Consider the following 57,671-nt stretch of genomic DNA (forward strand, 5'->3'; position numbering starts at 1 on the left):
AAATATTCTAGTACTAATTTTATTTTAAATTCTTTTGTGTATTTTGGCATACAAAAACCCCTCCATCCGTATTCCGGATTTTGGGGTTCAGGTTATAAGAGGCGTTTTTTTAGTGGGTAAGGAGAGGGTGGAGATGTGTGTGGAATTTTACGAAATTTTCAACTCAAAATATGTTAGCAATAAAAAGTAGAAACCGATTTGGAGAGAAATTTGTTATAACCAAAAACGTCGTAAAGGAGCGAATCGTTCGGAAAAAATTGTTCTAAATTCAAGCGAAATGAAACGTAAAAATCGCGCTGTTTGAGCGTTAGCGAGTTCGCGATTTTAGTTTCATGAGCGTTGAATTTACCAATTTTTGTAGTCAGATGAGCGATTTACGAGTTTTTGCGTTTTATTATATCTCACAACACCACACAAATCGGTTTCTACTTTTTTGCAATTACTTTTTTGTAACAAACTAATTTGCAATGAATTTTATTATTTGATAAAATTAGTGTTGCCTAGTTAAAGCTGAAATTTATTTCAGGACTTGTTTGAGAGCTCCAAGTATAAAAAAACAAGGCGTTATTTTTGAGTTCTCCTATATTTTATTAGGAGGTTTTTTTATTGAGAAAAACGAATACGAAATTGTTGACTACTATAGCGATTTGCATTGCAATCAACTGCCTTGGTGCTTTTATCGCTGTTAGTACGAAGGTTCCTTTGTTATTGGATCACATAGGATCTTTATTGGTGTGTATGTTATTTGGATGGAAATACGGTGTTGTGACTGCGCTTTTATCGTCTGTTATGAACCAAATTCTTTTCGATCCATTTGCACTTCCATTTGCGCCTACAGGTATGCTTATGGTGTTTATGGTTGGTATTTTATACGAAAAGGGATATTTCAAGAAATTGCACACTATTCCTGCACTTTTATTGGCTGTGCTTCCAGGCGCTATTTTGGGTGCTATTATTCAAGGTTATATTTTTGGTGGGGTTACAAGTTCAGGAAGTGATGTTATTGTAAGATTTATGATTAACAAGGGAGTAAATCCAGCTGCGGCATCTTTTATCAACCAATATTTTATGGAATTTGTGGACAGACTTATTTCATTTACTGTTGTGATGACTGCTGTTAAGAGGATTAAGCTTGAATCGATACGCTAAGATTGAGGAAAAATTAAAACGCGAGATTGTGCTTTTGAAAGGCAGACCATGTTTTTGGGGCAAATGCACATTTTGCGATTACATTGAAGACAATACGGTGGATATGGATGATGCTGTTCGTGAAAATCGTGAGATTATTCAAAATGTGACTGGTGAATTCGGTGTTTTGGAATGTATTAATTCGGGAAATGTGTTCGAACTTCCAGAACAGACGAAAATCGACATCAAGAATTTAATTCACGAAAAAAACATTCATACTTTGGTTTTCGAAGCGCATTATATTTTCAAGAATAGACTTCACGAAATCAGGGAATTTTTCGAATGCGAGGTTTTGTTTAAGACTGGAATTGAAACGTTCGATTACGATTTTAGAGAAAATGTCCTCAACAAAAACGCAAAATTCACTGATGTAAAAGATGTGTCCGATTATTTTGATTCGGCGTGTTTAATGGTTGGAATCAAGGGTCAAACTAAGGAAATGATTGAAAAAGACATTGAGATAGGCCTTTCTAATTTCAAATGGATTACTATTAATATTTTCATCAATAATTCTACGCCGATTAAAAGAGATGATGAGCTTGTGAAGTGGTTTTTGGAAAATCACTACGATTTGAAAGACCATCCGAAGGTTGAAATGTTAGTTGAAAACACTGATTTGGGAGTTGGTTAAACTTCCGTCAGTGTTTTTTTGTTGGGTTTTAATATATAATAAGTTTAATGAGATTGGAGGGGTTATGAAGGACAAATTATTTAAAATCTTACTTGTGGTTTTGAGTGTCGTATTTGTTGCATCTTGTTCGAAGAAAATGCCAGAATTGCCTGAAGAAAAAAAGGCGTATGTGGCAGATTATTTGAACGATGGGTTCAAGGGTGTGGACATTTCAAAAGACGGTAGGTTGGAAAAATCAGATGTCGACAAAATCGCAGCGAACTTCAACAAGCCGTACGATTATAATGGCGAAGAGGTTGTAAACTCTCTAGATACATTTTTCTACGGGGAGAGCTTCGCATCACCACAAGATATTACGCTTAAAAACTTCGTGGCGAATTTTCCAAGCAAAACGCTGGATCCAGAAAAGGACAAATCCAAGATAGATGAACTTAAAAAACAAAATCCAGATGCGCTCAAACAAACAAGAGAAAACGCTAAGATTTTGAAAGTTGACAAGAATTTGGTGGATGCGGTTTTATTGAAATACGCAAATATTTCATCAGATGATGTTACAAACAAAGAAAATGTCGTGTATTCTAAGGATGACAATTCGTATTATGTGATGGAAAATGATGAAGAATGGGCGTTTGAGCCAGTGGTGTGCAAAGTCAATTCTAAGGAAATTATCTTGGAAGATGATATAAAATCGGAACTTAAACTGATACAAAAAGGTGGTAAGTTTTTTATAAAATCTTTTGAATTATCTCCTAATGCTTGTTGTGAATAAGGGATTATTGTGCTATAATGTAATAAAAGGTACTATACAAAGCAAAGGGAGGCATTTATGATTACTTTAGCATTTGTTATTTTGATAGTTATTCTATCAATAGTTTTCGCAGCTATTTTAGGAACATTTGGTTTAATATTGGGATTAGGCGGCGCAATTGTAGGAATTTTGGTAGCGATTGGAGCTGTTGCCTACTCATTTTTGAAAGTTTTCATTAAAATAGCGTTAGCAGTGTTGGTAATTAGATTTATTTACAGAAGATTTTTCGCAAAAGAAGAAGTATAGAAGTATAAAGGAAGTGGAGTATGGATAACAAATATTTAAAATACATTTTGTATATATTCTTGGCTATTTTGGCTTTGAATATTTTGACAGGAATTATGGGAATTACTATTAGTATTTTGAAATTCTTGATGAAAGTATTCTTGGTTTTAGTTGTAATAGGATATGTTGCAAAATTTTTCCAAAATGCAGACAAAGATATTTAACGGATAACACTGAGCAAATCTTGTGAGATGAGCTTGGTGTTTTTGTTTGATGTTTTCAACAAATCTACAATTTGGATACAAGTATTGTAATTCACATTGTGATATAGGATAATTTAGATACAGAGGTGAATTATGAAAAAACACAAGCGCAAAATATTTTTAATTATAGGGGTTATTCTTTTGGTGTTCTGTTTTGTATTATTGAACTTGCGTGGCTATAGAATTTTACAATCCAGAACTTTTAGAAAATTTTACGATAGAATTGATTTCAAAATAGATACTAAAGAGTTGAAGATTCCAGAAGATGCACTTGCTTTTTCGGTGTATGACATAGATAAAGAAAAATATTTGTTTTATGAAGGCGGAGGACAATTACCAACGGTTGCAAGCTTGTCGAAACTTTTTGCGATTGATTATGCACTAACAAAGGTAAAATTAGAAGATAGCATAGAGGTTAATCAAGAATTATTAGATCTAGTACCACAAGGCTCATCAATGGCACACTTAAAGCCTGGCAAATATACAGCAGAGCAAATCATGCAGGCTATGCTTGTGCCATCTGGAAACGATGCGGCTTTTGCATTGGCATATAACATCGGCAAAAAAGACTTGGGAGATGGTTATAGCGCAGAAAAATATGTGAATTATTTTGTAAAAAATCTCAGCAAGTACCTCGCAGACGAAGGTTACAATAAAACCCATTTGTTCGATCCGAGTGGATTTTCCACACAGGCAGATACCAATTTAAAAGATATTAATAGAGTTGCACTTAAACTTATTGATTATGATTTTGTCAAAAAATGTATGGGCAAGAGTTCTTTTACAATTCAAACTCTTCAAGGAGAAATGAATTGGAAAAATACTAATGAATTTTTGGATCCTAAGTCAGCGTTTTACAATAAAGATGTAAAGGGCATTAAAACGGGCACGATGGCATCATCCTACAACATTGTCGTATTGTACGAGAAAAACGGAAAGAAGTATCTAATAACTTGCCTTGCATCTCACACCAATGAAGACAGGTATAAGGCTGTGCAGGCGGCGATTAATACGATTATAAATAAAGAATAAAAGATAAAAACAGATTGGCGTTTAAAAAGCTGATCTGTTTTTAAAATGATGAATATACAAAAATCTATAAAACGTTGTAATTACGCTATACATTGACATAACAAGATTGTTTGTGGTAAAATATACATTAATATAGTTGAATATTGCAGTTGATGAAGAAATAGTAATTATTGGAGTAATTCAGAGAGCTTATGTGTGGTGAGAATAAGTATATGAAGATAATGAATCTAACTTCTATGCGTTATTAGTTGAGAGAGCTTATGCTAATTAGGGTGGCAGTCGCGGAAACGTAATTTTCGTCCCTTGGTATGAGTTTTTTTATTGTTTTATAAGGAGAAAGTTATGTTAGATATTAAAAGAATTAGAAACAATCCAGAAGAAATTATTGAGGCGCTTAAAAAAAGAAGAGGAGAATATCCTATTCAAAAACTTTTGGATACTGATGAAAAAAGACGTGAAGTTATTCAAAAAGTAGAATCAATGAAGGCGGAACAAAACAAGCTTTCTAAACAAGTTCCACAAATGAAGAAAAACGGAGAAGATACTACAGAACTTTTCAAAAACTTGAAGAAGTTGTCTGATGATATCAAATCTATGGATGATGATTTGAAAAACATCGACGAAGAAATCAGAGAATATTTGATGGAAATTCCAAACACTCCTAACAAAGATGTTCCGGTTGGTTTGGATGATACTGAAAACTTGGAAATGAGAAAATGGGGAGAACCTCGTAAATTTGATTTCGATATAAAGGCTCACTGGGATTTGGGCGTTGATTTGGATATTTTGGATTTCGAAAGAGCAACTAAGATTTCCAAATCAAGATTTAGTGTATTCAAAGGAAAAGGCGCACGACTTGAAAGAGCTTTGATGAATTTCATGGTTGATCTTCACACTGACAAACAAGGTTACACTGAAATGAATACTCCAGTGCTTATGAGTCCAAGTGCGATGAAGGGTACAGGTCAAATTCCAAAATTCAAAGAAGATATGTTTTATTGCGAAAAAGACGATATGTATCTTGCTCCTACTGCAGAAGTTCCAGTAACTAATTTATTGGGAGGAGAAATTTTGGAACAAGGAAGCTTGCCAATTTACTACACAGCATTTACTCAATGTTTCAGAAGAGAAGCCGGAAGTGCAGGACGTGACACAAGAGGTTTGATTAGAAATCACCAATTTGAAAAAGTTGAAATGGTAAAATTCGTTGAACCAGCTACAAGTTATGACGAATTAGAAAAACTTACAAATAACGCAGAAGAAATCTTGCAATTGTTGGAAATTCCATACAGAGTTGTCAGACTTTGTTCTGGGGATTTGGGATTCTCATCAGCAATGACTTACGACATTGAAGTGTGGATGCCAAGTTATAATAGATACGTTGAAATCTCAAGCTGTTCTAACTTTGAAGATTTCCAAGCAAGACGTGCAAATATTAGATATCGTGACGAAAATAATAAGCCACAATACGTTCACACATTAAACGGTTCAGGACTTGCTATTGGACGTTGCTTTGCAGCTGTAATCGAAAACTATCAACAAGCTGATGGAAGTATAAAAATTCCTGAAGTGCTACAAAAATACACAGGATTTGATATAATAGACTAGTAAACTAAAATTAAGATAGGAAAAGAAATGAAGGCTTATATAATCGCTAGAGGATATCCGACGGATAAATACAAAATGAACGGAATATTTGAATTGGATCAGGCAATTGCACTAGCCAAAAAAGGCGTTGAAGTTGTGTTGATTGCACTTGATTTCAGATCACTTAGACGTTTTCGCAAATATAAAAGTGAATATTTTATAAAAGATAATGTCAAAGTGTATTCCTTTCATTTTCCGATTGGAAGATATATCTTCAAAAGCCTTTATGACTTTTCTTATTTGGTACTTAGACATTTCTACAAAAAAGTGGAGCAAATCGAAGGAAGGCCGGATGTAATTCACACTTATTTTACAGACCAGGGATATTATACATCCAAACTTGCAAAAGAGTTGAACATTCCATTCGTACTTACAGAATGCAATTCCGTTGTAAACCAAGATACTATCAAGCCTTCTTACAGAAGAATCGCCGAAGAAACATACGACAGAACAGACGGACTCATAACTGTAAGCCCCAAATTCAAAGAGAAAATCAAAGAAGAATTTGGGAAAGATTCTACAGAAATTGCAATTATTCCAAACCTTACGATTTTCAAAAACAATGAGAATTTCAAAAGGGGAGATATCTTCAACATAGTTTCCACTGGAAATGTAATAACGACAAAAGGTCCGAAAGAATTAATCGAAGCGTTTAACATTGCTTTTTCAAAAGATAAACATGTGAAGCTTACGATTTATGGGGACGGATTTTTGAGAAAACCGCTACTTAAAATGGTAGAAGAGTTGAATTTGACCGACCAAGTATTTCTTCCTGGACTTACAAAAAGAGAAAAAATCGTTGAGGGCTACAATAATGCGGATATGTTTTGCTTGTATTCGTATTCAGAAACTTTTGGGTTGGCGTATTTGGAGGCATTGTCCGCAGGTCTTCCTGTGGTTGCAAGTAAATGCGGTGGGCCAGAACATTTAATAAATGAAGAAAATGGAATATTGGTTGATAGATTTAACGTTGAGAAATTAGCCGAAGCGTTAAGATATATGCACGACAATATTGAAAAATACGACAGAGAGAAAATATCACACGATATCAAAAAAGTATATTCCGAAGAAAATATTACAGATGATGTAATAAAAGTGTACGAAGAAGTTATATCGAAAAGATGAGGTGAGAAATGAAGAGTATTAAAAAAATAATACCCTTAATGTTAATACTTGCTATTGTATTTCAACCTGCATTATCTAAAGCGGACTCGAAGTTGGGATTTGAAGACAAAGTAAACTCGTATTATACAATTGAACAGGATTATTCCCAAGAGTTGTTGAATTACAACGAAAACAAACCTTTTGCTATAGCGTCCTTAACTAAAATAATGACTTATGTTTTGGTTATGGAAGACATCAACGCAAACAAATACAAGCTCGACGATAAAATCAAAATCCAAACACAATACAATAAGCCTGAAGCGAGTACTATACAACTTAAAAAAGGCGAAGAATTAACTGTAAATGATTTGATAAGAGGAATGATGATAGTCAGTGGGAATGATGCCGCAGACGAATTAGCAGTGAAATCAGAAGGATCTGTGGGAAAATTTGTCCAAAGAATGAACAAAAAAGCAGCCGAATTGGAATTGAAATCTGCAAAGTTTTATTCTGCATCAGGTTATCCTGAAAACGACAAGGAAAATATGATGAGCGCAAAAGATTTGGCGAAATTAACCACATATACAATCAACAATTACCCACAAGTTTTGAATTACACAAAAACACAAAAACTTGTAATGCCGACTAGAAAATACGAAGGCGTGACTACAGTTCCATTTTTAGGAAAAATAGAAGGTGTCGATGGATTTAAAACAGGAACAACTGAAAAAGCTGGATACTGTTTGATAACTACGATGAGCTTGAAACCAAACGATCCTAAAAACAAAATAGTATCTGTTTTGATGGGAGCTCCCACAAAATACGACAGAAATACTTACCAAAAAATAATACTGGAATACGTCAGAAATTCATTTGAACCAATGAATATATTAAACAGCGAAAAACCAATCGAAACTAAATCAGTCAACAGCGTTGTGGACAAAAACGTTGAGATTTATCCGACAGAAGACGTATCCATTTTGTATAATACAAAAACTGGTCTGCAACAAAAAGTCGACATCAAAAAAGATTTGAAAGCACCTTTGAAAAAAGGACAAATCGTAGGAAAAGTTGTAATCGATACTGGAAAAGGCGACAAAAGAGAAGTAAGCCTCGTTGTCAAAAAACCTTACGAAAAAGCAGACACATTAACTAGAATAAAAAGAAGTGCCAAATACACTTACGAATTGTTAGAAGCACTTCTTGCATCATAAGCCGATTTGATTCGGTTTTATGTGCTCCCATAATTAAGCTGGATATAATCCTCCCCTCCTAAGGGAGATTCCTCGGTTCGAATCCGGGTGGGAGTACCATAAAAAAAGCCTAGAATTTACACGTTCTAGGCTTCTTTTTATTTTATTAAATTTTACATATGTCACTCACAATTCTTTAAGATTTTTGACAACTGGCAACAAAAGGGCAACAAAAGGGCAACAAATATAAAAAGCATCACTAATGAATTTTTTCGAATTCACATTGTTGCATATACACTTATTATTTCAAAAAAAATCAAGTGTAAATACAACAATTATTTTTTGTTATCGTATACTTTATTTTTCTCCGGTAAATATTTCCAGTATCTTTTCGGCATATTATTCTGCATAAGTTTGAGGTTTTGGCGTTCTTTTATCCCGACTGAATTGTAGAATTCTATCCAGCAATCTTCGAACATTTTCTCTTCATCAGATTCTTCTTTGAAAATATCTTGTACATCGTAAAATGCCAAATCATTGTCCACATAAATTGCACACTTATTTCTTTTTTTGTCGTAAATCACAAACTTTTCGTTTCTCAATCTTTTTTTGAAATGATAGGTGAGTAATTCCAAAATGTCGTTGTTAGGTTCGAATTCTGCGAACAAGAAATTGTCTTGGATTTCTTTGAATCTGAGAAGTCCTTTGTATGCGTGAAGTTCTCTTGTGGAATATTTGCATAGGCTGTTGAATTGGACAGAAATTTTGTCGGATGAGTTGATGAAGTTGTAGCCGTATGTGTACATATTTTTGATTGTCTTAGCGATAATGGTCGATTTGTCGGGATTTTCTGAGACGAATGCGTAGTTGATGCTACGAAAAAAGTTGAATCCGAAATTGTCTATTATCGATTTTTTCACACGTGATGATTTTTCAGTACTTGTTTCAATGTATATGTCGTCATTCAAAAAATCCAATTGCTCTGATTTCACAACGATAATTGAATCTTCAATGTGTCTGTACTGTTCAAAAATCACCGTAAACAAGCCATCTAAGCTGTTGTCATAACTGTATCTCATATCTACTCCAAAAAACTAAGTTGTGTTACATTTTTTCCTTCTTGTATTCTCAAAATATCCAGCAAATCGTCTTGGGTGCTGTATTTTTGTCCGCGGTATACTCCATTTACAAGTATGAAGTTCTTCGCTTTTTTCAGTGAGATTTTAAGAGAGATCAAATCGTCGTAGTTGAGGTTGGCAAATTTTCTCGCATTTATTATTCTCATCGCATATGTTGGACCGAATCCTGGAACACGAAGAAGTTGTTCATAAGATGCGCGATTTATTTCTATTGGAAAGTTCGCTACGTTTTGCACTGCCCAGAATGCTTTGGGATCTAATGTCAAATCAAAAAACGGATTTTGTTCGTTCAAAAATTCGTTTGATTTGAATTTGTAAAATCGCATCAGCCAATCTGCTTGATACAACCTATGTTCACGTAGCATGGGAACTTTTTTGATTCCGTCTGTGTATTTCGATTTGATTACAGGGACAAATCCCGAATAGAAAACTCTTTTGAGCTTGTAGTCTTCATAAAGGCTACTTGCTTTGTTGATAATTGTAAGATCCGATTCACGACCTGCTCCGACAATCATTTGAGTGGATTGACCAGCTGGTAAAAACAAAGGAGTTTTTCTGATTGTTTTCCTGTCGATTTTGTACTGAGTTATGGATTCGTTAATAAAATCCATCGGTTTTTCAATGGACTCATACGTTTTCTGAGGAGCGAGCATCTTCAAGCTTGATTTTGTTGGAAGTTCTATGTTGATACTCATACGATCGATAAGTCTGCCTAGTCTTTCGATTAATTCTTCGCTTGCACCTGGGATTGCCTTCATATGAATGTATCCATTGAATTTTTTCTCATTACGAAGAATCTCTGCAACTCTTATAAGCTTTATCATCGTGTGGTCGGGACTTTTCACAACTCCACTGGATAGAAATAATCCTTCTATGTAATTTCTTTTGTAAAAATTTATAGTCAAATCAGCTACTTCTTCTGGAGTGAATTCTGCTCTTTCGATGTTGTTTTCTTTTCTGTTGACGCAGTATTCACAACTGTAAATGCATTTGTTTGTGAGTAAAATTTTAAGTAGCGAAATGCACCTTCCGTCTTCAGACCAGCTGTGACATATTCCAGAATTGTGCGCTGCGCCGATTCCATCAGAGGTATTTTTCCTTTTTGAACCACTAGAAGAACAACTGACATCGTACTTGGCAGCATCTGATAATATTGATAATTTGCGTTTTAATTCCATAAGATCACCTATTCGTATTTTATAATAAAACAAACATTCGCACAAGTTTGTTTTTTATAAAAAAGTTGTTATCTGGAAGAAATTGTGGTAGAATTGTAAGAACTAATAAAAATTTAAAATATTTATACAGAGGTAATTATGAAAAACAAGAAATTAATATTTGTTAGTGGATTCGCACTATTTTCGATGTTTTTTGGAGCGGGGAATTTGATATTTCCACCGTTTTTGGGTAATAAAGTAGGAAATCAGTATTTGATTGCGACATTAGGATTTTTGCTAAGCGCAGTAGGACTGGTTTTCTTGGGATTACTCGCAGCGACAAAAAGCGGAGGAACAATTGAAAAAATCGGCAACACTATAAGTCCGCGATTTTCACTAATATTCTCAACTATAATTATGCTTGCGATAGGACCAGGACTTGCAATTCCAAGGACTGCAGCAACAACAGTAGAAATAATTCAAAAAGGATTTTTCAAAGGAGCAAATTCTGTTTTGCTCACGGTAGTATTTTTTGCTTGTGTGTATTTATTCGTCAGAAAACCAAGCAGCATAATAGATAATTTGGGAAAAATTTTGACGCCGTTGTTGATTGCAACTCTTGTCGTGATTATTTTTAAAGGAATAATATCTCCCGTTGCAACGCCTGTGAATACATATCAAATTCAAGTCTTCCAATCAAGTTTTGAAGAAGGATATCAAACAATGGATGCGTTGGCATCATTAGTATTTGCAATTGTAGTTACCAAAGGATTTATAGGAAACGGAATTACAGATGACAAAACTATCAAACAATACACAATAAAAGCGTCAATCATAGCAGCTATAGGACTTTGCTTCGTATACGGAGGATTGATTTACCTCGGAGCTGCCACATCCAAGTTCAACCTAGGAAATGTCGAAAGAGTTGATTTGTTGTTATACATTTGCTACCAACATTTGGGGATTTTGGGAAAAGTATTAATCTGCACTGCAATGGCATTGGCGTGCCTCACAACAGCGATTGGACTTACAACAACAGTCGGACAATTCTTCAGTGATATGCTAAAAGACAAAACAAACGGAGTTATCTCATACGATTTAATCATAATAATTTCTACAGTTTTTAGTGCGTTCTTTGCAGTAGTTGGTGTCGAAAAAATACTAAAAATTTCTGCACCATTTTTGACAGCGATATATCCTGTGGCAATAGTTTTGATTTTCTTAAATTTGTTTAAACAAAATACATTTTCACGAAACGTAAAATTAGGATCCATAATAGGAGTGTCTATTTACGCAATTATAGTACTACTTAACGGATTCAAATTGGATTTCGGTTTGTTGAAAACAATCGAATCAGTATTTCCAATGCAAGTCAAAAGCTTTATTTGGATAATCCCAGCAGTCATCGGTGGATTAATAGGAAAAATCAAAAAATAAATTGTAACTATTATGTAATACGATATATCGTGCAATGTATGGTATAATATATTCGAGGTGAGTAAATGATTAAAAAATTGTTGAACTTGAAGAACGATATACCTACATTGTGGTATGCTTTTTTTAACAAACAAACACCATTATTATCGAAAATCGTATTGGCATTGTCAGTGCTTTATGTAGTAAGCCCAGTGGATTTCGTGCCGGATTTCGTCGCAGGACTAGGAATCTTGGATGATTTATTAATCGCCCCATCATTAATGATGGTCGCAAAGAAGTTCATCCCAGAAGATATCATCGACACCAGTGAACAAAAAGTAGAACAACTAAACTCCAAACTAAAAATAGTTGGAATAGTCGCAGGAGTAGGGATATTACTATTGATAAGCTTTTTGATTTACAAAAATGTGGTGAAATAGTTATTGAAATTTTAAATAAATAAAGCATAATTTGAAACAAAAATAGATTTATAAGTTATTTTAAGCTGCAGATATTCATTATCTGTGGCTTTTTTTCATATGTATAAGCAAGAAGAACGATAAATTTATGTAAAAATTTAAGGAATATTTATTGTAATTTTAAATAAATGATGAAAAATATAGCGAAAAATCCTAGAAAAATAGAAAGTTAATTTATAAATATAAGTAAAATCATGAATTTAAGGAGTATAAGTTCAATTTTAGGTATTTTAATAAAATAGAAATGATAAATAATTTATAGGCTAGATTTATAAATGATTTTATGAAAAGATGACAAATTATTGAAACGTGATAGACTAGATAAGTAAATTTATGAGATAGAAAAATATTTATCAAGCAGGTGCTAAATGAGTTATATTACTGTAGAAAATTTGGGATTTTCTTACGAGAATAATTCTAGGAAGATTTTGGAAGGATTAAATTTAGAGGTTGATTCTGGAGAATTTGTGTGCATTTTGGGAAAATCAGGATGTGGCAAGAGCACTCTTCTTAGGCTTTTATCTGGTTTGGAGATGCCTACATATGGATCTATAAAATTAAATGACACAGAAATCAAAGAGGCAGGACTTGATAGGGCTGTAGTATTTCAAGATTATGGATTATTTCCATGGTTTAGTGCTGGTGATAATATTTCGTTGGCATTGAAACAAAAATATCCAGACAAATCAAAGTCTGAAATCAAAAATATGGCAACGGAAGCTTTGAAAAGTGTTGGCTTGGAAGAAGATATTTACTACAAACTTCCTAAGGAACTTTCAGGTGGTATGCAACAAAGGTGTGCGATTGCACAAGCTTTTTCTCTGGATTCTCCAGTACTTTTGATGGATGAACCGTTTGGAGCTATTGATGCTGTTACTAGGGCGAATCTTCAGGATTTAATTATTAATCTATATAATAATGAAGATCAGAAGAAAACCGTGTTTTTTGTAACGCATGATGTTGACGAGGCTATTTTGTTGGCAAACAGAATTGTCGTTTTGGGACAATCTCCCAGCAAGATTATTTTTGATTTGAAGTTGGATAAGTCTACTGTTATGACTAGGGAAAATCAATTCAACGATAAGAAAACTATTGAGCTTAGGAATCTTTTGATTAAAAAGATTAATGAGGATATTTCAAATAAATTATAGTAGACTATTGATTTAGTTTATTTAAATAAAATTTTATGGGGGTACTTATGAAAAAGAAATTATTGATTGTAATGAGTCTTATTTGTTGCTTAGTATTTGCTTCATGTTCTAATAACAACGATAAAAAAGACAATGAAACACAAAATAAGACAGAAGAAAAGAAGGAAGAAACTTCAAAGGATTCTTCTTCTAATGATAAGAAGGAAGAAACTGTAGTTAAATGGAATTACGGAACAAGTGGTAATGTATTGGTAACTATTGCTGAACAAAAAGGTTTCTTCAAAGACGAAGGAATCAAAATTGAACCTGTATTTGCTACAGAAAATGCCGATGCGTTATCTCTTTTAGCATCAGACAAAGTTGATGTTGTATCAAACGCCGGTACTTCAAATCCACTTCAACAAATTTCAGCTGGTGTAGATTTGACAATTTTCGGTGGTCATATGTTAAATGGTGCAATGCCTGTTATCGCTAAAAAAGGAACTAAATGGAATGGAATAACTGATTTAGTTGGTAAGAAAGCAGCAATTAACCCACAATACTACGCATTTACTGGTGCATTGATGGATGCAGGAGTAAAAGATCCATTGAAGGAAGTTGATTGGGTACAAATCACAAAATACAATGATGCAATGGCAGCTGTTGTTAGAGGAGATGTTGATTACGCACTTTTAGGAACTCAACAAAACCAAGCAGTTAAAAACATGAAAGACATTGAAGTGGTTACTTACCAAAGTGATGTAATGCCTAACTATTCTTGTTGTAGATTGGTAGCCAAGACAAAATACATCAACGAAAATCCAGACACTGTTAAGGCTATTTTGAGAGCTTTAATCAGAGCACAACAATATTATGAAAGCAACAAACAAGAAGCTGTTCACATGTTAGCAAAACAAATTAAAGCTGACGATGCATTTGTAGCAGCTTACATGCTTGACGAACACTACGATGTTCACATTGACCCATTGAAAAAAGGTGTTATCAGAGCTTGGGATATTTTGGGCAAGACTAATTTCTTAGATGCAAAAGCTAAAACAATTAACATTGAAGACAAAATCAATACAGATTTGTACAAACAAGCTTTAGAAGAAACTAAAGAAAAATACGGAAACGAAGATCCTAAATTCTACGAAAGCTTAGAAAAATTCTTTGAAGAAAACGACAAATAGAGGTTTGTTTTGGATAAGGTAAAGGAATTTATTCGAAAATATTGGATTACTGTGTTGATTTTCGTGTCATTAATAGTTGTGTATATATTTTTGACAGACAATCACATGGTCAATCCATACCTTTTTCCGAGTAAAGAATCGATAGCTCAAGCATTTCACGAAGACAAATCAGTTTTATTGATTAATATGTTTTCATCATTCGGTTTAATGATTCCATCCATAGTTTTATCGTTGATAATTGCGATAGGATTGGGAACATTGCTGGGAATGAGTGAAAGATTAAGAGAAATTTTACATCCTGTAATATATGCTTTTAGTGTTATTCCATCGATTTTGTTGTCACCATTTGTGTTGATGTTAGCTCCAAATTTGTGGTCTGCTTCATTGTTTTTGATAATTTATGGGACGGTGTGGACTACGATTTTTGCGACAATCACTGGAATAATGACAATTGACAAAAGATATTTGGACAAGGCGAAGACATTAGAAATCAAAGGATTTGATAAACTTGTAAAAGTTATTCTTCCAGCAGCAAGTCCTTCAATATTAGCAGGATTTGTAAGTTCGTTGAGAAGTACATTTGTAATGTTGGTTTACGCAGAAATGTACGGCTCCAAATACGGAATGGGATTTTTCGTAAAAAAATACACTGATTTTGGATTGTTTAATCATGCTTGGGTAGGATTTATATTTTTGGTTATAGTTTTAGTTGTTGTAATGCAAATATTTGAACTAATCAAAAAAAGAATTCTAAGCTGGACAATTTAAATCAAAGCGCGCTGTGTGGCGTGCTTTTTTTATGGTATGATAGTTTTGAGGTGAGATATGGAAAAGTTTAATGTGAACAAAGATGATATGATTATTTTGTTGATTGATTTGCAAGAAAAATTGGTGCCTGTTCTTCACGACAATGAATACGTGCTTAATCACACGAAGGCTGTGTTGGAGATGGCAAGAATTTACGACATTCCTGTGATTACGACACGTCAATATCCGAAAGGACTTGGAGATACTGTAGAATGTTTGAAAGAATACGAAACGAAGGTGTTCGACAAGGTAGATTTTACTGCAAAGCTTGATGATGTTATGAATGAAATCGAAAAAACTGGAAGAAAACAAATCGTAGTTGTCGGAGCGGAAACTCACATTTGTGTCTACCAAACGATACGTGATTTGATTGACGAATATAAAATGATTGTGCTGGAAGATTGCGTTACAAGCAGACGTGTTGAAAATAAAATGAATGCTATTCAAAATTTTAGAGAGATGGACTGTTTGGTAATCAATTCTGAAACGTTGATTTTCGATATTTTGAAAAGGGCGGGAAGTCCTGAATTTAAAACTTTGTCGAAACTAATCAAATAAAAAAACAAATCCAACTTTACTTACTGAAAAGCAAAGTTGGATTTTTTTATCCTAACAATAAATACAAGAAATGTGCGCTGATTCCAGCTGCTACTCCTCCAATTGTGTGTGAAAGAATTGCTTTTGGTGCGAGTTTTCTAGCGTTTAATGTGTCCATCATTCCAACATGTGTGGACAAATATCCAGACCAGCACATTCCAAGGGCTGTGAAAACAGCGATATCATTTCCGGTGATTAAATTTTTCTCCAATAATTTTGGAACGAGTCCAAGCGCTGCTCCGACACTTCCCAAAGCTGTAAGTGGAAATGCAATGCATTCTGATGAGGTGAATCCAAACAATGGTTTCAAAATGGGATTTAGCAATGCTCCAAGTTTTGGGATCAAACCAACTCCTTCGTAGGCTGCTCCAGTGTAGATTACAGTTCCATTTTCAACAGTTCCAGTTGATGTGAGTATCATAACCAAAGTACAAATCACAACTACTCCAGGAATAATATCCATCCCAGCTTGCACACCGGACTTTCCTCCTTCAAGTATTGAATTCAAAATTCTCTCCATCAAAGTCAAATCTTCTTTTTCATCTAAGATTTGTTCTTCTTCAAATTCCACTTGTTCATCAGTATCGGCGTAGAATTTTTTCGTAAAATGCATCATGATTCTTACAGAAACCACAGAACCCACGACTGCTCCCAAAACTCCAAGCGATGCCGCCTTGAAAAATTCCGTACCATTTCCAAGCGAAGACATAAAAGTCCACACGATAAATCCCATTCCGAATGATGTTCCCAAATTGCACAACGTAGGAAGCTGATAATTCTTGAAATATTTGGCAAATCCTTTGTCCTTTGCAAGTCCAATGATTGCCGGATTATCCGACAAAAAAGTCGTCAATATACCAAGCGCCGCAGCTCCAGGCAAATTGTAAAGTGGTTTCATTATAGGGCTTATGATTTTGTTGATTAGTGCAATAACTCCAAATTCGCTTAAAAGCTTGGACAACGCACCTGTTAAAACTGCGATTGCCATTATGAAAAACACAGTGTTAAGCAGCAAATCGTGCGCCGTTTTCATCAAAGTATTGAACATATTGCCAAGACCCATAACTTTTGCAATGTAGCCGAAAAGTCCGAAAACGACAGCGATTGTCACAAAAGATTCCAGTGAAATTTCACTTTGTTTTTTAGTTTTCTCCATAAAATTCTCCATTAAAAGTATAATATATAATTCTAATGTATTTCAGCTTAAAATTCAAACTATAACACGACATCTCTAATAAAACTAATCAGCAATAAATGTGTTGGATAGAAAATGTAGAATGCCCATTTGTTGATGTTGCCTTTTTTGCCGTTGTAAAAGTGAATGATGGGAATCGACAAATACACGAACAAATACATATACGCTTCGAAAAAATATCCGAAAAGTATCGCGATGTAAGTGTTTCTTCTGGAAGATGAGCCCAAATACAACAAAAACACAGCTAAAATTCCAAGCATAGAATAATCTGTGTGGTAGTAATTGGCGATTACACAGAAAATAGCAACGGAAATTAATTTTAAAATCGCCTTCACGAAATTTGATTGGTCGAACTTATCGATTTTTTCAACGATAAATATAAGACATGCAGAAAGTGCCAACGTGAAGAACACATTTTGGTGATAAAAATCGAACATTTCACCACTAATTGCCAAATCAAAAGGAATTTCTGAAATAATCGCAAACGAAAACAACCTTACGATGTATTTCTCCACGCTTCTAGTTAGAAACATTCCATTTACGATTAAAAATGCGAAAATCGGAAACGCAATTCTTCCGATAAAAAGCATTAACGCTCCTACTGTGACTCTCCAATCAGATGATGTGAGTGTCATCGTAGGATAAATGTTGAATTTTTGAAGCATATTGCATTGCACAATGTGACTGATAAGCATGGATATACAGGCGATTACTTTCAGCCCAGAACTTGATATTCCATTGTCTCTGTGCCAAATATCCAAATATTTTTGCCTTTGAGTTTCGTTTAAAAGTTGCATGATAATCTCCTTGAATTTGTTACAACTATTTTATCACAAATAAAGCACATTATTATCTGATATAATTATAATAGGTGATAATATGAAAATGATGATTTTTGAGAACAAAGTAGATGAGAATAATTTGTTCGAAAATGAAATGGATAATAGAAATTCTGTGATGTTGTCATTTTTCTTGCAACAATTGAAGACGAAAAAGGTCGTTATCGACAGGTTCAAATTAAACAAGAATCCCGAAATATTCGAACAACATGGTATTTCACAGAAAATTGATGACGGAATGAAACTTCCAATCACAGTTGTAGATGGAAAAGTTGTGCTTTCGGGAAGATATCCAAAAAGCTACGAAATATTGGATTTCCTTCACATCGACAGAAATATTTTCAACCAAGCTTATGTCAACGATAAGCGTAAATTCTGATAAGATTTGTTCCTAAGTTTTAGGAAAACAAAAAACCTGTGACAATCACAGGTTTACATAATATTTTTTAATTTATTTTATTGAATCCAAAAACATTTTGACAATTTCGTGTCCTTGAGCCAAAGTATCCAGCGCCATTTCGGGATGGTATTGCACTCCCAAGAAGAACTTCTTGTCCTTAACGTAGGCCGCTTCCACTATATCATCAGAAGATTTTTGTAACACTTCAAGCTTTTCTGCCACATCTTTGATTGCTTGATGATGAAGGCTATTTACATAAAATCTGTCGCCAAATTTTTCTTTGAACATTCCGTAATTTGTAACCTCGTGAACCAAATCATTGTAAGGTTTGTCTTGAGAGTGAATGATGGAGATGTCCTTTTGTTTTTCCAAATCTTGGTATAAAGTTCCGCCCAAATACACATTCATTATTTGTAGTCCACGGCAAATTCCCAATGTTGGAATGTCCTTTTTGTAGCAAATATCCATCAGATTAAACTCCAATTTGTCCCTAACATTTGATGAAATTCCACATTCCAAAATCTTGTCTTCGCTGTAATATGATGGAGCTACGTCAAGTCCACCTGTAAACACGATTCCGTCCAACCTGTCGACGATTTCTTCTAAGAATTTCCTATCGGAATTGAACGGAAGAATCACTGCGTAAGCTCCGTTTCTTTCGATAAGTTCAATGTATTTTCTAAGCATAAAAAGTCTGTTTTCTGCCACGTTATAAAGTGGTGTAAGTCCTATTATTTTCATATTTCCTCCAATTATATTTCAATATTATTATATCAAAGATAAAACAAAAACACATTTTTTGATTAAATCAACAAAAGTGCTATAATATTATTATATTTGGAGAAATATCGAAGTGGTCATAACGGGGCGCACTCGAAATGCGTTTGGGATTATTTCCCACGTGGGTTCGAATCCCACTTTCTCCGCCAAAACAAAGACAGATAGCTGTAATTAGCTATCTGTTTTTTAATTGGTACTTAAAAAGTACTATTTATTGTGCAGTTATTGTGTTCTTTTTCAAGAACGAAAGTTTTGTCTCGCTGACAAGAATCGCTGCGAATATGAATACAAATCCGATTACTGAGAAAACTGTCAATGATTCGATTCCGATAAGTACAGGAATTAAAATTCCAAATATTGACTCGAATCCCAAAATAATTGCAGCAGTAGATGGGTTTGTGTATTTTTGTCCGATGTTTTGAAGTAAAAGTGCAACGGCAGTACACATTACAGCTAAGTACAATAATTCCATCACAGATCTTGAAGTTACGACAAGATTTGAATTGTCTTCTACCACAATTGTAGTTATCCAAGATAACACAGCCGCCATTATAAATTGCAATATCGTCATGACGATAGGGTCACGGTCTCTTGCAAGGGCGCTTACTGCGATGATGTGCGATGCGAATAACAATCCGCTAAGTAAGGCCAGTAAATCTCCAAGCCATGCCAAAGGATTATCCACATGAGAACTTGATCCTGAAAGCGATATGAAAAATATTCCAGTTATACACAAAGCGGCTGCCGACAAATTATATCGGTCTGGTCTTTGCTTGAATACAATCCAACCCAAAAACGGTACGATTACGCAATAAGATGCAGACAAGAATCCGCTTCTACCAGGATCTGCGAATTTTACCCCCAAAGTTTGTGATGAATACGCCATGAACAAAAATATTCCTATCAAAAGTCCGTTTTTTATGTCGTCATATTTTGCTTGGCGAAGTCTCTTCCAGAAAATGATTGATAATAAAATAGCTGCCAACGTAAATCTTATCGCCAAAATAAAGTTGGGATTGAATGTTTTGGAAGATTGCTTAACCACAGTCAAAGAACTTCCCCAAAGGATAGCTACTATTAATAACGCTAATTTAGCAAGTAAATCTGATTTCTTTTTATCCATTTTTTCCTCCTCTTATTTAATTTCAGATATATTATCCCAGTTTTCGTGCGATTTGTAAACACCTAAAAAGCCCAATAAATTAATTTGCACACAAAAAAAAAGGAGGAACAGCATCCTCCTTGTGATTTTCCAATTTATACGAATGGAATATATTGTGAATATCCTTCTTCTTCCATTTTTTCTAATGGGACAAATCTCAAACTTGCACCGTTGATGCAATACCTAAGACCGCCTTTTTCACTAGGACCATCGTCGAACACATGACCCAAATGACTGTCAGCGTGTTTGCTTCTAACTTCAGTTCTAACTCTGGATAATTTGTGATCATCAGAATAATTTACAGAACTTGACGTAATAGTTTTCGTAAATGATGGCCAACCACAGCCCGCATCGTATTTGTCCTTTGAAGAAAATAACGGCTCACCACTTACGATGTCGACATAGATTCCTCTTTCATCAAAATCATTGAAGCTCGATGTGTGAGGGCGTTCAGTCGCTTCGTTTTGAGTAACTCTGTAACTCACATCGGAGAGATTTTGTTTCAATTCTTCATCGGACATTTTCCTGTATTCAGTCGTATCCAAATCCTCATCAAAAGCATTCAGATTGATGTGACAATATCCACCAGGATTTTTGTCCAAATAATCTTGGTGATAATCTTCTGCCAACACAAAATTTTCTAATCTTTCAACCAAAACAGTTAGCTTTTCATCGTATTTTGATTGAATGTAATTCACAACAGAATTGATTATTTCCAAATCTTTTTCATCTTCGTAGAAAATTCCAGTTCTGTATTGTTCGCCAACATCGTTTCCTTGCTTATTCACAGAAATTGGATTGATAATTCTGAAATAATGAAGTAAAATTTCAGCCAAATCCAACCTGTTTTTATCATAAACAACTCTCACTGTTTCTGCGTGATGAGTTTGTTTTGCTCTTCTATAATCAGTGTCTGTTCCTTCGCCATTTGCATAGCCTGTGTCAGTGTCTATTACACCTTGTAATTTTTTGAAATAAGCTTCAACTCCCCAAAAACATCCACCAGCTAAATATATCGTACTTTTTTCAATAAATCTCATATTACACCTCTTACAAAATTATACCCAGTTAAATATTTTTTATTCAAAAAAATTTGGCATACAAAAAGCAGCTTATTAAAAGCTGCTCATTGAAATTATTTTGATTTCATTGTTTCTTGGCGATTCATTGTGTGATATGAACCTTTGAATCTTTCCTTCTTAGGACTCTTGTCCCAGATTTCTTCTGCTTCAACTTCCCAGTTTTTCGCATATTCATCGCAGTTACCACAAAGTGAATCTACAGTTTGTTTAGATTCCAAATCAGTAGATTTTGCATCAGTGCTATGAACCATTTCTCTAAGTTCGTTTGGATTTTCAAGCATTGGGCAAGGCATCAACATATTATCGTTGAATGGTTGACCGTCGTGATATTTTGTAAATAGGGGAGCTCTCAAACAATCCAACAAAGATTTTTCTCTGATATTTGAATCGCTGTAGTGAATGAAAACACAAGGTTCTACATCGCCGGATGCATTAATGTGAAGATATCTTCTTCCACCTGCAATACAGCCACCAACATATTCAGCATCGTTTTGGAAATCCAATGCGAATAATGGTTTTTCAGCTCTATATTTTCTTAGTCTTTCGATAGTTTGTTTTCTTTGTTCAGGAGTAGGTAGTAAATCAGTTACAGCAGCATTTCCAACTGGCATATAGTGGAAGTACCACACAAAATACGCCCCTAACTCTATTAGGTAATCGTAGTATTCTTCGCTTGTAATTGAATCAAAGTTTTGTGAAGTATAGCAACAAGAAATACCGTAAATCAAATGACGTTCTTGTAGCATCTTCATTGCTTTGATTACTTTTTTATAAACACCTTCTCCACGTCTACCGTCAGTTGCTTCTTCAAAACCTTCAAGTGAAATCGCAGGAATGAAATTACCAACTCTTTGCATTTCGTCTACGAAATCTTCGTCAATCAAAGTTGCATTAGTAAATGATAAGAATACACAGTCGTTGTGTTTTTCACACAATTTAATCAAATCATCTTTACGCACAAGAGGTTCACCGCCTGTGTATATGTACATGTAAGTTCCCAATTCTTTTCCTTGAGTGATGATAGAATCAATCTCATCATAGCTTAAATTTTGTTTGTAGCCGTATTCAGCAGCCCAACATCCAGTACATTTTAAGTTACATGCAGATGTAGGATCCAACAAAATCGCCCATGGAATATTACAATTGTATTCTTCTCTGTATTTTTGTTGAGTTTGCCATCCCAAAACAGACGCATTCATAAAAAAGTTATACGCTACTTTTTTTATTTGTTTTTTGTCAACTTCTTGGAAAATTTTCATCACAAAACTATGGTAAGGGTGATTTTCGTCTTCGAAAACTTCCCTTATAATTTTAATTTGAGGCGAAAAATCTCCGTGAGAAAGGTTTTCTGCCCATTCGACTAATTGTACCCCTCGTTTTTGAGGATCCTTCGCAACATAATCGAATACCTTATCAAATCCATATCTTTTTCCAGCTTCTATAATTTTCATATAACCACCTTTTCATATATTAAAATTTTTAGAACTATCCTATTAGATATATCTCTTAACTTCATTGTATCTCAAACGTTAATCAAAGTCTTTGGACAAAAGGGTGTATTTGCCTAAAATTCTAACAAAAATGAAAAAAAATCTAAAAAATTAATTCATTTTACTCCTAGTTAATGAAGATTTAACAGTATCTTTTAATAAAAATCCTATCCTTTTAATCTTCTTCTCGATATCCTCATCCATTCCTGAAGTTAGCCATCTGATAATTAAATCCGTAATCGCACTTTGGAAAAATTTAATAATAATCTCCTTGTCATCCTTTTTAGCGTGAATTTCCTTGTCCACATTTTCTATGTAGTTTCTCATAATTTGTCCTGATTTATTGTACAAATAATCAGACAGTGTTTTTCTGGAAATAGAATTGTAAATGTGGAAAATCGCGGTTTTGTTATCAATAGCAAACTGCATTTCTTCGATAAAACTATCCTCCCAAGAAATATTATCCGATTCATTCAACACTCTCTTAAGTCTTATTTCAAAAATCGTGTCTATGATTTGATTCAAATCTTTGAAATGATAATAAATAGTGTTTCTGTTGATTCCACATTCTTCAGCTAGTTTTCCCACCGTAATTTTATTCAGAGGCATCCTGTTGAGAAGATTGATTAAATTTTCCATTATCATTTTCTTCGTATAATCCGCGTTCATAAACTCCCCCTTTAAACATAATCATATTCCAAATCCAGAAAAATTTCCACCAAAAAAACTAGCTGCACATGGCTTGCAGCTAGTCAATCGTAATTATTTTAATAATTCTTCAGCAATTCTCAAAGATTTTCCAGCATAAACTGTAGCAGGGCCACCACCCATAGCAACGCAAACTTCCATCATTTCTGAGATTTCTTCGATTGTACAACCTGCATCAATACATCCTTTAGTGTGATGAACGATACATCCGTCGCATTTTACAGTAATTCCGATTGCAAGAGCTATCAATTCTTTTTCCTTCAAAGATAATTTTCCGTCTTTAAAAATTTCTCCACACATACCAGAGAAATTCTTAGCTACATCTGGTAAATGTTCTCCAAATAATTTTGAGTTTTCAGCCAATACTTCTTTACTATCCATAAATTACCTCCTATTTTTTAGACAATTTGCATTGCCTTGTTAATATAATCTTATCAAATACGACGTACAAAATCTTAATTATAGAATAATTCAATAAATGATGGGAGATTTATAGCGTTTTCATATAAATAAAAATAAAGTTTATGTGATATAATATAACTATAAAATTTAGGAGGGTAATATGAAAAAGTTTTACAAATTATTAGTTTTGATGATGGTTATGGCGATAGGATTCACAGGCTGCGCCAACAATTCTGACAAAACTAATTCTAATGAAAAAACCGCAGAAAAAACAGAATCGAAAGAATCAAAAGAAGATTCAAAAGCAAAGGAAAATTACGAAATCAGCTTCAGTGGTTCATCTACTTTAGCGCCTGTTATCAGCAAGATTTCAACAACTTTTATCGAAAAGAATGTAACTTGGGACAAGGTTGATTCTTCATTACCAGACAAGAACATTACAATTTATGTATCAGCTGGTGGATCTGGTGCAGGAGTAAAGGCTGTGTTGGATAACGTTGCAAACTTCGGAATGTTAGCGCGTGATGTAAAAGACAAGGAAAAAGAAAAAGTTAAAGACTACAAAGAATACAACTTGGGACTAGACGCATTGACACTTGCTGTTAATCCAAAAAATAATGTAATTGCAGCAAAACAAGGAAATTTAACTAAGGAAGAAATAGTAAAGATTTTCTCTGGAGAATACAAAAAATGGAGCGATGTCGATCCATCACTTCCACAAGAAGATATCGTAGTTGTAACTCGTGATTTGAGCGGCGGTGCACACGAAGTATTCCAAAAGAAAGTAATGAAGGATGTAAAAGTTAGACAAGATGCAATCCAAGCACCAACTATGGGAGCTTTGGTTTCTAAGATTATCGAAAATCCAAACGCAATTGGATACGCATCATTTGGTATCGCAAATCAAAACAAAGGCAAATTAATTCCTTTGAAAGTTGATGGAGTAGAACCTACTGAAGAAAATATTTTGAACAAATCATATTATATTTCAAGACCTTTAATCATTATGAAGAGCGGTGATTTGACAAAAACAGAACAACTTTTCATAGATTATCTAAACTCAAAAGAAGGTAAGGAAACTATAAAAGATATGGGATTCATTCCTAACAAATAAATTCAAAAGCAAAGTGATATCACTTTGCTTTTTGTACATAATAGCAAAGTTGAGGGGTCGTTATGAGAACAAAAAACAACATATTTAAAACTTTGGTGTATATTTTTGCTTTCTTATCTATAGCTTTATTAATGATACTGATAGGATTTATGTTCAAAGAATCACTTCCTTTTTTCAAACAATACAGTGTGAATAAGTTTTTGTTTGGGAATTTGTGGGATTCGATGGATGGAAGTTTCGGAGCATTCAATATAATTCTGGCAAGTTTTTGCATTGCACTGTTGGCTTGTGCATTTTCATTTCCAATTAGCTACGGATTGTCGCTTATGATTGTGTTTTACACGAATAATAAAGTGAAAACTTTAGTGAGTTGGATAATCAGAATTCTTGCGGGAATTCCTTCGATTATTTACGGATTTTTCGGATTGTTTGTAATCGTGAAATTTTTCGAGAAAAACTTCAAAATGGCAGCAGGAGAATCGGTATTTGCAGGAAGTGTAATATTATCCATAATGATTTTGCCGTATTTTGTGGAAGTGTTGACTGAAACTTTTGAAAAGATAAAACAAAAATACCAAAGACAATCGGACTGTTTTGGAATTAGCAAGGAATATTTCATCAGAAAAATCGTACTCAAACAAAGTCTTAAAAGTGCATTCAGTAGTTTCGTACTTGCATTTTCAAGAGCAATTGGAGAGACTATGGCAGTAATGATGGTGATAGGAAACGCACCGATATTTCCGAAATTTTTCTCGAAAGCAGAGACTATCGCTTCATTAATTGCGCTGGAAGTGGGAATGAGTGAAGCGGGAAGTTTGCACTATCACGCGCTTTATGCAAGTTCATTCGTGCTTTTGGTTTTCGTGATTATACTGGATATAATACTTTTTGTGACTAAAAAGAGGACTAATAATTATGACGAAGTTTAAGGATTTTTTGATTAAATTGTGGGTGTACTTATCATTTGCAGTAGTGTTTTTCTTCGTGTTCAAGATTTTTTATTTTTTAATTTCTAGGGGGATATCGTCTGTTAATTTAGAATTTCTGACACAAAATCCTCAAGGACTTCCTCTTGGAACTACGGGTGGAATAAAATCCAGCATAATTGGATCTTTTTGGTTGATGATAATTGCAATGGGAATTTCAACATTATTGGGTGTTTTTTGTGCGATTTACAGAGTTTTCTATTGTAAATCTGAAATTTTGAAATCAGTGATTTCGTTAATAATACAATGCATCGCATCCATTCCTTCAATAATAATTGGAATGTTTGTGTACGGATTTTTCATAGTAACACTTAACATATCCAAAAGTTTACTCACAGCATCCATCGCACTTTCGTTGATTGTGTTTCCATTTGTCGAAGTGAATATCGAAAAATCAATAGCAGAAATCAACAAAAACACAATCAAAGACAGTTTTTCTCTTGGAATTGACAAGACATATATGATAAGAAAACTAATAATGCCAATGATTTCTAGAAATATCATAACGATTTCGCTATTGGCAGGAAGTTATGCGATAGGAGCGACAGCGCCACTTCTACTCACAGGAGCGGTGTTCATGAATAATTCCGTTGGATTGTTCAAGCCAGTAACAGCGCTGCCTTTTCATTTGCACATGCTACTTAGCCAATCAATCGCAATCGAGAAAGCCTACGCGACGGCTTTGGTGCTTATTATGATATTGATAATTCTACACATATTAGCTTATGTGGTGCTAGTATTTTCGGGAGGTAAAATAGTTGAGCATATTACAAATAAATAACCTAGATATATCCTACAAAGAAAAAAACATATTGAAAAATGTGAATTTGACAGTTGAAGAAAACGAAATAATCAGCATAATGGGAAATTCTGGATCGGGCAAATCGACATTCTTGTCTTGTTTGAACGGATTTTTGACAGAAAATGGTGGACAATATTCTGGACAAATTTTATTCGACGGGAAAGACATCTCACAATACAAATTGATTGATTTGAGAAGACAAATCTCAATGCTGTTTCAAGATTCCACAGTATTTGACATGTCTATCGAAAAAAATCTCACATATACATTGGAATATTTTTTAGGCAAAAATTACGACAAAAAATCAAAAATAGAACAAATACTCAAAAGCGTGAACTTGTACGAAGAATTAAAAGATAATCTTAAAATGAATGCCAACAAACTATCTGGAGGACAAAAACAAAGACTTTGTATCGCCAGAATGCTCACGACAAATCCAAAAATATTAATATTTGATGAACCTTGCTCATCTTTGGATTTGCAAAACACATTGGCAATAGAAAATCTTTTGAAAAACTTGTCGCAAAACTACACCATCATAATTTCAACCCATAATACAGACCAAGCAAAAAGAATTTCTGATAGAATTCTTTTCATTGAGGATAAAAAACTGGTTGAACACAATGAAATATAATAAAAGATTTAAGGACGAGAGAAAATATGAGAATTATGGTAGTTGAAGATGATATTGATTTATCAGAATTAATTAAGATGTATTTGATTCCAGAAGGATGGGAGATAGATATTTTTCATACAGGTAAAAAAGCAGTAGAAAGTTTCGATCAAAATCACTATGATTTAATATTATTGGACTTATTGCTTCCAGATATTAATGGATTTGAGATATGCAAACAAATACGAGAAAAATCTACAATTCCAATAATTATGCTGACGGCTTTGGAAGATTCGATTCATAAAGTGCAAGGATTAAACATGGGTGCAGATGACTATATCATAAAACCATTTGATCCAACAGAATTAGTCGCTAGGATTAAATCCAATCTTAGAAGAAGTTATGAATTTTCTGCTGTAAAATCTGTAAACGATGAAGGACGCGAACCTGACGAACTAGTTGTAGGAAATTTGCGTTTAAACAGAAAAACTCATAAAAGCTTTTACAATGAAATAGAAATAACTTTAACGCCGAAAGAATTCGAAATTTTGTGGCTGTTGATGGAAAAACCTGATGATGTTCATAATATGGACGAAATACATTATAGAATATGGAAAGATGAAGTGCTATCAACAGAGGTAAATCCTGTTATGGTGCATATAAGAAGAATACGAAGTAAATTTGAAAAACATGGAATAAGTTCAATAATAAAGACAATTTGGGGAGTGGGGTATAAGATTAATGCGTAAAGGAAATTCATATATGAAGAGAATTATTCTAAGTCAATGTTTATGGATAGCTGTTGTCATTTTTCTTACATTTGTTTTTCATAGATTAATCGATAGTTTGATAATTTATAATATCGATACAGAAGCGGAGTTAAGTCCAATATATAAGATTTATTTTGGATTTGGTAATTATTTTTTCATTATGCTAGGGGTAATCTTCATAATCATCGGATGCTTTTATATTCAGAATAAAGAATTCGAAAAATATCGCGGGTATTTTGAATCTGGAATTAAATATATTAAAGGCGAAATCCCTGCTATTGGAGAATTCCATGAATCTTTATCTAACGAAAGAATAGATTTCATTAATATTCGAAAACTTATATTAGAAATGGAAAACAATTATGAACTAGCATATAAGGAAAAAACAGATTTACTAACATATTTAGCACATGATATTAAAACACCTCTATCAAATTTATTAGGATATTCTACTTTGCTTTACGATGAAGATAATTTAACTGATGAACAGCAACGAAAGTTTATAAAAGTTATCTACGAAAATGTGAAATCATTAAATAGTTTGAGCGAAGATTTCTTTTCTTATTTGAAATTTAACTTAAATGAAATTCCTATTAATATTAAGAAATTTGATGTCGAACTATTCTTAAAACAATGGGAAGAAGAAAGAAAAACATTAGTAAACGATAATGTTTTGGATATTAGATTTGCAAATACTTCTGGTAAAGAAATTAATACAGACCCTGAATTACTCGTGAGAATTTTGGATAATTTGGTATCGAACGCGACCAAATACTCAAAAAAGGGTACAACCATAATTGTTGAAGTTGAGATAAAGGATAAATCATTAAATTTGACGGTTAAAAATGAAGTCGAAAATGATTTGAACGTAGATTGGAAATTGGTGAAAAATAAATTTTATCGCGGAGATATGTCACGAAATCGCTTAAAAAATAGTGGGTCTGGAGTTGGACTTACAATTGTGAATGATATTGTGACACATTTGAATGGAGAATTTGAAGTGTGCAATAAAGATAATTGGGTAATTGCAAATGTAAACATTCCGGTTTATTAAAAAAGAAAGAAAAAAGCAAGATTTTATACAAAAAAACTTAATCTCTTATTTTGAAGACTAACCTATAATGAATTTATAAGGTTAGTTTTTTATTGGCAAGTCATAAGGGGGGATAGTTTATGAAAAAAATAATACGCTTATTGACATTTTTGTTGATTTTTGCTGTGGGGTTAGGATTTTTCTCTTACAAAGATTCACGTTTGATGGAGTTTTTTATAAGAGAGTTCGACACTACTGTGAATATAACCACTAATCCACAAAATACTGAAAAAAACATTCTTGAAATTCAAAAAATTGCTAAGAAAAACAAAATTAGTTTCATAAAAGAAGTTTACAAACCTAAAAACTCATTAAAAGAAAAACAGAAAATAAATATATTTGTTTATCTTGATGATGCGAGGTGGTTTAAGAAATCATTTAAGAACATTGATATCGATGAAAATTACAACGGAATTAATAGATTCAAAAATGTAACCGAGCACAGCATTTTAACAAGCAAGGAAGTTGATTTTATTGAATATTCTAAGATTGAAAATCACACTTTTAATGGAGATTATCACATTAAAGGAACGCCTTCTAATATTGGGAAATTTATCGACGAATTAAATGGTAGAAAAGAATTGGAAATTGATGCTACAATTGACAAATCTTTTTCGGTTGCTAGTGAAATCACACAAAAACAAGCCATATTATACGCGATGCTTATTTTAATAATTGTTTTTGCTTTGGCGTTCAGCGTTGTAATTTACAATTCATCACTTTCCAAGGAAATATCTATAATTTCTCTATTGGGTCACGATAAATTGAGTTTTTGCTGTAAGAAGGCGATGAATTTGTTGAAAATTCCAATATTGATTTCGCTGATAGGAATGTTTGGCGTTTTGTTTTATTTGACAAACCCAGACTCAATAATCAGATTTTTAGTAGCTATCAAACAAATATTCATATTGCTTTTATTAATCGGAATTTTATTGACACTAATGTATTTTCTTATGCTTTACTTTAGAGTTAAGAATGTTAGCACTATTTCGTGGCTAAAAGGCTACAAGAAAAGATATAAAACAAGTCCTGCGATTTTTAAAGTAATTTCATTGTCTATTGTCTTGTATCTTTTAACAGTAACTGTGTTTGGGCTGAATGACTACCTCACTTCTACATCATATTTTGATGCGTGGGAAAAATCGAAGAATTATGCAAATGTAGCTTGTGCATGGCCGTGGACTTATGTTCAAAATGATGAAAAATTTGAAGAAATAGTCGCACCAAAGTTAAGTAGTTTGTGGGATGAATTGGATTCTAAAGGGGCAATACTTTTCTTCGCGCCAAATATTCAATATGAAAATGATGATGAATATTTAAATAAACAGGCTTTTAAAGGTAGGTATGCTTATATTAACAAGAATTATGTTGAAATAAACAACTTAGTTGATTCACAAAATAATCCACTGACGACTCATACGCCAAATTCTGATGAATGGATTGTATTTGTTCCCGAAAATATTACAATAACGGAATTTGACAAGCAAAATATAAGAAAATCACATATTTTTAATTGCGTGAATCAAAAAGACGATGTCAGTGAGAAATACATCAAAATCAAGAAAAAGCAGTATGTTTTTACGTTTGATTGCCAGCAAAATATAATTAGTCCAGATATATTTAATTATGTTTTGGTTATGGTAAATGGCAAAGAATTAGCACCTACTAGAGAGATTAAAATACCGTCACTGGTTAACGGCAAGTTTCATCCCTACATCCCAAATCCGAATAAGGGCTATGATTATTTAAAACCAGCCATTCAAAAAACACAATCATCTGACTATATACTTTTCGTCACGAGCGTATATGACGAAGTCGTTGAAAAAATAGAAATGTATAAAACAGAAACGACCATATATTTTTTAGGATTTTTGCTATCGGTTTTAATATTGTTTGTAACGATAAAAATAGATGAAGAATCATATTTTTATAATTATGGACAAAAAATCCACGTCTCCAGATTGCTTGGGTATGATTTTAAATCTATTCATAAAACTAAAATACTTCAGATTATAGTTGGATTTATCGTAAGTGTTATTATTTGTTATATGATAATACTATTCACGATATATTTTAGAAACTTTGAGTTTTTTGAACCAAGAGATGGATGGAGTTTAAGAAAATTATTAATTTGTCTAATAATGTCAATTATTAGTGCTATTATTTGTTTTATATATGAAATTATTAACGTAAAAAAGAACGAAAAAAGTTTAGTGAGAAAGATAAAGGAAGGTAATTAAATGAATATTGATAAACCTCAAATATCATTGAAAAATATATCGAAAAAATATGGGAACCATAAAATATTAGAAAATATTAATCTTGACATTTATGAAGGAGATTTTATTTGCATTTTTGGTAAAAGTGGTGGTGGCAAGACAACGCTATTAAATATAATCGGAACGCTAGAAGAATATGATGAAGGGGAATTGATTTGCTTTTCTAAACATAATCCAATTAGAAATGGAAAAGAATCTGAACTTTTACGAAGGTATAAAATAGCATATCTTTTTCAAAACTTTGCTTTAGTTGATAATATGACAGTTCAAGAAAATTTGAATTTGGCAGTAAAATACAGCAGAAGTACAGATAAAAAATCAATTATAAAAAAAGCTCTTATGAATATGGGAATAGAAGACAAGCTTAAATCAAAAATATTTGAATTATCAGGTGGAGAGCAGCAAAGAGTAGCTCTTGCGAGAAATATGATTAAGCCATACGAAATAATGTTAGCAGACGAACCGACAGGATCGTTAGATAGTGAAAATAAAAAGATAGTAATTGATACACTTGTAAAACTAAACAAATTGGGTAAAACTATAATTGTAGTAAGCCATGATAAAGAATTTGAAAAAATTGCACATAAAAATTTTATTATCGAAAACGGCAAACTGAAACAGCTAGAATTTGCTGTGGAGAAATAATAGAATATTTGGGATTATAATATCAGGTTATTATTTCGAGGATCTGATACACAAAACTTTTCACATACTTCAATTATCCTACTTGCTAGTTAAGCAGGTAGGATTTTTTGATTTCAATCCCTAAGAAATTCTAAAGATTACAGAAAACATAAGCAAATTTAGTGAAGTTGTGATATAATTTTAACTGTTAAATATATTAATAGGATGATGAAAAATGGAAAAATCAAATCAAAAAAAATACACTTTTTTGATTAATACGACACCACCTCCAAGGCTTATAAAGAGAATGGATCTTGTAAAAGAAAAGTTCGATTTGTATGCTATTTGTTGGGACAAAGGTGGAGATGAAAAATATGATTTCAAGCGTGATTTTTGCAAGAAGGAAATAATCAACATAGATGCTGACAACAGTAACCCTATGAAAAGGCTTATTCCAACTTACAAATTCTCACAAAAAGCTTATAAAATATTGGAGAGAATTAAACCGGATTTAATTCACGTTCAAAGTTATGATATGCTAGAGATAGCTACGAAATACAAGAAAAACAACGACGACAAGGTTAAGATTATATACGAAGTACCGGATATTCACAGATATTTGACTGACGACAAGAAGAATTTCCCTATGAATATTGTGTCTTCTGTTTTGAAAAAAAGAGAGAACAATATGCTTTCATTCGTGGATTTGATGATTGTGACTAGTATGAAATTCTGGGAACATTTTGAAGGAAAATACAGCAAGGATAATTTGGTTTTCATGCCCAACATTCCAAATTTGGAATTATTCAGAGATTATGATAAGTTAAGGGTGAAAAACCAGCACGATACTTTCACTGTAGGATACATCGGTGGGCTAAGATATTTGAACGAATTGAAAAAGCTTACGAAAGCTATGGACGGTTTGGGAATGAATCTGATGATGGCAGGTTTCGAGAGTGGAACTTACTTCAAAGAACTTGCTGAAACGAAAGATTTCATTGAATATCGTGGCAAATTTTACTATGACGATGATATTGCAGAGCTTTATTCGAAATGCGACTGCATATTCTCAGTGTACGATGCGTCGATGAAGAATGTTAGGATTGCACTTCCGAACAAATTATACGAATCCATTCACGCAGAGCTTCCTATAATTGTCGCAAGGGACACTTATTTGTCGGAGGTTGTGAACGAATGGAATGTGGGAGTTGCGGTTGATCACGAATCAGATGAGGAAATGAAAAATGTTTTGCTCAAACTTAGAGATGACCAATCATTCTACCACACGCTTCAAGAAAACTGCAGAAAAATGCAATCAGAATTGAATCCACAAAAAAATAACGAAAGATTATTAAATAGAATAGAAAATTTATTTTAAAGGAGAGAATATTATGATTAATGTAATTGGTTTAGGTTACATAGGTCTACCTACAGCGTTGATGCTATCAACATCAGGCAATAAGGTAGTAGGAACAGATATTAAAGAAGAAGTAATTGACAAATTAAAGCATAAAGAATTAACTTTCGAAGAAAAAGGAATGGATGAGCTTTTCGAAAAAGCTTTGAATTCAGACATCACTTTTTCATTAAAACCAGTGTCCACTTCTTTCTATATTATTACAGCACCAACTCCATACGATCCTGTATCTAAGAAATTGGATTGTTCCTATGTAGTGAAAGCTGTGGAATCAGTGTTGGAACCTGCAGAAGAAGATGCGATTATAGTTGTTGAATCAACAGTTTCACCGGGAGCTATCGATACTTACGTTAGACCTGTTGTAGAAGAATATATCGAAAAATCAGGCAAGAAATTAAACTTGGTTCACGCTCCAGAAAGAATTATCCCTGGCAATATGGTTTACGAATTGGAACACAACGCTAGAACAATTGGCGCTGACGATCCAAAATACGGCGAAAAAGTTAGGGAAGTGTACTCAACTTTCTGCAAAGGTGAAATCAATCTAACTAACATCAAAACTGCTGAAATGACAAAGGTTGTTGAAAATACATTCAGAGACATCAACATTGCATTTGCGAATGAATTGGCTAAGATTTGTCGCCAAGGTGGACTTGATGTCAACGAAGTTATCAGAATTTCCAACAAACACCCAAGAGTTAACATACTTTCACCAGGACCTGGTGTAGGTGGACATTGTATTTCAGTTGACCCATGGTTTTTAGTTGGAGATTATCCACTTCTTACTGAAATAATCTACAAAGCTCGTCAAATCAACGATTCAATGCCAGAATATGTTCTTAAACGTGCTTACAATATTATGCAAGAAAACAACTTAAAAGATTTTTCAAGAGTTGGTATTTATGGATTGACTTACAAAGAAAATGTAGACGATGTCAGAGAATCTCCAACACTTCAATTGTTACAACACCAAAAAGAACATTTGGGAGATGGACTAAAAGTTTACGATCCAATGGTGAAAAGAGAAGTTGTGGAAAATCAATACCACGATTTGAACAAATTCTTAGACGATGTTGATTTCGTAATCGTGATGATTGGTCACGATGAAATCAGAGAAAACATGGATGTATTAAAAGACAAAGTTGTACTTGATACAAGAAACATCGATGTTGATAACAAATACAATTTCTACAAATTATAAAACAAATCAAAGGGCGCTAATATTTGCAGCGCCTTTTTTTCAAAAGAGGTAAAAAATGAAAAAAGTAATGGTGGTTTTTGGGACAAGACCAGAAGCTATTAAAATGTGTCCACTTGTGAAAGAACTCAAAAAAAGAGACGAATTCGAAGTTTGTGTACTTGTAACTGGACAACACAAAGAAATGCTACGTCAAGTGTTGGACGTTTTCAAAATCAAAGAAGACTACAACTTGGCTATCATGAAAAAAGGACAAAGCTTGTTCGATGTTACCACAACTATTTTGGACAAAATAAAATCTATACTAGAAGAAGAAAAACCAGACATTGTTTTGGTTCACGGAGACACTTCGACAAGTTTTGTTGCAGGACTTGCTGCATTTTATTTGAGAATACCAGTAGGTCATGTGGAAGCTGGACTTAGAACTTACAACAAATACTCTCCATATCCAGAAGAATTCAACAGACAAGCCATAGGATCGTTGGCAGATTTCCACTTCGCACCAACTACAACTGCAAGGGATAATTTGCTACGAGAAAACAAAGACGAATCCAAAGTTTTCGTAACGGGAAACACAGTAATAGACGCACTTCAAACAACAGTACGTGACAATTATTCTAACGAAAATTTGATCGAAGGTAAAAAAATGATTCTTCTAACAATGCACAGAAGGGAAAACTTGGGAGAATCTATGAAAAATTCCTTCAGAGCAATTAAAAGAGTTGTCAACGAAAACGAAGATATATATGTGATTTATCCGATACATTTGAATCCAAAAGTACGAGAAATCGCAAACGAAGTATTTGACAATCATCCTAGAATCAAACTCATCGAACCATTGAATGTAGTTGATTTTCACAACTTCATGAAACAATCATTCTTCGTAATGACAGATTCAGGTGGAATTCAAGAAGAAGCCCCAGCACTTGGTAAGCCCGTTTTAGTAATGAGAGACACAACAGAAAGACCTGAAGGGGTAGAGGCAGGGACATTAAAATTAACTGGGCTTTGTGAAGAAGACATATACAACGAAATGACAAAGCTTCTTTCTGACAAAAATGAATACGACAAAATGAGTGAAGCCACAAACCCTTACGGAGATGGGCACGCATCCGAAAGAATCTGTGACATTTTATCCAAAAATCTATAAACTAAAAAATCCAACTTCATGTAGAAGTTGGATTTCATATTTAAACGTCAAATAAATTTGATACGTTAACAGATTGGATTTTCTCAATATCTTAATCTGGAATTGAATTGTTTAATTAAGCTTGTTTTTTGCTCTTTCTTGATTTTCTTTCAGTATTGAAAAGAGGATTAACTCTTTCGTAGAAGTCATTCATTTGTGCAAAGTTCATACTTGCCATGTTTGAGCTTAAGCTTACTGTACAGTTTTTACCGAAATTTCTGATTTGTTTTTGTGTTGTTTTTGTGAACATATTATTTTCCCCCTTATTAATTGTTTATTATTCTTTTAAGATGTTACTATTTGTTTAATTTGTTTAGTTATTACGCTTGTTTTTTGTTTTTCTTTAATTTTCTTGAACCAAATAATGGTGTCATTCTTTCGTAAAAGTTATCCGCTTGAGCAAAATTCATGCTCGCCATACTTGTGTTAAAACTAATTTGTGAACTTTTTCTAATATTATTTTTTCTCATAAATTTTACCCCCTATGCGTTTTTTCTGTTCTTGAAGATTCTTCTTGATCCAAACAATGGAGAGAATCTTTCGTTAAAATGATCGACACTTGCGAATGCCATTGATGACATGTTTGTGTTCAAACCAAGAGATGTTTTCTTTGCAAAATCTAAATATTTTCTGTTATTCTTAATCATTTCAGTTCCCCCTCATTTAATATTTATATGTGATTTTCGATTCGTTAATAAATGAATATTCAACGAACGAAATTATCGAGTTTAATATTCATTGGATATCCAAATGATAATTCATTTCATATCCCTCATTGCAATAAGTATTATATAACCATAAAACAGCTATGTCAAGCACTTTTTCAAAGTTTTTTGAAAAATTTTTGTAAAGAAAAATTAGGAAAACGAATGATTTTTGTGAGTACCGTTTTCACGGAAGGCTTATTTTTATTCGATAAATATTTTTTCAGGAAAACAAATGTTGATATGTTCAAGTTTTCTAATAAAAATAAATTTTTCCCAGTTACTCAATGTTTTCCTGCAATTTTCCCAAAAGAAAACAGATAGCATTTTAAAAATATGGGAAAATTTTTTGTGAAGTTGATAATGTATATTGGTGATTGCAAAGAAATTTAGCGAAATAAAGCTGAATTCAATTTTAAAATAATATGATTTTATATAGACAATTAAAAAACAATATGCTATAATTTAAAAAATCTCTCTATGATACTTTTATTAGAAGATTATGGATTAGTGGTTATAGTACGATTTGATTCAAAATCTACAATGGAATTTTTTGAAATAATCAAAAATATCAATGAAGAATTATATTAAGTTCCAACTTTTGTAGGATAATCGAAAAGCTGACCAATTCTGATTGTTTTGTAAAAATACACCGATGAATCCTTTATTTGAAGATATAGACATAAAGACGCTTGAATGGATAATAGAAATTCATGGAGAGTAAATAGAAGGAGACTGACGAATATGAATGAGAGAGTAGTTATTACAGGAGTATGTGGAACTGTTGGCAGAGAACTTTTAAAGTATTACATAGACAAAGATGATTATATTATAGCTGTTGATATTAATGAAAATGACATTGCAATCTTGGAAAAAAATATTAAATATGAAAACATTAAATTTATTCCACTCGATATATATGATGAATATACACTAAATATTATCGAAAAATTAAATCCAACTGCGATCATACATGCAGCTGTACTGAAAAACACTTATTACAACGAAATCTATAATAAGTACTATCATAATAGCAATGTCAGTGGAACAATAAAACTTGCCTACAGAATGCTTGATTCGAAATGTTTAAAACGTTTTATTTTTCTTTCCAGTGATGAAGCGTATAATCCAACTAATTTTTTTGGAAAGGACAAACAAGAAGTTGAGAATATACTAAAAAAAATTACAATTGATGGAAAAGTAATACAATCAGTTAGATTCCCGTTTATAATGCAAAGTAAAGGTTCAGTTTATAATATTTTTAAGGAACAGGCTAAAAACAATTTACCACTTACGGTAACTGATAAAAATATAAAAAAAATTACAGCTAATTTAAGTAGTTTTATTTTTACATGGAATGATTTTTACAACAATATATGCGAAAATGGGGTATTTAACTTTGATATTGGAGAGGAAATATCTATATATGAATTAGCTAATGACATAATAAAGCAGACTAATTCAAATAGTACGATAAAGATTATTGGGCTAAGAGAAGGAGAGGTCTTAGAAAGAAATATGGTAAAATTAAACGAAAAAGAAGTTTATAATAATATTTTTAGAATATATTAATAAATATATCGTTCAAAATTTGACGGTATATGAGATATTTAGATAGTTTGTCAATGAAAGAATTTTCATAACAAATAATACCATTTGGATCATTCGTTTTTCGTGGGAATTTAATGTGAAATCAATGAACCAATATTTATTTATTGGTATTGGAGTTGTTGCTATATCAATGGTTGCAAAGAAAATTTATATAAAAGGTTGATTTACTAAATTTTAGAATAATAAAAATAAAACCAAGAATGTATTGGATTATTAATACGTTCTTGGTTTTTTATTTAAAGTAAGATAAAATTTATTTCTTGTCTTCGATGTATTTAATACACAAATCGATAGATGCTTGTAATCCTTCTTGGTGAGTTCTTTCCATTGCGTGTGATGCATCAACACCAGGGCCAATCAAAGCAACTCTCAAATTATATCCTGCTTCTAATGCTGCTGATCCGTCTGAACTGTAGAATGGGTAGATGTCAACTGCGTGAGGAATATTATTTTCTTCACAAATTCTAACTAATCTTTCTTTTAATTCTAAATCGTAAGGACCTGAAGAATCTGCTGCACAAATTGTTGTTTTAAATTCAGAAGATGTTTGTCCGTCTCCAGGAGCAGCCATATCAACAACGATGAATTCGTCAGTTTCTTCTGGAATTCCGTAGCATGCACCGTGACCAACTTCTTCGTAGTTTGAGATGAAGAAGTTAAGAGTGTGTTTTGGAGTGATGTTGTTTTCTACAAAATATCTTGCTGTTTCATATAATACGTATACGCAAGCTTTGTCGTCTAAGTGTCTTGATTTTACGAATCCACTTTCTGTTAATTGTGTTCTTGAATCTAAATAGATGAAATCACCAACGTTAATTCCAAGTTTTTTTACATCTTCAGCTGATTCTACCTTTTCGTCGATTCTGATTTCCATTGTCTTGGCATTTCTTTCGTTGCTTTTAGTTTCTGGGCCGTAAACGTGAACTGATTGTTTGTCGTTTAAGCATGTTCCAGTGTATTTTTTGCCAGACATTGTAGAGATAGTTACGTATTCATTTTCAACAGAGTTGTATGCGTATCCACCTACTAAGAATGTTTTTAATCTTCCGTTAGGTTTGATTTCTTTAACCATTAATCCCAATGTATCCACGTGAGCTGCAAATGTAGATTGTTTTTCGTCAGTTTCACCACGAAGAGTAACCACCATTGCACCTTTGTTAGTGAAGTTGATTTCAACTTTTCCTAATTCTTCGAATTTTTTTCTAACTTTTTCCATAACGACTTTAGTGTCGCCAGATGGAGAAGAAGTCATTAAAATTTCTTGTAAAAAATCTAAATTTTCCATATTGAGAACCTCCTAAAATATATTTTTATGATACCACATATAATCACATTGTTTCAATCTTTAAAGTGAGGGTTAATGTTTTAACTATAATTATACGCACCAAATATATGATAAAATTAATTGAGGTGAAAAATGAAAGGATATTTTGCATCACATTTCTTCAACGACGCTATGTTTCGTTGGACTGAAGATTTGGCGAGATTTATAGAGAAAGAAGTGGACATTGATTTGTATGTGCCACAACGAAATGATTCGATAAACAACAAAAAAGATAATGATGCTACAATCACTGACATCGACATCGCAAGAAATGACATGGCGAAGCTAAAAGAAGCGGACGTTTTGATAGCATGCCTTGATGGATTGTCGATTGACGATGGTGTTGCAGGAGAAATCATGGCTTTTTCTGTGATGAAAGATTATGAAGAAGAGTACAAGTTATCAGACAAGAAGAGAATTATCATAGGATTTGTCACAGACATGAGATATTTGGGAACTGGAGAGAACAAATTATACAGAAACCAAATGATAGTCGGCCAAGTTAAAGACAAAGGATATTTCATTGTGGGCTATCCAAACACAGACGATTACAAAAAAGAAATCGTGAATATTATTAAAAGAGAATATTAGAAAAATCTAGCTAGAAATAGCTAGTTTTTTTATTGACAAATGAGAAATCAAAAATTATTATATAAATGATAAGAATATTCACTATCAAGAAGGAGAAGAATGAAAAGCAAGTACTTATCTACAATAAGCAAATTAGTTTATTTGATAACATTAATTTTAATGTTTATAGTTAACAAGAAAAATATTGAAATATCAAAAATCACATTGATTCTTTTAGTGGGAATTAATATTTTTAGTTTAGCCGCAGATACATTTTTGTCGGAAACATCAAAAAAGTTAAAAATTGGATCAATTTCCGTGCTGGTAATTTTTTACGTAATTTTCGTAATTTTAATATGATTTAATAGCAAATTGAAATATTCTTATCAGTGACTTTTCAGAAGTTCTCATTAGATTTTGGTAGAGATTTGGTGAGGACTTTTTTGTTGGTATCAGAATTAGATATAACTTGGTGTATAATATAAATAAAAGAATAATTCAAAATAACAAATCAGTCAAATTACCTGTTTTACACTATTTTTAAATGTGGGAATATGGTATAATTAGTAGTTGTGATTTGTAGTTAACTTAACAGTTAAATGAATCTAATAATTTGAAAGGAAGTTGTTATGAATAAATTAGCGATAATTGGTGCACAATGGGGAGACGAAGGTAAGGGAAAGGTTGTAAATTACTTTTCCAAATTTAATGATATTATTGTAAGATCTTCTGGTGGTGCCAACGCAGGACATACTATTTATTTTAAGGACAAAAAGTACGTACATCATTTACTACCATCTATAACTTTTGACACAGATTCTAAGGGATTCTTGGCAAAAGGAATGGTTATAGAATTAGAACAAATGATAGAAGAGTTGAAAGTTTTGGAAGCTGATTTCCCAGGAATTTCTAAGAGATTTATGGTAGATGTAGAAACATTTATCGTTCTACCTTACCACAAAGAAGAAGACGGATTGTTGGAATCTATGAGAAAAAATCCTATCGGAACTACAAAAAGAGGTATCGGACCTGCTTATCAAGACAAAGCTGCTAGACAAAACGTTAGAATTATTGATTTGTTTGACGATGAATTGTTAAGAGAACGCGTTGAAGAAATAGTTTATTTGAAAAACAACATCTACGAAGGCAAAATGCACATCGATGTAGACGAAACAGTAAATTATTTGCTTGACAAGTTCGACCAATTATTAAAATTGGGCGTTACATTTACATCAGCATCTGAAATCGAAGAAGAAATCAAAAACAAAAAAGTTCTTTTCGAAGGTGCACAAGGAATCATGCTTGACTTAGACTCAGGAACATACCCATACGTTACATCAAGCACAACTACTGCTTACAGCGCATCAGCAGCAGATGTTACATTGACTGATGATGACACAATAATGGGAGTTGTAAAAGCATACACATCCAGAGTTGGAGAAGGAGAATTCCCAACAGAATTGTTCGATGAAGAAGCAGACAAGCTTAGAAAATTAGGCAATGAATTCGGAGCTACAACTGGAAGAAATAGACGTGTAGGTTGGATTGACCTTGCACAACTTCGTTATGCAATCAAAAAGAGCAAAATCAACTCAATTGTCATGACAAAAGCAGACGTATTAAACGGCTACGACAAAGTAAAAGTATGCGTTGGATATGAAATTGATGGAGTTGAACAAAAAATGCCATTCATTTCAAATGATTTCAAAAAAGCAAAACCAATATACAAAGAATTTGACGGTTGGAATGATGTGTTCGAAGTAAACTTCTTGAAATACATGACATTCATCGAAAAAGAATTAGACACAGAAATCTCTTACGTTTCTTATGGTCCAAAAACAGAAGAAATTATGGAAAAAAGAGATTTTATCATGAATATAAAATAAAATATTACAAATTATATCGTGGACTAGATCCACGGTATTTTTTTGTCCAAATTCACATCAGACTCCAACCCCCGAAAATTTATAAATAAATGTTACAAAATTTCAAAAAATTTGTTTTATGAAATTAAAAAATATCAAATAAAAACGAAATTTGCAAAACAAATGTTGAATTTTCAACGTTTTAAAGCGAAAAAATAAAAATAAAAAAATTTAGGAAAAATGTTGAACATAGTTCAAAAAAGTGTTACAATATAAAACGTCAAAAGAAATGAACGGTGTTCAATAGATGAAAGGAGGTTAGTTGTGTCGTATTTGGACGAAAAGAAAAAAGATAATAAATTACAAATAATTCAGTCTGCGGTTAAGATGTTTGAGAAAAAAGGCGTTGATAAGACGACTATCAGAGATATTATGAGCAACACTGATTTGGGATTGGGAACTTTTTATTCTTATTTTAAGGATAAGGAAGATTTGAAGGAACAAATTGTCCTGAAGAAGCTTACAGATTTGGTGGTGGAAACTGAGAAGAAGTGCACACAAGAAGATCATATTGAAAGGTTTATTAGTTTTTTGGATTATATTATTGATTATTACATTGCTAATCCTTTTGAGTTTGAACTTGTTGCGAGTAATTTGAACTGGGCGTTGTATGCTAAGGTAGAAAATGATAAGAGATTTTCTGAAACAGACACTGCGCTGAAATATATTTTGAACAAGTATTCACAGTTGTTCTCAAAGGAATATTCTGATTCACAAAAATTATATATTCTTTCTTTGACGATTGAGACTGTGATTTCGACTTGTAAGCTTGCAATCAGAAAGGATTCCATTTTATCGATTGATGAAATGAAGTCTGTTTTGGTTGAAGTTATTAAACAAATTTTAAATAGATAAGGGTGATTTTTACATGAAGAAATTTTCAGAATTTATAGCTAATCATCCTAAGTTAGTGCTTTTGGTTATGACTTTGTTGTTGATTCCATCAATAATTGGTTACAAGGCAACAAATATCAATTACGATATTTTGTCTTATTTGCCAACTGATTTGAAATCAACTCAAGGCCAAACAATTTTGGACAAAGATTTCAAAAATGCAGCTACTGGGATGTTGATTTTAAAGGGCACAGACAACGATGCCGAGAAATTAAGAGAAGAAGTGCAAAAAATAGACGGGGTTGAGGATGTTATATCTAAGACTTCAATTTTAGGGCCAACTGTTCCTAACGAATTTTTGCCAGATGATATTAGAGATGTGTTCTATGCCAAAGATAGTACTCTAATGATGGTTAAGTTTAGTGAATCGTCATCTTCAATGAGAACTATGAAGGCGATAGATCAAATCAAACAAATCGAATCCAAAGAAAAATACTTGAGTGGTATTAGTGCTCTTGTAAAAGACACGAAGGATTTGATAGATAAGGAAACTCCGATTTATGTAATGCTTGCTGTGGCACTTGGACTTGTGGTGTTGAGCTTGACGAATGAATCGACTGTAATTCCATTCGTATTTATGTTGAATATAGGATATGCTGTTATTTATAATTTTGGGACTAATATATTCTTAGGGCAAATATCCTACATTACTAAGGCGATTGCAGCGGTGTTGCAACTTGCCGTAACGATGGATTATTCGATTTTCTTGTATCACAGATATGCAGCGGAAAAGAAAAAGAGAGACACACATAAGAAGGCAATGGCGAAAGCTATTGAGGCGACATTCTCATCGTTGTTCTCATCTTCACTTACAACTTTTGCAGGATTCTTGGTTTTGATATTGATGAGATTATCGTTGGGTAAAGATATCGGTCTTGTAATGAGTAAGGGTGTATTCATAGGACTTTTATCTACTTTGGTTGTTCTTCCACCAATGCTACTTCTTACAGAAAAAGCTGTGGACAAATACAATCACAAAGTATTACTTCCAGAATTTACAAAATTACCAAACTTCGTCGTAGACAAGAGAAAAGTGTTGGCATTAGTATTTGTAGTGTTATTTATTCCAGCAATTTATGGATCTGTAAACACAAAATTATACTACAACTTGGATAGATCATTGCCACAAGATTTGGACTCCATTGTATCTCTTAATAAAATGAAGAAAGACTACAATATGGCAAGTACTCATTTTATCGTTGTAAAAGATAATTTATCTAATACTGCTATGGATTCTATGATTGATGAGTTAGAACACATCGACGGTATCAATTCGGTTGTCGGAACGAATTCAATCACAGGTGTTACAATTCCTGCGACATTCTTGCCAGACAAACTCAGAGATAACTTCGTAAAAAACGGCTACGAAATGCTTATGGTTAATTCAGAATACCAAACAGCATCTGATAAAGTGAACAAACAAATCACACAAATGCGTGATGTAATAGCAAAACACGACAAGGACGGATATTTGACAGGTGAAGCTGTTCTTACAGACGATTTGACAGATATTTCCGATCAAGACTTCAAGATGGTTAACATAGCATCATTAATTGCAGTATTCATAATCATCGCAATATCGTTCAAATCATTTGGAATTCCAGTTGTATTGATAGCAGCCATAGAACTTGCTATTCAAATCAACATGGCAATCCCATTCTACTTCAATCAAACAATTCCGTTTATCACATCAATCGTAATCGGCGTAATTCAATTAGGATCTACGATAGATTATTCTATATTAATGACGGACAGATTCTTGTTCGAATATCGAAAGACTAAAGATGTAAATGGTTCGTTGAAAACATCGGTAAGAGAAACATCCAAATCAATTGTTACAAGTGCCTTATCATTCATGGCAGCGACAGTTGGTGTAGGAATTTATTCAAAAATGGAAATAGTATCCACAATATGTACGTTATTGGCTAGGGGAGCAATCATCAGTATGCTTGTAATCATAATATTACTTCCAGCAGTATTGAGCATTACATTCCCATTTATCAAGAAAACAACTAAAAATTTAGCGTAAAGGAGAACACTATGAAGAAAAATATTGAAAAAATCTTAGCCTTGTCATTGGTATCTTCAATGACATTTGCTAACCTATCATTTGCAGAACAACAAGATTTAATCAAAAAATCAGAAACTGTTTATGTAACAGTAGAAGGTAACGAAATCAAAGACAAATCAGTTTCTGTGTGGTTAAATTCAGATAAAAATATAAAAGCAAACGACAAATCTAATTTGACAAATGTAAAAGATTTGAAAACAGATAAGGAACTAAAATCTGAAAACGGATATTTGAAATTAGATGAAAACAAAAAAGACATCTACTACAAAGGTGACACAGACAAAAAACTTCCAGTAGATGTATCTGTAAAATACTTCTTAGATGGAAAAGAAATGAAAGCTTCTGAATTAGAAGGGAAATCTGGTCATTTGAAGATTGTAATCACTTCTAAAAACAACAGATACGAAGCCAAAACAATTGACGGACAATCAAGAAATGTATATTCACCATATGTCGTTGTAGCGGCGATGACATTTGACGATGAAAAAGTAGAAAACGTCACATCAGATGATATCAAAGTTGTAAAAGACGGAAAGAACGAAATAGTAACTACAGTTATGACACCAGGTATGAAACAAAACTTGAGTAAAATTGTAGAAGACAAAGAATTGGATAATTTCAAGGACGAAGTTTCAGTTGAAATGGACATCAAAGATTACAAACCAGTAGAAATCTATTCTGTAATCACTAACGAATTCTTCCAAGAAAAGAAAAACATCGACTCATTGGATAAGCTTCAAAACGGTGTTAAAGAATTACAAGATAATTCACAAAAACTTGTAGATGCATCAGTAAAATTATCTGAAGGACAAGACAAACTAAACTCAGGAATTTCACAAATGCAAACAGGAGTTACAAAACTTCACTCAGGTTCACAAAAACTTGCATCATCAACACAACAAATGCAAGGCAAATTCTCAGGAATACAAGGGAAAGTAGGTCCTATCCAAGGATATGTAGCTCAAATGAATGACGGTAGCTTGAAATTGTACAATGGAATTTCAGATTACACAGCTGCAGTTGGAAAAATCAAAGAAAACACAGCTAAAATCAAAGAAGGCTCCGAAAAATTAGCCAAAGGTGCGACTGATTTGGACAATGGAGTTGGCAAATTAAAAGATGCGACTTCACAATTAAGAGCTGGAACTGAAAATATGAAAGAAATGACTGCGCAAAAAGACCAATTGCTTGAAAAATCATCACAATTATCAAACGGATTGAATGGTTTGGCAGGAAGCTATGGTCAATTAGCAGATACAGTTGAACAAATTTCAGGAAAATCTCAACAATTAAAAGATTCAAGCGCACAATTCAACGAAAAATTACAAAAAGTAGCACAACTTGCAGGTGGTGCTGAGACAAGTGCAAGTGCAGAAAAAATCGCACGTGGACTTGAAAGCTCAGCTGAAGGATTGAACAATGCAATCCAACAATTACAAGCAAAGAATGAAGAAGGACAACTAAACGATACAATTGCATATCTTCAAGCACAAAAAAATGTAATGTACGTTCAAGCAGAATCCATCAGAAATGCTGGTTCACAAAATGCTGGGCAACAAAAACTACAAGCAGCATTGGCACAATTAGCTCAAAGTTCAAGTGCATTATCACAAGGAAACGCTGATTTATCCAATGCACTTATGAGAACATCAGCTGCTATGAATCAATCAAAAGCAAAACTTGTAGATTCTTCTAACCAATTATCTCAAGGATTGGGACAAATGGGTGGCGCATTGAATGGCGCAGATGGATTATCAACATTGAAGGATTCCATCGACAAACTTGACGATGCAACAGGTCAAATCAAAGGTGGATCACAAACATTAAAAGAAGGAACATTGCAAAACGAAAAAGCAATGGCAATGCTTTTAAATGGAATGGAAGAATTGGATAAGAATTCAAGTGCGTTAGTTGAAGGCTCATCAAAATTATCTGGTGGATTACAAGAATTCAACAAACAATCAGCTCTTTTATCTTCATTGTCACAAATCAATGAAAAAGCCATCATTCCAATGAGTAATGCAATCAATATGTTAAACGATGGACTTGGAAAATTGGATTCATCAACTGGACAATTAAAATCAGGTAGTGATGAGCTTGCTTCTGGACAAAAAGAATTCAGCTCCAAACTAAAAGAATACAAAGAAAAAGGAATTGATGAATTATCCAACAAGACAAAAGATTTAAATAAATTCAAAGACATCATCGATGCTATGAGTGATTTGGCAGTTAAAGATTCTTCATTCACAGGAACGGACAATAATTTTGAAACAAAATCAAGAATTGTTGAAAAAATAAAATAGTAATCTTTACAAAAACATTCTATTCTGATACAATCTAATGTATCGATGAAGAGAATATTAGTTCTATACGATTTTTCAGAGAGAAAGTGTAAGGTGGAAACTTTCATTTACGATAGAATGAACCTAACTCGGAGATTATGTCAAAATCATAGGGTTGTCACCTTATAACTAACAAACTAGAAGTGGTATAGCGATCCTTCGTCTTCGTGACGGAGGATCTTTTTTTAGATACATATTAAATACACCAAAGAAAGGAACATGTAAATTATGAGAATGAATAAATTTTATATGCCAACTTTAAGAGAGGATCCACAAGATGCAGAAATAGCAAGCCACAAGCTTCTATTAAGAGCTGGCATGATTAGAAAAACGGCAGCAGGATTGTACAGTTATTTGCCATTGGGATATCGAATTGTAAGAAAGGTAGAAAACATCGTTCGTGAAGAAATGGACAACTACGGTTCACAAGAAATCCACATGCCTATAACTCAACCTCGTGAAATCTGGGAAGAATCGGGAAGATGGAAGACATTTGGACCGGAAATGTTCAAGCTACAAGACAGAAATAATCGTGAATTCTGCCTTGGACCAACAGCCGAAGAATATTTTACAGATTTAGTAAAAGGTGAAATCAAAAGCTACAAGCAACTTCCACTTAATATTTACCAAATCCAAACAAAATATCGTGATGAAAAAAGACCAAGATTTGGAATCAACCGTTCCAGAGAATTCTTGATGGAAGACTCTTACACATTTGATGTAGATGAAGAAGCGATGCGTGAAGCTTACATGAATATGTGGAGAGCGTATGAAGTTGTATTCAACAGACTTGGTTTGGAATACAAAATCGTAGCTGGAGACAGTGGCGCAATGGGTGGCAACAGTTCACACGAATTCATCGCATTAAGTGATGTAGGTGAAGGTGTGATTTGCTACAGCGATGACAGTGATTTCGCGGCAACTGACGAAAAAGCATACGTGTACTATCAAGTAAACGATGAAAATGTAGAAAAACTTCCATCAGAAAAAGTCCTCACACCAAACTGCAAAACAATTGATGAAGTAAGTGATTTCTTGAATGTTGATGCAGCACATTGTTTGAAGGCTGTGGATTTAATGGTAGAAGGAAAACCTGTAATAGTGTTCATACCAGGTGATCGTGAACTTAACATGTCCAAACTTGTAAGTTATTTGAAATGTCCAGAACACGAAATCGAAATGATGGAAGAAAAAGACATCCTAGATTTGAACAGTTCACCAGGATTTACTGGACCAATCGGACTAGATTCAAGAATCATAATTGACTCAAGAGTTACACAAATGAAAAACTTCGTCGTTGGAGCGAATGAAGAAAACTACCACATCAAAAACGTAAACTACGGGAATGATTTCGAAGGGGAAATCGTAGAAGATTTGTTGATGGTACAAGATGGAGATATCGATCCTGAAACAAAATCTCCGCTGAAATTCAAAAGAGGAATCGAAGTTGGAAATATCTTCCAATTGGGACAAAAATATTCCAAGAGTATGAATGCTACATTCCTTGATGAAAATGGAAAAGAACAATTCTTCTGGATGGGATCATACGGAATCGGCGTTACAAGAAGTGTCAGTGCAATTGTAGAACAAAACCATGACGACAAGGGAATGATTTGGCCATTAGTTGTAGCGCCATATCACGTAATCATCACAGTTGTTAACACAAAGAATGAAGAACAAAATACACTTGCAGAAAAACTTTACGAAAAGTTACTTCTTCAAGGAGTAGAAGTTCTACTTGATGACAGAAAAGAAAGAGTAGGAGTAAAATTCAACGACCGTGACTTAATAGGAATCCCACTAAGAATAACTGTAGGAAAGAAAGCATCTGATGACATAGTAGAATTTTCTGAAAGAAAAACACTTGAAAATGTAGAAATGTCATCAACAGAAGCTTACGAAAAAGTAATGGAAATCATCAATCTTAACTTAAAATCAGTTGGTGGATTGTACAGATAATTTATAATGAGAACTACGGGCGATAAGGCTCGTAGTTTTTTTATTTCAAAAAATGCAAAGTATACTTGACAAAATATGCAAAGCATACTATACTAAAAATGTAAAGTGAACTTTGCAAAGGAGAAAAGATGAAAAATATTATTTCCCAATTAAGAAAAGAAAACAAAATTACTCAGGAAGAATTGGCTAACGAAGTTGGAGTGACAAGACAAACTATCACATCGATAGAAAATGGAAAATACATCGCATCGCTCCCACTTGCATTCAAAATAGCCAAATTTTTCGAAATGAAAATCGAAGATATATTTACAATGGAGGAGGACGATTAAATGAAAAACTTACAAAACTACAGAAAAGAAATAGCGCGTAGAATATCTTTGCTAGTAGTATTTTGCATCACAGCACTCTTAGCTATTGTTCTAGGAGCGGTCTTTTTGAAAGATATATCACCATCGAAAGCAGATACAACAGATTATGTTTTGGGATTTTTCACAGGAATAGAACTAGTTTGCTTATTTTATATGGGATGTTTGATAAGAGCATACAGAGATGAAAAATACCTAAAAGAAATGTACACAAAAGAAACAGACGAACGTGAAATATTAATAAGAATGAAATCTGGAAAAGACATAGTACCAATATTGTCATTTGTCATAGCAGTAATCGCCTGTGTTATGTCCTATGTAAACTATGAATTGTTCATCGCACTTACAGCAGTAGCCATTGCACAAATAATAATAACCGTGATACTCAAAATATATTGGAGCAAGAAATTGTAGTAATAAAATTTTTTATCTCGCCACATTTAAATTATATACGCCAAATTTACGAAAATGGCGAGAAAAATGAAATTAAATCAAAAAAGCTGTGAGATTATCTCACAGCTTTTATTTTTATAATTAGCAGCAACAAGAACCGCTGTTTCCATCGCAATCACATTCATTTCCTGGGCCGTCACAACCATCGAATAAACCGAAGTGATTTTTTCTGTCTCCAACGACATCGAAGTATTTTTTAAATCTTGTTTCTTCGATCATTGCACAGCTATTTCCACACACTGCCATTGGCAAATCTTTATAGAATCTGTGGTGGTCGTCAAGGTCGAAGTAGTGTTCGCTACCTAAAATACCTCCGCGATAAGTTACGAATTGTCCGTATTGTTCGCATCTATCTTCGATAATTCCTGGTAATTTCACAGCTCTTACAGTTCTTGATGTGAAGTTCACATTGCCAACTAATTCTTCGATTTTTCTGTTTTCGATTGGCGCCTTAGTGATTTTAGTATATCTAAAATCTTCCCAGCCGATTTTATGCAATAATCTTCTGAAATCTTCTACATACATTGCTCCCGCTAAACATTCACCACGTAATACAGGATTTTGGTAAATTTCATCAGAAACCCTTCTGTCAGCGAAAATGTCTGAGAAGTACAATTCTCCACCTTTTTTCAAAACTCTCCACACTTCTTTGAACACTTCTTCCTTGAATGGAGAAAGGTTGATAACGCAGTTACTGATTACAACATCTACAGATTCATCTTCTATTCCTATAGATTTCAAATCTTCGATGTAACCTTTTTTGAATTCTACGTTTGATTTCTTGTAGCCAAATTTTTCAGCCATTTGGTCTTGATATTTTCTAGCAAAATCCAATTGGTCATCTGTCATGTCGACACCGATTACTTTTCCGCTTTCACCGACTAATTTAGAAGCGACATACACATCGACCCCTGTTCCACATCCCAAATCCAACACAGTACATCCTTCAAGTGCTGATGGAATTGGAGAGCCACAACCGTAAAATCTCTTCAAAAGTTCTGGGTTAACCATTCCTCTGATTTTTTTGATGTGAAGTGGCATACTATCCGAACAACTACAGATTTGAGTTTGCATTTTGCCTTCTTTTTCTGTAGTTATATTGCTGTAATATTCTGAAACTTGTTTTCTAATATCTTCCATAAATACCTCCTAATGTTATTCTAATATTATTATATCATTAATTGCAACCGCAACTATTTTTTGAATTTTGCATTGGTTCGATTACTTTTGTAAAGAAAATCGCTGCAAGTCCAGCTCCGATTAGTGGAGCAAGTACATAAACTATGAATGCATCCATTGTGAATGCGATGTTTTTCCATCCAACAAAATACGCCACGATTCTTGGGCCGAAATCTCTCGCTGGATTAAGTCCTGCATCAGTCATAGGACCAATTGTACATATTAAAGCGGCAACTGTTAGACCGATAAATAATGGGAACAAATCGTCGCTTGGTCTACCAATGTTACAACCTTCAGTCATTGAGAAAATAATCATAACCAAAATGAAAACTCCTAGAGCTTCTGCGAAAGCCGCAACAGGCATACTGATTACGCCGTTTGCTGTGTTAGGGAACACTTCAATCCAAATACTTGATGCTGGCGTTGCCACATCCATGGTCAAGTTGGCTGCATCCAAGCTTTTCTTCACAGAATCTGCAAAAAACACCCACAATGCACTAGCGCCCAAGATTGCTCCGACGAATTGTCCAAGCACATAAACTGGGAAATTATTCCATGAACATCTTTTTGAAATACACATTGCAAAAGTAACCGCTGGGTTGAAGTGCGCACAAGACAAGTTTCTAGTAGCGTAAATCGCAATAGCGATTGCAAGACCCCAAACCATACCAACTTGGAATGGACCGGTGTGAGCTTGATATAAAGTAGCTGTGGCTACAGAGCCAATTCCCAAAAAGCACATCAAAAATGTACCGATAACCTCTCCTGTAAATCCTTGAATGAGGCTTTCTTTTGTTACAACTTCGCAGCAACAACTGTTATCTTCTGAACTCATTAGTTCACCTCCAGAAATTATTTAGCGATAAACATTATCGTGATTTAATTATAAATTATAAAATATAATTAGTCAACGAAATTGATAACTTTCTATCTTAAAAGTGGTTAGTGCAAAGAAAATAATATGGTATTATATAAAAAAGGAAGTGCGATTATGAAAACTGACAAAATGATTTTGAGAAAATTTACAATAAATGATGCAGATAAAATGTATCAAAATTGGGCAAGTGACAGCAGGGTTACGAAGTTTTTGACGTGGAAGCCTCACACATCACTAAAAGAATCAGAAAAAATCATAAAACAATGGATAAATGATGACAAGAATGTGTACTTTGCGATTTGTAACACTAACAATGAAAACATTGGTTGTATATCAGCATCATTAATTAAGGAAAATCCAAAAACTTACGCTATTGGCTACTGCTTGGCATACGTTTATTGGTCACAGGGAATAATGACCGAGTCTTTGAAACTCATGCTAAAATATTTGTTTGAAGAAAAACACGCCGTAAGAGTAGAAGCCACACATGACAGTAGGAACTTTGCAAGTGGCAAGGTTATGATGAATGCCAATATGAAATACGAAGGATGCCTTAGAAAATCAGCCACAAACAACCAAGGCGTTGCAGATTCTTGTATGTATTCCATGATTGATGAAGACTACGAATGTGATTTTGTGATTCCTGAATACGATGAGATGAATTTCAGACAAGAATTGTTGGCGGATGAAAAGACGATGAGTTTTAACCAAAAATACGGCGGAGCTATTGATTTTTCAGAAGACAAATGGCAAAGCTGGTATGACAAATGGATAAACTCTGATGAAAGATTTTACTATTACATTATGGGTCATAACAAGCCTGTCGGAGAATGTTGTATATATAAGGAAGATGATAGGTGGATTTGCAGTCTAATTGTAAAAGATGAATACAGAAACAATGGCTACGGGAAAAGAGCGTTGATGTTTTTGATTGATTTGGCAAAAAAATTAGACATAGATGAACTATACGATAATATTGGTACCTGTAATCCTTCGTTGAATTTGTTTTTGAAATGTGGATTTGAAGTTATATATACTAATGAAGAGTATTCAACTGTAAGAATCATCCTTGCTAACTTGTATTAATTTTTTGCTAGTAGTATGATGTAGTATATAATTTTATTTTAGATTGAGTATTAGAATTAGATTGAACAATAGAATGGATGATTAGATGAAGAATAAGAATTTTTACAAAAGAGCAATACAGGTGGCGTGGCCGTCGGTGTTGGAGAGCTTTTTCATAGCACTTGCGGGAATTATTGACACATACATGGTGTCTTCGATTGGAAGCTCTGCAGTAGCGGCTGTAGGTCTTACCACACAACCCAAATTCATAGCACTAGCGATATTCTTCTCCATAAATATCGCTACGTCGGCTTTAGTTGCTAGACGTCTTGGAGAAGAGGACAAGGAAGGAGCAAACAGAATACTTGTTACAGCGATTATCATGGGACTTGTGCTAACGGTTGTTATAAGCACTGTGATGGTGTATTTTTCGGATAGTATTCTGAGACTTGCAGGAAGTAACTCGGACACGCATACTGATGCGCTGAATTATTTCAGAATAATCATGGGAGGAATGATTTTCTCCGTAGTGAGTATGACGATAAATGCAGCACAAAGAGGATCGGGCAACACTAGAATTGCATTTACAACTAACTTGGTGTCAAGTATTGTCAACATATTTTTCAATTACTGCTTGATAGGTGGTAATTTTGGTTTTCCGAAAATGGAAGTTTCTGGAGCAGCGCTTGCAACAGTACTTGGAACAGTCGTAAGTAGTGTTATGTGTATCAGATCGCTTTTCAGAAAAGATGGTTTCGTACAAATCAAATACATTTTCAAGAAGAAAATCAAGCCAACAGTTGAAGTATTCACAAGTATCGTCAAACTTGGAACCAATTTGTTCGTTGAAAATATAGCCATGAGAATCGGATTCTTGACAACGGCATTGATGGCAGCAGGACTTGGAACGGACACATTTGCAGCACACAACGTAGGAATGAATCTACTAAGCATTTGTTTTGCGTTCGCAGACGGAATGCAAGTTGCAGCGGTCGTTCTAACGGGCTCAAGCCTTGGCGCTGGTAAGAAAGAAAACGCGAAGATTTATGGTAAAGTCTGCCAAAGAATCGGGCTTATGATATCTTTGGTACTATCTGTGATATTGTTGTTATTTGGAAAAAGAATATTCCATTTGTTCTTCGACAAATTATCCATAATAGAAACTGGAGAAATCATCGCAAGATTCATTACAGTAATAGTGCTATTACAAATCTCACAAATCATCTACGGAGGATGTTTGAGATCAGCAGGAGATGTAAAATACACATTAATCTCTTCAATCATAAGTGTAACAATCATAAGAACAGTAGTAACCTACATCCTTGTATCTGTGTTTGAAATGGGAATCGTGGGAATATGGCTAGGAATTTTCTCCGACCAATTCTCCAGATACATGTTCAACTCAATCAGATTTAGACAAGGTAAGTGGGTTAACATTAAAATATAAATGGATAAAAGTCGCCTCGTGGGGCGATTTTTTTGTGCGTAAAACGAAAAACGTTAGGGGAAAATTTATGCAACATTTTGGCGCAAGTTAAAACGAAAAATGTCTAGCACGAATATCTGTCTCCAAAAATAAACAAATTCAAAGCTTGTGAACCTAAAATCTCAAGCGCGAGCTCCGCTCTGGCGCGAGTGAGATTTTTTAACGGTTCACTTCGCTAGAATTTGTGGTTATTTTTTACGAATGATATTCTAAGCTAGAGCATTTTTGTTTTTAAGAAAGAATGTGCTAAATTATTTTTGTTTTTGATGTACGCCCAGCAAGTCAAAAAATCCCTTAAAAATCACCTAAAACTCATTTTATTTCACAGCCTTTTATTATATAATAAGGAAGGAAACAAATTTTTCGTAAAAATATTGAAATTTTACAAAAAAACTTCAAAAAGGTGTTGACATTGTTGTATAGACAATGTATAATACCAGTTGTGCCTAAAGTTAGTAAGCGTAGAAGTGGAAGGTTGCTCGGGAAACGTGATTAATCTTCCGAGGTAATTTTCACCGAGAAGTCCTGCACGATTAGGGCGATGGGTTAGACTTTTTAAAAAAGTTTTTTAAATTTTAGGTCACTGTACACCCGGGAGGGTGTATGAACATAACCCAGCAAGACGCTTCTTCAAAAATATAGAGGAGGTGCCTAAATGGCAAATCAAAAAATCAGAATCAGACTAAGAGCTTATGATCACGAATTAATCGATCAATCAGCTCAAAAAATCGTTGAGGCAGCTAAAAGAACTGACGTTAAAGTATCAGGTCCTATTCCGTTGCCAACAGAAAAAGAAGTTGTTACAATCTTAAGAGCTGTTCACAAATACAAAGATTCAAGAGAACAGTTCGAACAAAGAACACATAAGAGATTAATCGATATCATTAATCCTAACGCAAAGACATTGGAAGCGCTTAAAAAACTTAACCTTCCTGCCGGCGTAGATATCGAAATTAAACTTTAATCTTAGTATGATTGTAAAGCAATCCGCTGTAAGTAAATTTTAATGTGGATATCACACTATAGGAGGTGTACTCAATGAAGAGTATTTTAGGTAAAAAAATCGGAATGACTCAAATCTTCAACGAAGATGGTAGTGTTGTTCCAGTAACTGTCATTGAAGCGGGTCCAATGGTTGTTACACAAATCAAAACTAAAGAAAAAGAAGGATATAACGCAATTCAAGTTGGTTACATCGAAAAGAAAGAAAAACATGTAAACCAACCAATGAGAGGTCATTTTGGCAAAGCGGGCGTTTCATTCAAGAAACACTTACAAGAGTTCAAAATAGGTGATGACGAACAATTCAATCTTGGAGATGAAATCAAATTAGATATTTTCCAAGACGGAGATATTGTAGATGTTATCGGTATTTCAAAAGGTAAAGGAACTCAAGGTTCAATAGTTAGACACAACTATTCAAGAGGACCTATGGGACACGGCTCTAAATCACACAGAGTTGCAGGTGCAAGAAGTGCGGGATCTTATCCAGCAAGAGTATTCAAAGGACGTAAAGGTTCAGGAAAGATGGGCCATGACCGTGTAACTATTCAAAACTTGAAAATTGTTAAAGTTGACAATGAAAGAAACTTACTTCTTATTAAGGGAGCTGTTCCAGGAAACAAAGGTGGAGTAGTTACTGTTAGAGAAGCTATTAAGTCAAAATAGGAAGGAGGATGAAACATGCCTAAAGTTCAAATTTTAAACCAACAAGGAGAAAATGTTGGAGAATTAGAATTAAATGAAGCCATTTTCGGCGCTGATGTTAATGAGCACGTTGTTTACGAAGTAGTTAGAAATCAACTTGCTAATAAAAGACAAGGCACACAATCTGCTAAAACTCGTAGTGAGGTAAGAGGTGGAGGAAAGAAGCCTTGGAGACAAAAAGGTACAGGTAGAGCAAGACAAGGATCTATCAGATCTCCACAATGGAGAGGTGGTGGGGTAGTATTCGCTCCAAAACCTAGAGATTACAGCTACGCTGTTCCTAAGAAAGTTAGAAGACTTGCAATCAAATCAGTATTAACTGACAAAGTTAATGACAATGAAATGATCGTTTTAGATAAATTAAGCTTAGATGCTATTAGCACTAAAAAAGCTGTTGAAGTATTAAAGAATATTAAAGCAGACAAGAAAGCTTTAGTAGTTGTTGATAAAAATGATGATACACTTTACAGATCATTTAGAAACATTGAAAATGTAGCTATTTGTGAAGCTAGATTAATCAATGTATATGATTGTTTGAAATACAACTCATTAGTTATTACAACTGATGCTGTTAAAATTCTTGAGGAGGTGTTTCAATAATGAAATCACCATATGATATTATTTTGAAACCAATTATTTCTGAAGATTCTATGGAAAAAATGGAAGACAAGAAATATGTATTCAAAGTAGATAAAAATGCGAATAAAATAGAAATCAGAAACGCTATCGAAAAGATTTTTGATGTTAAAGTAAAATCTGTTAACACTATGAACGTTAAAGGAAAAGTTAAGAGAATGGGCGCTCACAGTGGTAAGAGATCTGATTGGAAGAAAGCTATAGTTGCATTAACAGAAGATTCAAAAGAAATTGAATTTTTCGAAGGAATGTAATTAAGGGGGTAAAAACATGGCAATAAAAAAATATAAACCGACTTCTGCCGGTGTACGTGGTATGAGTGTTTTATCATTTGATGAAATCACAAAAACTACT

60 protein-coding genes and 2 tRNA genes (1 of these 62 running past the window's edge) are annotated in these 57,671 nt (G+C 33.5%); 46 read left to right on the forward strand and 16 right to left on the reverse strand.

Features of this window, described 5'->3' with window-relative positions:
- The first annotated feature begins 606 nt into the window (after window positions 1–606).
- The 10 genes from DES33_RS04835 (at window position 607) to DES33_RS04880 (ending at window position 8,211) form a co-directional block, all read left to right on the forward strand.
- On the forward strand, window positions 607–1,149 hold the full coding sequence (locus DES33_RS04835; RefSeq protein WP_094203193.1) for an ECF transporter S component: 543 nt from the start codon (window positions 607–609) through the stop codon (window positions 1,147–1,149).
- On the forward strand, window positions 1,133–1,819 hold the full coding sequence (locus DES33_RS04840) for a radical SAM protein (protein WP_110058252.1): 687 nt from the start codon (window positions 1,133–1,135) through the stop codon (window positions 1,817–1,819). Before DES33_RS04835 ends, DES33_RS04840 begins: the two co-directional genes overlap by 17 nt.
- A 64-nt stretch (window positions 1,820–1,883) precedes the next feature.
- Window positions 1,884–2,588, forward strand: coding sequence for a hypothetical protein (locus DES33_RS04845; RefSeq protein WP_110058253.1), 705 nt, complete (start codon window positions 1,884–1,886; stop codon window positions 2,586–2,588).
- A gap of 57 nt (window positions 2,589–2,645) precedes the next feature.
- On the forward strand, window positions 2,646–2,873 hold the full coding sequence (locus DES33_RS04850) for a hypothetical protein (RefSeq protein WP_094206655.1): 228 nt from the start codon (window positions 2,646–2,648) through the stop codon (window positions 2,871–2,873).
- A gap of 20 nt (window positions 2,874–2,893) precedes the next feature.
- Window positions 2,894–3,076 carry a hypothetical protein gene (locus DES33_RS04855; RefSeq protein WP_094209331.1) on the forward strand — a complete coding sequence of 61 codons (183 nt, stop codon included), beginning with the start codon at window positions 2,894–2,896 and terminating at the stop codon, window positions 3,074–3,076.
- A gap of 132 nt (window positions 3,077–3,208) precedes the next feature.
- Complete coding sequence (locus DES33_RS04860) at window positions 3,209–4,147, forward strand: D-alanyl-D-alanine carboxypeptidase family protein (RefSeq protein ID WP_110058254.1); 939 nt, start codon at window positions 3,209–3,211, stop codon at window positions 4,145–4,147.
- Window positions 4,148–4,489: 342 nt separating this feature from the next.
- Window positions 4,490–5,755 carry a serine--tRNA ligase gene (serS, locus tag DES33_RS04865; RefSeq protein ID WP_110058255.1) on the forward strand — a complete coding sequence of 422 codons (1,266 nt, stop codon included), beginning with the start codon at window positions 4,490–4,492 and terminating at the stop codon, window positions 5,753–5,755.
- A 27-nt stretch (window positions 5,756–5,782) separates the two neighbouring features.
- A complete protein-coding gene (locus DES33_RS04870; RefSeq protein ID WP_110058256.1) occupies window positions 5,783–6,919 on the forward strand; it encodes a glycosyltransferase in 1,137 nt (378 codons plus the stop codon).
- Between the two features lie 8 nt (window positions 6,920–6,927).
- A complete protein-coding gene (locus DES33_RS04875; protein ID WP_110058257.1) occupies window positions 6,928–8,112 on the forward strand; it encodes a D-alanyl-D-alanine carboxypeptidase family protein in 1,185 nt (394 codons plus the stop codon).
- A 23-nt stretch (window positions 8,113–8,135) separates the two neighbouring features.
- Window positions 8,136–8,211, forward strand: a tRNA-Arg gene (locus tag DES33_RS04880).
- A 215-nt stretch (window positions 8,212–8,426) separates the two neighbouring features.
- Here DES33_RS04880 and DES33_RS04885 read toward each other — a convergent pair.
- Both DES33_RS04885 and DES33_RS04890 read right to left on the reverse strand, forming a co-directional pair.
- On the reverse strand, window positions 8,427–9,170 hold the full coding sequence (locus DES33_RS04885; protein ID WP_110058258.1) for a TIGR03915 family putative DNA repair protein: 744 nt from the start codon (window positions 9,168–9,170) through the stop codon (window positions 8,427–8,429).
- Between the two features lie 2 nt (window positions 9,171–9,172).
- Entirely contained in the window at window positions 9,173–10,408 is a 1,236-nt protein-coding gene (locus tag DES33_RS04890) for a putative DNA modification/repair radical SAM protein (protein WP_110058259.1), read from the reverse strand.
- A 138-nt stretch (window positions 10,409–10,546) separates the two neighbouring features.
- Between DES33_RS04890 and brnQ the strand changes: the two genes are divergently transcribed.
- The 6 genes from brnQ to DES33_RS04920 all read left to right on the forward strand — a co-directional run bounded on the left by brnQ (window position 10,547) and on the right by DES33_RS04920 (window position 15,967).
- Window positions 10,547–11,824, forward strand: a complete 1,278-nt coding sequence (gene brnQ, locus DES33_RS04895) for a branched-chain amino acid transport system II carrier protein (protein ID WP_110058260.1) — start codon at window positions 10,547–10,549, stop codon at window positions 11,822–11,824.
- A gap of 65 nt (window positions 11,825–11,889) precedes the next feature.
- Entirely contained in the window at window positions 11,890–12,243 is a 354-nt protein-coding gene (locus DES33_RS04900; protein ID WP_110058261.1) for a YkvA family protein, read from the forward strand.
- 407 nt (window positions 12,244–12,650) lie between these two features.
- Window positions 12,651–13,433 carry an ABC transporter ATP-binding protein gene (locus DES33_RS04905; RefSeq protein WP_110058262.1) on the forward strand — a complete coding sequence of 261 codons (783 nt, stop codon included), beginning with the start codon at window positions 12,651–12,653 and terminating at the stop codon, window positions 13,431–13,433.
- A gap of 47 nt (window positions 13,434–13,480) precedes the next feature.
- The gene (locus DES33_RS04910; RefSeq protein WP_110058263.1) at window positions 13,481–14,602 is read left to right on the forward strand and encodes an ABC transporter substrate-binding protein; all 1,122 of its coding nucleotides are present in this window, start codon (window positions 13,481–13,483) and stop codon (window positions 14,600–14,602) included.
- A 9-nt stretch (window positions 14,603–14,611) separates the two neighbouring features.
- Entirely contained in the window at window positions 14,612–15,370 is a 759-nt protein-coding gene (locus tag DES33_RS04915) for an ABC transporter permease (RefSeq protein ID WP_094205122.1), read from the forward strand.
- A 57-nt stretch (window positions 15,371–15,427) separates the two neighbouring features.
- Window positions 15,428–15,967 (forward strand): isochorismatase family protein, encoded by a 540-nt coding sequence (locus tag DES33_RS04920; RefSeq protein ID WP_110058264.1) that lies wholly within the window; start codon window positions 15,428–15,430, stop codon window positions 15,965–15,967.
- A 46-nt stretch (window positions 15,968–16,013) separates the two neighbouring features.
- Here the strand turns inward: DES33_RS04920 and DES33_RS04925 are convergent, their stop codons facing one another.
- Both DES33_RS04925 and DES33_RS04930 read right to left on the reverse strand, forming a co-directional pair.
- Window positions 16,014–17,162, reverse strand: a complete 1,149-nt coding sequence (locus DES33_RS04925) for a CD0519/CD1768 family membrane protein (RefSeq protein WP_110058265.1) — start codon at window positions 17,160–17,162, stop codon at window positions 16,014–16,016.
- 59 nt (window positions 17,163–17,221) lie between these two features.
- The gene (locus DES33_RS04930; protein WP_110058266.1) at window positions 17,222–17,998 is read right to left on the reverse strand and encodes a TraX family protein; all 777 of its coding nucleotides are present in this window, start codon (window positions 17,996–17,998) and stop codon (window positions 17,222–17,224) included.
- Between the two features lie 82 nt (window positions 17,999–18,080).
- Here DES33_RS04930 and DES33_RS04935 point away from each other — a divergent pair, with 82 nt between their 5' ends.
- Window positions 18,081–18,419 carry an arsenic metallochaperone ArsD family protein gene (locus tag DES33_RS04935; protein ID WP_110058267.1) on the forward strand — a complete coding sequence of 113 codons (339 nt, stop codon included), beginning with the start codon at window positions 18,081–18,083 and terminating at the stop codon, window positions 18,417–18,419.
- 72 nt (window positions 18,420–18,491) lie between these two features.
- Here DES33_RS04935 and DES33_RS04940 read toward each other — a convergent pair whose 3' ends face one another.
- On the reverse strand, window positions 18,492–19,181 hold the full coding sequence (locus DES33_RS04940) for a gamma-glutamyl-gamma-aminobutyrate hydrolase family protein (protein ID WP_110058268.1): 690 nt from the start codon (window positions 19,179–19,181) through the stop codon (window positions 18,492–18,494).
- Between the two features lie 98 nt (window positions 19,182–19,279).
- Between DES33_RS04940 and DES33_RS04945 the strand changes: the two genes are divergently transcribed.
- Window positions 19,280–19,369: transfer RNA gene (locus tag DES33_RS04945), tRNA-Ser, on the forward strand.
- A gap of 62 nt (window positions 19,370–19,431) precedes the next feature.
- Here the strand turns inward: DES33_RS04945 and DES33_RS04950 are convergent.
- The 5 genes from DES33_RS04950 to DES33_RS04970 all read right to left on the reverse strand — a co-directional run bounded on the left by DES33_RS04950 (window position 19,432) and on the right by DES33_RS04970 (window position 24,043).
- Window positions 19,432–20,343, reverse strand: coding sequence for a DMT family transporter (locus DES33_RS04950; RefSeq protein ID WP_110058269.1), 912 nt, complete (start codon window positions 20,341–20,343; stop codon window positions 19,432–19,434).
- A 134-nt stretch (window positions 20,344–20,477) separates the two neighbouring features.
- Window positions 20,478–21,422: a peptide-methionine (R)-S-oxide reductase MsrB gene (gene msrB, locus DES33_RS04955; RefSeq protein ID WP_110058270.1), complete on the reverse strand. Its 945-nt coding sequence runs from the start codon at window positions 21,420–21,422 to the stop codon at window positions 20,478–20,480.
- A 95-nt stretch (window positions 21,423–21,517) separates the two neighbouring features.
- Window positions 21,518–22,915, reverse strand: a complete 1,398-nt coding sequence (locus DES33_RS04960; RefSeq protein ID WP_002835815.1) for a radical SAM/SPASM domain-containing protein — start codon at window positions 22,913–22,915, stop codon at window positions 21,518–21,520.
- Window positions 22,916–23,065: 150 nt separating this feature from the next.
- A complete protein-coding gene (locus DES33_RS04965; RefSeq protein ID WP_110058271.1) occupies window positions 23,066–23,623 on the reverse strand; it encodes a TetR/AcrR family transcriptional regulator in 558 nt (185 codons plus the stop codon).
- A 93-nt stretch (window positions 23,624–23,716) separates the two neighbouring features.
- Window positions 23,717–24,043: a carboxymuconolactone decarboxylase family protein gene (locus tag DES33_RS04970; RefSeq protein ID WP_002835813.1), complete on the reverse strand. Its 327-nt coding sequence runs from the start codon at window positions 24,041–24,043 to the stop codon at window positions 23,717–23,719.
- A gap of 181 nt (window positions 24,044–24,224) precedes the next feature.
- Between DES33_RS04970 and DES33_RS04975 the strand changes: the two genes are divergently transcribed.
- From DES33_RS04975 to wecB, 11 genes are all read left to right on the forward strand, one after another.
- A complete protein-coding gene (locus tag DES33_RS04975) occupies window positions 24,225–25,178 on the forward strand; it encodes a phosphate ABC transporter substrate-binding protein (protein WP_110058272.1) in 954 nt (317 codons plus the stop codon).
- 62 nt (window positions 25,179–25,240) lie between these two features.
- Window positions 25,241–26,107, forward strand: a complete 867-nt coding sequence (pstC, locus tag DES33_RS04980; protein ID WP_110058273.1) for a phosphate ABC transporter permease subunit PstC — start codon at window positions 25,241–25,243, stop codon at window positions 26,105–26,107.
- Complete coding sequence (locus tag DES33_RS04985) at window positions 26,094–26,945, forward strand: PstA family ABC transporter permease (RefSeq protein ID WP_110058274.1); 852 nt, start codon at window positions 26,094–26,096, stop codon at window positions 26,943–26,945. Before pstC ends, DES33_RS04985 begins: the two co-directional genes overlap by 14 nt.
- Window positions 26,923–27,600, forward strand: a complete 678-nt coding sequence (locus tag DES33_RS04990; RefSeq protein ID WP_110058275.1) for a phosphate ABC transporter ATP-binding protein — start codon at window positions 26,923–26,925, stop codon at window positions 27,598–27,600. The genes DES33_RS04985 and DES33_RS04990 overlap by 23 nt, the downstream gene beginning before the upstream one ends.
- Before the next feature lie 26 nt (window positions 27,601–27,626).
- Window positions 27,627–28,328, forward strand: coding sequence for a response regulator transcription factor (locus DES33_RS04995; RefSeq protein ID WP_110058276.1), 702 nt, complete (start codon window positions 27,627–27,629; stop codon window positions 28,326–28,328).
- A gap of 13 nt (window positions 28,329–28,341) precedes the next feature.
- A complete protein-coding gene (locus DES33_RS05000; protein ID WP_227930585.1) occupies window positions 28,342–29,403 on the forward strand; it encodes a sensor histidine kinase in 1,062 nt (353 codons plus the stop codon).
- Window positions 29,404–29,522: 119 nt separating this feature from the next.
- Complete coding sequence (locus DES33_RS05005; RefSeq protein ID WP_110058278.1) at window positions 29,523–31,682, forward strand: hypothetical protein; 2,160 nt, start codon at window positions 29,523–29,525, stop codon at window positions 31,680–31,682.
- Entirely contained in the window at window positions 31,683–32,366 is a 684-nt protein-coding gene (locus tag DES33_RS05010) for an ATP-binding cassette domain-containing protein (RefSeq protein WP_110058279.1), read from the forward strand.
- 214 nt (window positions 32,367–32,580) lie between these two features.
- Entirely contained in the window at window positions 32,581–33,723 is a 1,143-nt protein-coding gene (locus DES33_RS05015; RefSeq protein ID WP_110058280.1) for a glycosyltransferase, read from the forward strand.
- A gap of 13 nt (window positions 33,724–33,736) precedes the next feature.
- Window positions 33,737–34,963 carry a nucleotide sugar dehydrogenase gene (locus DES33_RS05020; RefSeq protein ID WP_110058281.1) on the forward strand — a complete coding sequence of 409 codons (1,227 nt, stop codon included), beginning with the start codon at window positions 33,737–33,739 and terminating at the stop codon, window positions 34,961–34,963.
- A 55-nt stretch (window positions 34,964–35,018) separates the two neighbouring features.
- Complete coding sequence (gene wecB / locus DES33_RS05025; RefSeq protein ID WP_110058282.1) at window positions 35,019–36,110, forward strand: non-hydrolyzing UDP-N-acetylglucosamine 2-epimerase; 1,092 nt, start codon at window positions 35,019–35,021, stop codon at window positions 36,108–36,110.
- A 115-nt stretch (window positions 36,111–36,225) separates the two neighbouring features.
- Here the strand turns inward: wecB and DES33_RS09625 are convergent, their stop codons facing one another.
- The 3 genes from DES33_RS09625 to DES33_RS05035 form a co-directional block, all read right to left on the reverse strand.
- Window positions 36,226–36,399, reverse strand: a complete 174-nt coding sequence (locus DES33_RS09625) for a hypothetical protein (RefSeq protein WP_002835799.1) — start codon at window positions 36,397–36,399, stop codon at window positions 36,226–36,228.
- A 70-nt stretch (window positions 36,400–36,469) separates the two neighbouring features.
- Complete coding sequence (locus tag DES33_RS05030) at window positions 36,470–36,619, reverse strand: hypothetical protein (RefSeq protein WP_002835798.1); 150 nt, start codon at window positions 36,617–36,619, stop codon at window positions 36,470–36,472.
- A gap of 12 nt (window positions 36,620–36,631) precedes the next feature.
- Window positions 36,632–36,796, reverse strand: coding sequence for an NADH azoreductase (locus tag DES33_RS05035; RefSeq protein ID WP_110058283.1), 165 nt, complete (start codon window positions 36,794–36,796; stop codon window positions 36,632–36,634).
- 801 nt (window positions 36,797–37,597) lie between these two features.
- Here DES33_RS05035 and DES33_RS05040 point away from each other — a divergent pair.
- Window positions 37,598–38,425 (forward strand): polysaccharide biosynthesis protein, encoded by an 828-nt coding sequence (locus DES33_RS05040; protein WP_170111619.1) that lies wholly within the window; start codon window positions 37,598–37,600, stop codon window positions 38,423–38,425.
- A gap of 292 nt (window positions 38,426–38,717) precedes the next feature.
- On the opposite strand, the gene DES33_RS05045 is transcribed toward DES33_RS05040, so the two are convergent.
- The gene (locus tag DES33_RS05045; protein WP_110058285.1) at window positions 38,718–39,749 is read right to left on the reverse strand and encodes a M42 family metallopeptidase; all 1,032 of its coding nucleotides are present in this window, start codon (window positions 39,747–39,749) and stop codon (window positions 38,718–38,720) included.
- Between the two features lie 132 nt (window positions 39,750–39,881).
- Here DES33_RS05045 and DES33_RS05050 point away from each other — a divergent pair, with 132 nt between their 5' ends.
- From DES33_RS05050 to DES33_RS05090, 9 genes are all read left to right on the forward strand, one after another.
- Window positions 39,882–40,379 carry a nucleoside 2-deoxyribosyltransferase gene (locus DES33_RS05050; protein WP_110058286.1) on the forward strand — a complete coding sequence of 166 codons (498 nt, stop codon included), beginning with the start codon at window positions 39,882–39,884 and terminating at the stop codon, window positions 40,377–40,379.
- 99 nt (window positions 40,380–40,478) lie between these two features.
- Window positions 40,479–40,718 (forward strand): hypothetical protein, encoded by a 240-nt coding sequence (locus DES33_RS05055; RefSeq protein ID WP_110058287.1) that lies wholly within the window; start codon window positions 40,479–40,481, stop codon window positions 40,716–40,718.
- Window positions 40,719–40,987: 269 nt separating this feature from the next.
- Entirely contained in the window at window positions 40,988–42,244 is a 1,257-nt protein-coding gene (locus DES33_RS05060; protein WP_110058288.1) for an adenylosuccinate synthase, read from the forward strand.
- Window positions 42,245–42,547: 303 nt separating this feature from the next.
- A complete protein-coding gene (locus DES33_RS05065) occupies window positions 42,548–43,138 on the forward strand; it encodes a TetR/AcrR family transcriptional regulator (protein ID WP_094209366.1) in 591 nt (196 codons plus the stop codon).
- Window positions 43,139–43,151: 13 nt separating this feature from the next.
- Window positions 43,152–45,206 (forward strand): efflux RND transporter permease subunit, encoded by a 2,055-nt coding sequence (locus DES33_RS05070; protein WP_094209367.1) that lies wholly within the window; start codon window positions 43,152–43,154, stop codon window positions 45,204–45,206.
- Between the two features lie 11 nt (window positions 45,207–45,217).
- Window positions 45,218–47,551, forward strand: a complete 2,334-nt coding sequence (locus tag DES33_RS05075) for a YhgE/Pip domain-containing protein (protein WP_110058289.1) — start codon at window positions 45,218–45,220, stop codon at window positions 47,549–47,551.
- A 267-nt stretch (window positions 47,552–47,818) separates the two neighbouring features.
- Window positions 47,819–49,549 (forward strand): proline--tRNA ligase, encoded by a 1,731-nt coding sequence (locus DES33_RS05080; protein WP_110058290.1) that lies wholly within the window; start codon window positions 47,819–47,821, stop codon window positions 49,547–49,549.
- A gap of 128 nt (window positions 49,550–49,677) precedes the next feature.
- On the forward strand, window positions 49,678–49,878 hold the full coding sequence (locus tag DES33_RS05085) for a helix-turn-helix transcriptional regulator (protein WP_002837368.1): 201 nt from the start codon (window positions 49,678–49,680) through the stop codon (window positions 49,876–49,878).
- Window positions 49,879–50,328, forward strand: coding sequence for a hypothetical protein (locus DES33_RS05090; protein ID WP_110058291.1), 450 nt, complete (start codon window positions 49,879–49,881; stop codon window positions 50,326–50,328).
- A gap of 120 nt (window positions 50,329–50,448) precedes the next feature.
- Here DES33_RS05090 and DES33_RS05095 read toward each other — a convergent pair whose 3' ends face one another.
- On the reverse strand, window positions 50,449–51,507 hold the full coding sequence (locus DES33_RS05095; RefSeq protein WP_110058292.1) for a methyltransferase domain-containing protein: 1,059 nt from the start codon (window positions 51,505–51,507) through the stop codon (window positions 50,449–50,451).
- Window positions 51,508–51,544: 37 nt separating this feature from the next.
- Window positions 51,545–52,381: an MIP/aquaporin family protein gene (locus DES33_RS05100; RefSeq protein ID WP_110058293.1), complete on the reverse strand. Its 837-nt coding sequence runs from the start codon at window positions 52,379–52,381 to the stop codon at window positions 51,545–51,547.
- Between the two features lie 156 nt (window positions 52,382–52,537).
- Here DES33_RS05100 and DES33_RS05105 point away from each other — a divergent pair, with 156 nt between their 5' ends.
- From DES33_RS05105 to rplB, 7 genes are all read left to right on the forward strand, one after another.
- On the forward strand, window positions 52,538–53,509 hold the full coding sequence (locus DES33_RS05105; protein WP_110058294.1) for a GNAT family N-acetyltransferase: 972 nt from the start codon (window positions 52,538–52,540) through the stop codon (window positions 53,507–53,509).
- An 85-nt stretch (window positions 53,510–53,594) separates the two neighbouring features.
- Entirely contained in the window at window positions 53,595–54,935 is a 1,341-nt protein-coding gene (locus tag DES33_RS05110) for an MATE family efflux transporter (protein ID WP_110058295.1), read from the forward strand.
- Between the two features lie 694 nt (window positions 54,936–55,629).
- The gene (gene rpsJ, locus DES33_RS05115; protein ID WP_094203268.1) at window positions 55,630–55,938 is read left to right on the forward strand and encodes a 30S ribosomal protein S10; all 309 of its coding nucleotides are present in this window, start codon (window positions 55,630–55,632) and stop codon (window positions 55,936–55,938) included.
- A 74-nt stretch (window positions 55,939–56,012) separates the two neighbouring features.
- Window positions 56,013–56,642, forward strand: a complete 630-nt coding sequence (gene rplC, locus DES33_RS05120) for a 50S ribosomal protein L3 (RefSeq protein WP_110058296.1) — start codon at window positions 56,013–56,015, stop codon at window positions 56,640–56,642.
- A 15-nt stretch (window positions 56,643–56,657) separates the two neighbouring features.
- A complete protein-coding gene (gene rplD / locus DES33_RS05125) occupies window positions 56,658–57,281 on the forward strand; it encodes a 50S ribosomal protein L4 (protein ID WP_110058297.1) in 624 nt (207 codons plus the stop codon).
- On the forward strand, window positions 57,281–57,571 hold the full coding sequence (rplW, locus tag DES33_RS05130; protein WP_002836110.1) for a 50S ribosomal protein L23: 291 nt from the start codon (window positions 57,281–57,283) through the stop codon (window positions 57,569–57,571). Before rplD ends, rplW begins: the two co-directional genes overlap by 1 nt.
- Window positions 57,572–57,587: 16 nt before the next feature.
- Window positions 57,588–57,671, forward strand: partial view of a 50S ribosomal protein L2 gene (gene rplB / locus DES33_RS05135; RefSeq protein ID WP_110058298.1) — the beginning only. The gene runs 747 nt beyond the window's last position; 84 of the gene's 831 nt are visible here — the first part of the coding sequence; its start codon is at window positions 57,588–57,590; its stop codon lies beyond the right edge, outside the window.

The sequence above is a fragment of the Finegoldia magna genome, assembly GCF_003182075.1.
Classification (GTDB): domain Bacteria; phylum Bacillota; class Clostridia; order Tissierellales; family Peptoniphilaceae; genus Finegoldia; species Finegoldia magna.

What these genes read in the sequence shown, in the direction of transcription:
- DES33_RS04845 (WP_110058253.1), top strand. Translation starts at nt 1,884, where the DNA reads ATGAAGGACAAATTATTTAAAATCTTACTTGTGGTTTTGAGTGTCGTA.
- DES33_RS04850 (WP_094206655.1), top strand. Translation starts at nt 2,646, where the DNA reads ATGATTACTTTAGCATTTGTTATTTTGATAGTTATTCTATCAATAGTT.
- DES33_RS04855 (WP_094209331.1), top strand. Translation starts at nt 2,894, where the DNA reads ATGGATAACAAATATTTAAAATACATTTTGTATATATTCTTGGCTATT.
- DES33_RS04860 (WP_110058254.1), top strand. Translation starts at nt 3,209, where the DNA reads ATGAAAAAACACAAGCGCAAAATATTTTTAATTATAGGGGTTATTCTT.
- serS (WP_110058255.1), top strand. Translation starts at nt 4,490, where the DNA reads ATGTTAGATATTAAAAGAATTAGAAACAATCCAGAAGAAATTATTGAG.
- DES33_RS04870 (WP_110058256.1), top strand. Translation starts at nt 5,783, where the DNA reads ATGAAGGCTTATATAATCGCTAGAGGATATCCGACGGATAAATACAAA.
- DES33_RS04875 (WP_110058257.1), top strand. Translation starts at nt 6,928, where the DNA reads ATGAAGAGTATTAAAAAAATAATACCCTTAATGTTAATACTTGCTATT.
- DES33_RS04885 (WP_110058258.1), bottom strand. Translation starts at nt 9,170, where the DNA reads ATGAGATACAGTTATGACAACAGCTTAGATGGCTTGTTTACGGTGATT.
- DES33_RS04890 (WP_110058259.1), bottom strand. Translation starts at nt 10,408, where the DNA reads ATGGAATTAAAACGCAAATTATCAATATTATCAGATGCTGCCAAGTAC.
- brnQ (WP_110058260.1), top strand. Translation starts at nt 10,547, where the DNA reads ATGAAAAACAAGAAATTAATATTTGTTAGTGGATTCGCACTATTTTCG.
- DES33_RS04900 (WP_110058261.1), top strand. Translation starts at nt 11,890, where the DNA reads ATGATTAAAAAATTGTTGAACTTGAAGAACGATATACCTACATTGTGG.
- DES33_RS04905 (WP_110058262.1), top strand. Translation starts at nt 12,651, where the DNA reads ATGAGTTATATTACTGTAGAAAATTTGGGATTTTCTTACGAGAATAAT.
- DES33_RS04910 (WP_110058263.1), top strand. Translation starts at nt 13,481, where the DNA reads ATGAAAAAGAAATTATTGATTGTAATGAGTCTTATTTGTTGCTTAGTA.
- DES33_RS04920 (WP_110058264.1), top strand. Translation starts at nt 15,428, where the DNA reads ATGGAAAAGTTTAATGTGAACAAAGATGATATGATTATTTTGTTGATT.
- DES33_RS04925 (WP_110058265.1), bottom strand. Translation starts at nt 17,162, where the DNA reads ATGGAGAAAACTAAAAAACAAAGTGAAATTTCACTGGAATCTTTTGTG.
- DES33_RS04930 (WP_110058266.1), bottom strand. Translation starts at nt 17,998, where the DNA reads ATGCAACTTTTAAACGAAACTCAAAGGCAAAAATATTTGGATATTTGG.
- DES33_RS04935 (WP_110058267.1), top strand. Translation starts at nt 18,081, where the DNA reads ATGAAAATGATGATTTTTGAGAACAAAGTAGATGAGAATAATTTGTTC.
- DES33_RS04940 (WP_110058268.1), bottom strand. Translation starts at nt 19,181, where the DNA reads ATGAAAATAATAGGACTTACACCACTTTATAACGTGGCAGAAAACAGA.
- DES33_RS04950 (WP_110058269.1), bottom strand. Translation starts at nt 20,343, where the DNA reads ATGGATAAAAAGAAATCAGATTTACTTGCTAAATTAGCGTTATTAATA.
- msrB (WP_110058270.1), bottom strand. Translation starts at nt 21,422, where the DNA reads ATGAGATTTATTGAAAAAAGTACGATATATTTAGCTGGTGGATGTTTT.
- DES33_RS04960 (WP_002835815.1), bottom strand. Translation starts at nt 22,915, where the DNA reads ATGAAAATTATAGAAGCTGGAAAAAGATATGGATTTGATAAGGTATTC.
- DES33_RS04965 (WP_110058271.1), bottom strand. Translation starts at nt 23,623, where the DNA reads ATGAACGCGGATTATACGAAGAAAATGATAATGGAAAATTTAATCAAT.
- DES33_RS04970 (WP_002835813.1), bottom strand. Translation starts at nt 24,043, where the DNA reads ATGGATAGTAAAGAAGTATTGGCTGAAAACTCAAAATTATTTGGAGAA.
- DES33_RS04975 (WP_110058272.1), top strand. Translation starts at nt 24,225, where the DNA reads ATGAAAAAGTTTTACAAATTATTAGTTTTGATGATGGTTATGGCGATA.
- pstC (WP_110058273.1), top strand. Translation starts at nt 25,241, where the DNA reads ATGAGAACAAAAAACAACATATTTAAAACTTTGGTGTATATTTTTGCT.
- DES33_RS04985 (WP_110058274.1), top strand. Translation starts at nt 26,094, where the DNA reads ATGACGAAGTTTAAGGATTTTTTGATTAAATTGTGGGTGTACTTATCA.
- DES33_RS04995 (WP_110058276.1), top strand. Translation starts at nt 27,627, where the DNA reads ATGAGAATTATGGTAGTTGAAGATGATATTGATTTATCAGAATTAATT.
- DES33_RS05000 (WP_227930585.1), top strand. Translation starts at nt 28,342, where the DNA reads ATGAAGAGAATTATTCTAAGTCAATGTTTATGGATAGCTGTTGTCATT.
- DES33_RS05005 (WP_110058278.1), top strand. Translation starts at nt 29,523, where the DNA reads ATGAAAAAAATAATACGCTTATTGACATTTTTGTTGATTTTTGCTGTG.
- DES33_RS05010 (WP_110058279.1), top strand. Translation starts at nt 31,683, where the DNA reads ATGAATATTGATAAACCTCAAATATCATTGAAAAATATATCGAAAAAA.
- DES33_RS05015 (WP_110058280.1), top strand. Translation starts at nt 32,581, where the DNA reads ATGGAAAAATCAAATCAAAAAAAATACACTTTTTTGATTAATACGACA.
- DES33_RS05020 (WP_110058281.1), top strand. Translation starts at nt 33,737, where the DNA reads ATGATTAATGTAATTGGTTTAGGTTACATAGGTCTACCTACAGCGTTG.
- wecB (WP_110058282.1), top strand. Translation starts at nt 35,019, where the DNA reads ATGAAAAAAGTAATGGTGGTTTTTGGGACAAGACCAGAAGCTATTAAA.
- DES33_RS09625 (WP_002835799.1), bottom strand. Translation starts at nt 36,399, where the DNA reads ATGTTCACAAAAACAACACAAAAACAAATCAGAAATTTCGGTAAAAAC.
- DES33_RS05030 (WP_002835798.1), bottom strand. Translation starts at nt 36,619, where the DNA reads ATGAGAAAAAATAATATTAGAAAAAGTTCACAAATTAGTTTTAACACA.
- DES33_RS05035 (WP_110058283.1), bottom strand. Translation starts at nt 36,796, where the DNA reads ATGATTAAGAATAACAGAAAATATTTAGATTTTGCAAAGAAAACATCT.
- DES33_RS05040 (WP_170111619.1), top strand. Translation starts at nt 37,598, where the DNA reads ATGAATGAGAGAGTAGTTATTACAGGAGTATGTGGAACTGTTGGCAGA.
- DES33_RS05045 (WP_110058285.1), bottom strand. Translation starts at nt 39,749, where the DNA reads ATGGAAAATTTAGATTTTTTACAAGAAATTTTAATGACTTCTTCTCCA.
- DES33_RS05050 (WP_110058286.1), top strand. Translation starts at nt 39,882, where the DNA reads ATGAAAGGATATTTTGCATCACATTTCTTCAACGACGCTATGTTTCGT.
- DES33_RS05055 (WP_110058287.1), top strand. Translation starts at nt 40,479, where the DNA reads ATGAAAAGCAAGTACTTATCTACAATAAGCAAATTAGTTTATTTGATA.
- DES33_RS05060 (WP_110058288.1), top strand. Translation starts at nt 40,988, where the DNA reads ATGAATAAATTAGCGATAATTGGTGCACAATGGGGAGACGAAGGTAAG.
- DES33_RS05070 (WP_094209367.1), top strand. Translation starts at nt 43,152, where the DNA reads ATGAAGAAATTTTCAGAATTTATAGCTAATCATCCTAAGTTAGTGCTT.
- DES33_RS05075 (WP_110058289.1), top strand. Translation starts at nt 45,218, where the DNA reads ATGAAGAAAAATATTGAAAAAATCTTAGCCTTGTCATTGGTATCTTCA.
- DES33_RS05080 (WP_110058290.1), top strand. Translation starts at nt 47,819, where the DNA reads ATGAGAATGAATAAATTTTATATGCCAACTTTAAGAGAGGATCCACAA.
- DES33_RS05085 (WP_002837368.1), top strand. Translation starts at nt 49,678, where the DNA reads ATGAAAAATATTATTTCCCAATTAAGAAAAGAAAACAAAATTACTCAG.
- DES33_RS05090 (WP_110058291.1), top strand. Translation starts at nt 49,879, where the DNA reads ATGAAAAACTTACAAAACTACAGAAAAGAAATAGCGCGTAGAATATCT.
- DES33_RS05095 (WP_110058292.1), bottom strand. Translation starts at nt 51,507, where the DNA reads ATGGAAGATATTAGAAAACAAGTTTCAGAATATTACAGCAATATAACT.
- DES33_RS05100 (WP_110058293.1), bottom strand. Translation starts at nt 52,381, where the DNA reads ATGAGTTCAGAAGATAACAGTTGTTGCTGCGAAGTTGTAACAAAAGAA.
- DES33_RS05105 (WP_110058294.1), top strand. Translation starts at nt 52,538, where the DNA reads ATGAAAACTGACAAAATGATTTTGAGAAAATTTACAATAAATGATGCA.
- DES33_RS05110 (WP_110058295.1), top strand. Translation starts at nt 53,595, where the DNA reads ATGAAGAATAAGAATTTTTACAAAAGAGCAATACAGGTGGCGTGGCCG.
- rpsJ (WP_094203268.1), top strand. Translation starts at nt 55,630, where the DNA reads ATGGCAAATCAAAAAATCAGAATCAGACTAAGAGCTTATGATCACGAA.
- rplC (WP_110058296.1), top strand. Translation starts at nt 56,013, where the DNA reads ATGAAGAGTATTTTAGGTAAAAAAATCGGAATGACTCAAATCTTCAAC.
- rplD (WP_110058297.1), top strand. Translation starts at nt 56,658, where the DNA reads ATGCCTAAAGTTCAAATTTTAAACCAACAAGGAGAAAATGTTGGAGAA.
- rplW (WP_002836110.1), top strand. Translation starts at nt 57,281, where the DNA reads ATGAAATCACCATATGATATTATTTTGAAACCAATTATTTCTGAAGAT.